This is a genomic window from Streptomyces sp. BBFR2 (genome assembly GCF_044497305.1).
GTDB lineage: Bacteria > Actinomycetota > Actinomycetes > Streptomycetales > Streptomycetaceae > Streptomyces.
The window spans coordinates 4,175,833-4,230,752 of record NZ_CP172415.1; the positions used below are offsets into that span (position 1 = coordinate 4,175,833).

The following is a 54,920-nucleotide window of genomic DNA, read 5'->3' on the forward strand; positions in this document are numbered from 1 at the left end:
GCGGGCAGGCCGCTCAGCAGCACCGACCCGCCGTTGAACACGGTGCCGAACCGCTCGCCGAACGCCAGTGTCGTCCGCTCGCCGGGCTCGGTGCCGTACTCCCGGACGAAGTCGACGACGGCGAAGTGCTGGTACACGAAGTACGCGCAGAGCAGCACGGTGACGGCGAGGCCGATGGTCAGCGCCGCGCGGTGGCGGCGCCAGACCAGCCAGGGCAGGCCACGCAGCAGCCCGCCGGAGGGGCGGCCGGCGGTGGTGTCGCTCATGGCGGGAGCGTTCCCCTCCTGTCGGGGGCGGTGCTCCGCCCGGATGTCGGTGGTCATGCGGCACGTCCGGGGGCGGTGTCGAGGCGGGCCTCGTCCGCGATCATCGTGGGCGCCTGCGGCGAGCGCAGATACGCCAGCAGGACCTCCTCCAGGCCCGGCGCCTGCTGCTCCCAGTTGTCGGAGAGCGGCCCGCCGGGGCGGATCAGGGCGGTGAACTGCCGTCCGGTGACCCGGGATTCGACGACGGTGTGGTGCCGGGTCAGCTCGTCGGGCAGGCCGTTGCCGACGGCCACGCCCGTCACCAGGGAGTGGGCGGGGACCAGCTCGTCGGTCGGGCCGCCCATCCGGAGCCGTCCTTCCGAGAGGACGAGGAGGAAGTCACACATGTCCTCCATCTCGGAGAGCATGTGGGACGACATCAGGACGGTCGTGCCGTGTTCGGCGGCCTCGGCCATCAGCAGCCCGGCCATCTCGTGGCGGGCCAGCGGGTCCAGGTCGGCCATCGGCTCGTCGAGGAGCAGCAGGTCGGGCCGCTTGCCGAAGGCCAGCGCGAAGGCGACGCGGGTGCGCTGACCGCCGGAGAGCGTGCCGATCTTGGCGGTGAACGGGACGTTGCCCGCCTTCACGATCCGCTCGGCCAGGGCCTGGTCCCAGCCGGGGTTCAGCTCGCGGCCCAGCCGCAGCGTCTCGGCGACGGTGAAGCGCGGGTAGAGCGGCTTGTCCTGGGCGAGGAAGGCGATCCGCTTGAGGACGGCCGGGTCGGAGACCGGCACACCGAACAGCCGCAGCGAGCCGGTGGACGGCTGCACGAGCCGCGTCGCGGTCCCCAGGAAGGTGCTCTTGCCGGCGCCGTTGGGCCCGACCAGCGCGCAGATGCGTCCTGCGGGGAGCCGGAACGAGCAGTCCTGCAGCGCCCAGCCGCGGCGGTACTTCTTCCCCAGACCGTCGGCCTCGATCGCCCATGGGCTCTGGTCGCTCACCCGGCTCACCCCTTTAGCTAGTTGATTAGTGGAATGAGTATGGAGAGCGGGACGGAGCCATGTCAAACAGCGGACGGAGCGCCCGGGGCACGTAAGGAAAACGCCGCCCCCGGGCAAGGAGCCAGGGGCGGCGGACAGGGAAAAGGCGGCGGAAGGTGGGCCTACACCAGCGCCTTCCGCATGCACCGGCTGTCCTCGTACGTCCGGAACTCCCCGAACTTCTCCGGCTCGGGGACCATCAGATATCCGCACGACGCGTACAGGGCCAGCGCCTCCGGCTGCTCCGTGCCGGTCTCCAGCACCATCCGGGTGCGGCCCGCCGCCCGCGCGTCGGCCTCCAGCGCCGCCAGGATGCGCCGGGCCAGTCCGCGCCCCCGCGCCTCCTCGATCACGAACATCCGCTTGATCTCGGCGTCCCCCGCGGCGTACCCCTTGGCGGCGTCCTCCTCGGTCCGCCAGCCGCCGGTGGCCACCGCCCGGCCGCCGTCGTACGCGAGCAGATACCTGCCGCGCGGCGGGTCGAACATCGCGGCGTCGAGCGGTGTGAAGTCCGTCTCGCCGTAGCGCCGGACGTACTCCCGCTGCACCAGCGCGTCGAGAACCACCGCGTCGGGGTGGTCGTAGCGGACCGAACGTATCTCCACACCGTTATCCATTCCGGACAGGGTACGGCGCGCCCGTACGGACCGGCGGGCGGCTTTTCGGGCGGGCCCGCCGGGCTGGGTATCGTGCCGGGATGCTCACCGTGCCGGGGAACGCGTGGGACCGCCGCTGCCGCCTGCGAATCTGAGGAGCCCCCTTGCTCACCGTGACCACCGTGAACGTCAACGGCATCCGTGCCGCCGCCAAGAAGGGCTTCGTGCCGTGGCTGGCGGAGACCGCCGCCGACGTCCTCTGCCTCCAGGAGGTCCGCGCGGAGCCCGCCCAGATCCCGGCCGAGGTCCGCGAGCCCGAGGGCTGGCACACCGTGCACGCCCCCGCCGCGGCGAAGGGCCGCGCCGGGGTGTCGCTCTACACCCGCCGCGAGCCGGACGCCGTACGCGTCGGCTTCGGCTCGGCGGAGTTCGCCACCAGCGGCCGCTACGTGGAGGCCGACCTCCCGGGCGTGACGGTGGCCTCGCTCTACCTCCCGTCCGGCGAGGTCGGCACCGACCGCCAGGACGAGAAGGAACGCTTCCTGAAGGAATTCCTCCCCTACCTCACCGACCTGCGCACCCGCGCCGCCGCCGACGGCCGCGAGGTCCTGGTCTGCGGCGACTGGAACATCGCCCACCAGGAGGCCGACCTGAAGAACTGGAAGGCCAACGGCAAGAAGTCCGGCTTCCTCCCCGAGGAACGCGCCTGGCTGACCGACGTCCTCTCCGCAACCTCCGGCGGCTACGTCGACGTCGTCCGCGCCCTCCACCCCGACACCACCGGCCCGTACTCCTGGTGGTCCTACCGAGGCCGCGCCTTCGACACGGACGCCGGCTGGCGCATCGACTACCACATGGCCACGCCGGGCCTCGCCCGCCGCGCGACCAAGGCGTTCGTGGAGCGCGCGGAGAGCTATGACACGAGGTGGAGCGATCATGCGCCGGTGACGGTGGTGTACGGGGACTGAGGGCGCGAGGCCCGTCCCTACGAGGCGCCGCAGTACGTCACGCGCCCCCGCATCGGGTTGCTTGCCGGTGCGGGGGCGTGTCTTTTCGTACGTGCGGAGATCAGGCGCCGAACTGCCCGGCCTTGATCGCGCTGATGAAGGTTGCCCATGCGGGGGTGCTGGGGGCCAGGATCGTGCTGTCCGCCAGCTTGCTGTCGCGGACGGGGACGACGCTGGTCGTCATGGCGGAGGCAGGCGACCACTCCAGGCAGTTACCGCCCTCGGGGCTGCTGTAGGTCGATTTGATCCAGATGGTGTTCGGTGGGGTCACGATGCCTCCAACTGTCCGGCCTTGATCGCGCTGATAAGCGTCGCCCAGGCGCGGGTGGTGGGAGTGAGGACCGGGCTGGTCGGCAGTTTGCTGTCACGGACGGGGACGGTGTCGGTCGCCCTCGCGGACGTGGGTGACCACTCCAGGCAGTCCCCGCCGTCTTGGCTGCTGTAGCTGGACTTGGTCCAGGAGGGGTTTGTCGGGGTCACAGTTCCTCCAACTGTCCGGCCTTGATTGCGCTGACGAAGCTTTCCCAGGAGCGCGCGCTGGGTGTCAGGACTGTGCCGTCCGCCGACTTGCTGTCGCGGACCAGGACGGTGTTGGTCGCCATGGCGGAGGTGGGTGACCACTCCAGGCAGTTGCCGCCGTCTTGGCTGCTGTAGCTGGACTTGTACCAGGTCAGGCTCTCGGTGCTGTTGCTGTTCATAGCTCTCCGTCGCCTCCAGGAAGAGGCGCTGCGATGCCTCCTCGGTGAGTTCCCTGTGGTCAGGCGGAGAGCTCTCCGGTCTTCACGCCCGCGACGAACTGGGCGAACGAGTTGGAGGGGAACGACAGGATCGGTCCTTCCGGAGCCTTGCTGTCGCGGACGGGGACGACGCCGGGGGCGTCCGGGGCGACCTCGACACATGCCTGGGTCGCATTGCTGTAGCTGGACTTGTACCAGGTCAGGCCATCAGTGTTGTCGCTGTTCATGGGGCTGCGATGCCTCCTCTACGAGTGCTCGGTTCCAGACCTACCCCGGGATTCCCTGGAACGCTCACGGCCCCCTCACCTATGGGCAAGGGGGCCGTTCTGCATTTCACGCACAGTTGGACCGGCGGGAGTTCCCTGTGGTCAGGCGGAGAATTCTCCGGTCTTCACGCCCGCGACGAACTGGGCGAACGAGTTGGGCGGGAACGACAGGATCGGTCCTTCCGGCGCCTTGCTGTCGCGGACGGGGACGACGCCGGGGGCGTCCGGGGCGACCTCGACGCACGCATAATTTTCGTTGCTGTAGCTGGACTTGTACCAGGTCAGGCTGTCAGTGCTGTTGCTGTTCATAGCTCTCCGCCACCTCCAGGAAGAGGCGCTGCGATGCCTCCTCGGTGAGTGCTCGATTCCAGATTTCGGTGAACGCCCCGTCGTAGCGGTCGACCTCCGCGGGCTTGTCCAGGTACAGGCAGCCCGTGAAGCCTTCCGAGTAGACAGTGGGGGGCTCGGATTCGGCGCCGCTCCCGAGCTTCGGGAACCGCAGGATGCTGAACTGTCCTGTGCTCATGCCTCGGTGAAACCCCGAGGCGAAGGGCACGACCCTGAGTTTGACAGTGGGCAGCTCGGACAGCCGAATCAGCGAGCGAAGCTGCTCCGCCATGATCACCCTGGACCCCATCGGCCGCCTTATGACGGCTTCATTGAGCGCCATGCGCACATGAGGCGGGGCGGTTGTCCGGGTGAGAAGTACCTGCCGTGCTGTGCGTAGCCGGACTCGGCGCTCGACTTCGTCCTTGTCGACCTCGGTGCCACCGGCTTCGATGATCGTCCGAGCGTAGTCCGGTGTCTGGAGCAGTCCCGGGACGACTTCGCTCTCGTACCAGTCGATCTCCGAGGCGGCCTCTTCCAGGCCGATGAAGACGTCGAAACCTTCCGGGATCACGTCGCCGTAGCTGTGCCACCAGCCGCGTGCCTTCGTCTCCTTCGCGAGGCCCATGAGGGCTTCGGTGATGTCCGGCGGTGCGCCGTAGACCTTGCACATCGTCTCCGCGTCATGGCTGCGCAGCGATGTCTGGCCGGTTTCGATGCGCCACATCTTCGCTTCGGACCACTCCAACTCCTGTGCGGCGGCTTTCACCGTCAGGCGGGCCTGGTTCCGCAGATCCCTTAAGTAGCGGCCCAGTTGCCTCCGCGGCACGGTGGACCCTGCCGACCTCTCCGGCATGCGCTTCCTCCCCTTCCCTCACCCATTATGAAGGACTGTCAACGCCACAAATGAAAACACCGGGGTGCCTTATTCGCAATGCGCTTAATTAATTCGGGTTACCTTTCCGAATTCCCGATGTGAAGTCTTGCAGATTCGTGCTCACTGGAGGCAGTGTGAAGTCCTGCCCCCTCCAATGGCCTTATCTGCCAGGGGTGTTGGCGCCTTCGTGTGCGCTGTGCGGATGCCTGTTTCCGCCTTCGGGGGCCCTCATCGACACCGGGAGAGACGCATGCCGGAAAACCTTGTGACGCCGCGAAAAGCGGCCCCCGTGGATGCGGGAAATGTCAAAGACGCATCCGTAGCTTGTGACCGTGCCCTGCTTCCGCACCAGCAGATGCCCGCAGCGGAGGAGGTCGCGGACCTTGCCGCCCGTATCGGCGCGCACGGTGCGGCCCTTGCCGCCATCCTCAGCGCGAGGGGGCCCGGCGCACTCACGGAAGACGCGGTGATCGCGCTGCGCGACTGGGCCGCGCTTTCGGGCGGGCCGGGTGCGGGGGCCTTCGGTACGTGGATTCATGTGCGGTCGCTGGCCCGTGTGTGCCGCGCGCTGGTCGGTCACGTCCAGGACGCTTGCGCCGGGCCGTTCGCCGAAAGGACACCCCGATGACCCACGCCACCGAAGCCGGTGCCCTCACCCGTGAGATGACCGATTACCTGCGCGAACACCCGGGTGAGCAAGGGGGGTTGATGCCGCTGTACGACGCCTTGTGTGATCACGCGCGGCGGGGGCGGTGCCCGCATCGGGGGCGGTGTCCGGAGATCGTTTCCGGGGGGTTGCTGCTCGATGAGCGGGGGCGGGTGCTGTTGCTCCGGCATGGCAATCGCTGGGCGTTTCCCGAAGGGGCGCCGCAGCCCGGGGATCTCAGTCTGCGGGATACCGCGTTCGCGCTGCTCCGCGAGTTCGGCGGGGTGCGGGAGGCGTGGGCGCCGGGGGCGGCGGCGGGGCCCGTGATGATCGACGTGACGGAGGGCCGCCCGATCCGTGTCGGTTTCCGGTATCTCTTCGTCACCCACAGCGGCGTCGTGCCCTCCGTCGTCCTGGCGTACGGGCTCGCGCGGTGGGCCGCTCTCGGTGAGATCGATGACCGGATCGCCGCGCGGCTCCGTCCCTTCGCCGCTCCCCTCTGAGCTGCGGGTTCCCGGGCTAGTCGGCTGCGTCGCCCGCCGGTGTCCCCCTGTCGCCGTGCTCGTCGCCGTCCGGGCGTTCGCCCCGTAGCCAACTGTCCAGTTCGGTGCGGACGCGGCGGTCCATGGCCATGGCTATCTCCGCGTCGATGACGGCTTGGAAGACGGGGTGGAGGGATTCGATGGTGTGGGTGAGGTGGTTGATGTCGCGGGCGCCGGGGGGTGTGCCGGTGGGCGGGTCGGTGAGGTGGGTGCGGATCAGGGTGGTGGCGATGGCGGCGATGGCGTCGGCGTGGGTGCGGACCGCGCGGCCCGCCTCCAGGACGGCGGCGAGGGGGATGCCGTGGGAGACGAGGGTGGTGGAGGCGTCCAGCAGGCGGCGGCTGGTGTGGACGAACTCGTCGCCGTCGACGGCGAGATAGCCGATGTCGAGGGAGGCGGCGAGGTTCTCGGCGGTGACGTCGCCGCTGAAGTGGTCGGCCAGTTCCTCGGGGGTCAGGCGGACGGGGGTCTCGTCCGACCAGGGGGCGACGAACGTGCCCTCCATGCCGAGGAGTTCGCCGACGTCGCGGCCGTTCTCGAAGGCGGCGAGGAGTTCGGTGATGCCGCCGAGGGTGTGGCCGCGGTCCAGCAGGGCGGTGATGGAGCGGAGCCGGGCGAGGTGGTGCTCGTCGTACCAGGCGATGCGGCCCTCGCGGCGTGGCGGCGGGAGGAGTCTGCGTTCGCGGTAGAAGCGCAGGGTGCGGACGGTGATACCGGCTTCGGCGGCCAGTTCCGCCGTCCGGAACTCGCGTTTTTCGTGCTGGTCGTTCGGGTTCTCGTTCGCGGCCACCCGGTCACCCTATGCGCGGCGCGGGCGGCGGCCGCAGGTGCAACCGGCGGTAACTTCCCGGTGCGCGACCCCTACCGAACAGTACGGCGCTGCCCTACGCTCTCGATCGTGCCAGTGATTGCTGGCGCGATTGGCAGGGCCTGATCGACAGAGCCTGATTGACGGAGTCTGCAGCCTGGGGAGGCGGTGGCATGTCCGAGCGGGAACATGTGCGGGTGGCGGTGATCGGATCGGGGTTCGGCGGTCTGGGCGCGGCCGTACGGCTGCGCCGGGAGGGGATCACCGACTTCGTGGTCCTGGAACGCGCCGGAGCGGTGGGCGGCACCTGGCGGGACAACACCTATCCGGGGTGCGCGTGCGACGTGCCGTCGCACCTCTACTCGTTCTCCTTCGCGCCCAACCCCCGGTGGCCGCGGAACTTCTCCGGGCAGCCGCACATCCGCGCCTACCTGGAACACGTCGCGGACACCTACGGCATCCGGCCCCACCTGCGCTTCCACGCCGAGGTGGAACACGCCAGGTGGGACGGTGACGCGCTGCGCTGGGAGATCGCCACGGCCCGCGGGCCGCTCACCGCCGACGTTCTCGTCTCGGCGACCGGGCCGCTCTCCGACCCGAAGATCCCCGACATCCCGGGCCTGGACACCTTCCCCGGCAAGGTGTTCCACTCCGCCCGCTGGGACCACGGCTACGACCTGCGCGGCAAGCGCGTCGCCATGATCGGGACCGGCGCCTCCGCCATCCAGATCGTCCCGGCGATCCAGCCCGAGGCCGGCCGCCTGAGCCTCTTCCAGCGCACCCCCGCCTGGGTGCTGCCGCGCGCCGACCGCCCGATCACCGGACTGGAACGCTGGCTGCACGCCAAGGTGCCCGCCACCCGCGCCGCGCGCCGCGGACTCCTCTGGGGCATCCGGGAACTGCAGGTCAGCGCCTTCACCAAGCGGCCGGACGAACTCGGTCTGGTCGAGGCCGTCGGCCGGGCGCACCTGCGGCGGGCGGTCAAGGATCCGGCGCTGCGCGCCAAGCTCACGCCCGGCTACCGCATCGGCTGCAAGCGCATCCTGCTGTCCAACAGCTACTACCCGGCGCTGGCCCGCCCGAATGTCGACGTGATCGCCGCCGGGCTGCGGGAGGTCGACGGGTCCACCCTCATCGGCTCCGACGGCAGCCGCACCGAGGCCGACGCGATCATCTTCGGCACCGGCTTCCACGTCACCGACATGCCGATCGCCCAGCGCGTCACCGGCGCCGACGGCGTCACCCTCGCCGAACGGTGGAAGGACGGTATGGCCTCGCTCCGCGGCACCAGCGCCGACGGGTTCCCCAACTTCCTCACCCTCATCGGCCCCAACACCGGCCTCGGCAACAGCTCGATGATCCTCATGATCGAGTCCCAGTTGAACTACCTCGCCGACTACCTGCGCCAACTCGACGTCCTCGGCGGCCGGATCGCCCTCGACGCCCGCCCCGAGGCGGTCGCCGCCTGGAGCGACCACATGCAGCGGCGGATGGAACGGACCGTGTGGACCACCGGCGGCTGCGACAGCTGGTACCTCGACGCCAACGGCCGCAACACCACCGCCTGGCCCGGCACCACCGCCGAATTCCGGCGCGAGACCCGCCGGGTCGACCTCGCCGAGTACGCCCTGCTGCGGCCACGGACCGGCCGCCGTACCCCCGCCACCGCCGAGGAGGTCGCCGTATGAAGCGCCCCGGACACGTCACCAGCGGACCGTACGCACCGCCGCCGCCCCGCCGGGCGCTGCACGTCGCCTCCGGCGGCTCCCGGCTCTACACCGAGATCCACGGGCCCGAGGACGCCCCGGCGGTCGTCCTCGCCCACGGCTGGACCTGTTCCACCGCCTTCTGGGCGCCGATCGTCCGCGACCTCGCCGCCGACCACCGCGTCATCGTCTACGACCAGCGCGGACACGGCCGCAGCCCGGCCCCCGGGCCCGGCGGCTACAGCACCGCAGCCCTCGCCGACGACCTGACCGCCGTCCTGGAGGCGACGCTGGCGCCCGGTGAGCGCGCCGTCATCGGCGGCCACTCCATGGGCGGCATGACGATCATGGCGGCGGCGGGCCGGCCCGTCCTGCGTGAGCGGGCCGCCGCCGTCCTGCTGTGCAGCACCGGCGCCGCCGACCTGCCCGCCGAAGCGCGGGTCATCCCGCTGCGCACCCCGCGCGGGCGCCGCCGGGCGCACCGGCTGATGCTCCTCTCCCGCGCCCCGCTCGGCCCGGTCGGCCCCGTGTCGAAGGCGGCCCTGAAGTACGCCACGATGGGCGCCGCCTCCGCCGCCGAGCAGGTCGAGGCGTGCGCCCGTATCGTCCACGCCTGCCCGACCGGCGTCCGCGGCGGCTGGGGCCGGGTGCTGTACGGGCTCGAACTCACCGGCGGCGCGGCGCGGTTGGACGTCCCGGCGGAGGTGATCGTCGGCACCGCGGACCGGCTCACCCCGGCGGTGCTCGCCCGGCGGCTCGCCTCGGTCCTGCCCGACTGCCGCCGGCTGACACAGCTGCCGGGGCTGGGCCACATGACGCCGCTGGAGGACCCGGGCGCGGTGGCGTCCCGGCTGCGCGCGCTGGTCACCGCGCACCTGGCGGAGGAGAAGGCGGCCGAGGCGCCGTCTGGGGAGAAGGACGGCGCCGCGCGGCGCAAGGACGGCAAGGCGAAGGGGAAAGCGGCATGAGCGGACGCAAGGGGCTCCAGGGCCAGGTCGTGGTGGTGACCGGGGCGGCGCGCGGGGTGGGTGAGCTGCTGGCCCGCAAACTCTCCGCGCGCGGCGCCACCCTCGCGCTGGTCGGTCTGGAGCCGGACGCGCTGCGCGAGGTCGCCGTCTCGCTGCGCGGTCCGGCCCACCACTGGTACGCCGATGTCACCGACCATCTCGCGATGGCGCGGGTCGCCGCCGAGGTGAAGGAGCGGTTCGGGAAGGTGGACGCGGTCGTCGCCAACGCCGGGGTGGCGACCGGCGGCCCGTTCGCCGGGTCCGATCCGGACGCGTGGCGGCGGGTCATCGAGGTCAACCTCATCGGCGGCGCGGTCACCGCCCGCGCCTTCCTGCCCGTCCTCATGGAGTCGCGCGGCTACTTCCTCCAGATCGCCTCGCTCGCCGCGCTCACCCCGGCGCCGATGATGACGGCGTACTGCGCCTCCAAGTCGGGCGTCGAGGCGTTCGCGCACAGCCTGCGCGGCGAGGTCGGCCACAAGGGCGTACGGGTCGGCGTGGGCTATCTGAGCTGGACCGATACGGACATGGTGCGCGGCGCCGACCGGGACGACCTGATGCGGGAGCTGCGCTCGCGGCTGCCCTGGCCGTCGAACAAGACGTATCCGCTGGGGCCCGCCGTGGACCGGATCGCGGACGGCGTCGAGCGGCGCTCCGCGCACGTCTACGGCCAGTGGTGGCTGCGCGGGATGCAGTCGGTCCGCGGCTATCTCCCGGCCCTCATCGGCACGGTCGGGCAGCGGGAGATGCGGCGGTTCGGCGACCGGCTCGACGGGATGCGCCTGGGGCTGGTCGGCGCCGGTGGCGAGGCGGACGAGAAGGCGCGCGTGGAGCGGTGAGGGGGCGGGCGCGGGGGCGGGCGGTGAGCGGGGCGGCCGACCCCGGGGTGCCTGGGCCCGCCGCCGGGACGCCGGTCGCCGCCGTGCCCGCCGTGGCCGTCCGCGCCCCGGCCCGGTGGCCAACCGGCCGCCCCCGCCGCCCTGTTGATCATCGGGCGCCCGGTCCGCCGCACCGGATTGATCGAAATGCGGCCGGCCGGGGCACATGCCAGGCTGGTCGCGTCCGGCACCCGACAGGCGACGGGAGGAACCGCATGGGGCTCAGGGAGCAGTTCCAGGCCAAGGCCGAACAACTGGCACAGCGGGCACGCGCGGAGGCCGACGCGGAAGCGGCCCGCCGCGGCGCACCGCCCGCCGACGGGACGGGCGAGAGCGCCCGCGAGCCCGGCACGGAGGAGCCCACCGGGTACTGACCCGGCGGCCCCGCCCGCACACGGAAGGCGCACCCGGACCACACCGGGTGCGCCTTCCGCGCTCCTGCCCGCACGGACGTACGGGGTCCGGGGCCCGTATCGCTCCTGGTCGGCGCGGTGCCGGCATCAGGCACCGGTACTGCGCCGACTACCCCTCCGCCCCCCGAGGCGGCAGCTCCGGCCGCCGCAGATCGGGCACGTCCGACAGGTCCGGTGGGACGGCCGCCGGGTGGCGGTCGAGGAGTTCCAGGGCGGTGCGGACGGCGACGCCGAGTTGGGGGTGGCGGTCCTCGGCCCAGTCGAGGGGGGAGCGCAGCGCCTCGATGTCGGGTTCGACGCCGTGGTTCTCCACGCCCCAGCCGTAGACCTTGAACCACGCCGCGTTCATCGGGACCGTGATCGCGGTGCCGTCGCCGAGCCGGTGCCGTCCGGTCATCCCGACCACCCCGCCCCAGGTGCGCATGCCCACCACCGGGCCGATGCCCTGGAGTTTGAACGCGGCGGTGATCATGTCGCCGTCGGACGAGGTCATCTCGTCGGCGACCGCGACGACCGGCCCGCGCGGCGCGTTCTGCGTGTACGAGACGGGCTGCGCGTCGCGCGTCAGGTCCCAGCCCATGATGGTGCGGGTCAGCTTCTCGATGACCAGCTCGGAGATGTTGCCGCCGGCGTTGCCGCGGACATCGACGATGAGCGCCGGGCGGGACACCTCCATCCGCAGATCGCGGTTGAACTGCGCCCAGCCGGAACCGCCCATGTCGGGGATGTGCAGATAGCCGCACCGGCCGCCGCTCAGCTCCCGGACCACCGCCCGCCGCCGCTGCACCCAGTCCTGGTAGCGCAGCGGCCGCTCGTCGACCAGCGGCACCACCGCCACCCGGCGCGGCGGCCCGGACCCCTCCGCCGGGGCGAACGTCAGCTCCACCGTCGTGCCGCCCGCCGCCGACAGCAGCGGGTACGGCCCCGCGACCGGATCGACCCGGCGGCCGTCCACATGCGTCAGCGCCGCGCCCTCCCGGATGCCGGTACCGGCCAGCGGCGAGCGGGCCTTGGGGTCCGACGACTCGCCCGGCAGGATCCGCTTCAGCACCCAACGCCCCTCGCGCGGCACGAAGTTGGCGCCGAGCAGGCCCATCGCCCGCTGGTAGTGCGGCGGCCCCTCGTTGCGCCGCGCCCCGGCGACGTACGCGTGCGAGGTGCCCAGCTCGCCCAGGACCTCCCGCAGCAGATCGGCGAACTCGTCGGGGGTGGCGACGCGGTCCAGCAGCGGACGGTACTGCGCGAGCACCCCGTCCCAGTCGATACCGGACATCCCCGGGTCCCAGAAGTACGCCCGGACGATCCGGCCCGCCTCCTCGTACGCCTGCCGCCACTCCGCCTCCGGGTGCACCTCGTGGAGGATGCGCCGCAGGTCGAGGTGGACGGTGGAGTCGCTGTCGGCCTGCTCGGTGGCGGGGACGGCGCGCAGGTCGCCCTCGTCGTTGACGACGAGGCGGGTGCCGTCGCCGCTGAGCGCGAACCGGTCGAGCGCGGAGGTCAGTTCGGTGCGCCGCGCCTTGACCAGGTCGAAGTGTTCGAGGGTGGGCTGGCCCGAGGTGTTGTCAGGGTTGGCGAACGTCTCGCCGAGCGCCCCGGAGATCGGCCACCGCAGCCACACCAGACCGCCGCCCGCGACCGGTCGCAGCGACGAGTACTTCGACGCGGCGACGGGGAACGGCGTGACCCGGTCCGCCAGCCCCTCCACCTCGACCAGCACCGGGCCCTCGGCCACCGGCGGATTCTCGTCCGGGTCGAGCCCCCCGGCGGCCGGACGGCCCTCCGGCGACAGGGCGAACGGCGACGGCGTCGCGGACGACAGCGGGACCAGATGCGGGCGGCAGCCCAGCGGGAACGACAGATCGCCGGTGTGCACGTCGTAGACCGGGTCGAAGCCGCGCCAGGACAAGAACGCCAGATAGCGGCCGTCGCGGGTGAAGACCGGCTGCTCGTCCTCGAACCGGCCGTTGGTGACGTCCACGATCATCCGGTCGGCGAGCCGGGCCATCTTGATCTGCCGCAGCGACCGGCCGATCCCCGGATGCGACCAGGTCAGCCACCGCGAGTCCGGTGAGAACGCCAGATCCCGCACCGGGCCGTTGGCCGACCGGATCAACTCAGCCACCTCATCGGAGAGTTGGGGCTCACCGGGCTCCTCGTCGCCCTCCACCACGGGCGCTTCCTCCGCCGCCCGTTCCTCGGGCCGCCGGACGTCGACCAGCAGCAGCCGCCCGTCGTGGGCGGCCACCGCCAGCCGGGTGCCGTCCGGCGACGCCACCACCTCCTGGACCCGGCCCAGCCGCCCCGCCGCCAGCCGCCGCGGCGCGCCCACCCCGCTGGCCCGCGGCAGCCCGGCGATCTCGACGGCGTCCTCGCCCTCCGCGTCGGTGATGTACGCGATCCGCCCGGTGTCGCCCAGCATCTCCGGCAGCCGCACCCGGACGCCCGGTACGTCGTGCAGGGCACGGGCCGGGCCGTCGCGGTGGGTGAGCCAGTACAGACTGCCGCGCACGCCGACCGCGCTGGCCCGCCCGGTGGTGTCCACCGCCAGCGAGGTCACGTTCGAGGCGGTCGGTACCTGGTACGTCCGGCGCCCGGTGCGCGGCCCGCCCACCCGGACCGCCAGCTTCCGGGGCCGGGCCGTGGGCGAGAGGTCGTCGACCAGCCAGAGGTCACCGGCGCACTGGTAGACGATGCGGGAGCCGTCGGTCGAGGCGTGCCGGGCGTAGAAGTCGTCGTGGTCGGTGTGGCGGCGCAGGTCGGAGCCGTCCGGCAGACAGGAGTAGACGTTGCCCACGCCCTCGTGGTCGGAGAGGAACGCGATCCGCCCGGCGGTGAACATCACCGCGTCCAGATGGCCCCGCAGCTTCGGCAGCAGCCGCGTGCCGTGCAGCCACATCCGGCCCATCGCGCCGCCCCGGTACCGCTTCCACGAGGCCGGCTCGTGCGGCGGCTTCCCGCTGAGCAGCAGCGTGCGCCGCTCCCCGGCCACATCGGCGACGGCGATGTCGGACACCGGCCCCCAGGGCAGCCGCAGTCCGGGCCCGCCCTCGGCGGACAGCCGGTACGCCCACGAGTAGTACGAGAACGGCTGGCCGTGCGAGGCGACCGCCAGGATGTGGCAGACCCCGTCCTGGTCCGGCGGCGTCCAGCCGCAGACCCGGGCGTCCGTGCTGCCCCAGTACGTCAGCCGCCGCGCGGGCCCGCCCCCGACCGGCACGAGATGCACCTCCGGGTCGAGCGAACGCCAGGAGGTGAACGCCAGATGACGGCCGTCGGGGGAGAAGCGGGGATGGCCCACCCGGGTGCGGTCGGCGGTCAGCCGCCAGGCCCGCCCCGGCTCGCCGCCCTCCGGTACGAGGGGCGCGACCCACAGGTCGTCCTCGGCGGTGAAACAGACCAGATCGCCGCTCAGATGCGGATACCGCAGGTAGGACGCGGGTGGCGGGCCCGGCGGCGCCGGCATCCGGCGCAGCCTTCCGGGCGGTGCTGCGGGATCCGGCTCCGGGTGCGGCCCGACGGCCTCGCGTGCGTCGCTCACCCGTCTCATCGTTCCGCCGCCCGCCGGAGGCGGCAACTCGGCCGGGGCGCACGGCGGGCCCGCGGCGCGCCCCGGACGGCGGCGGGGCGGGGCACCGGACGGTTGGCGGGCCCGCCCGGCCCGGGGCGCGGCACCCGAGGCCGGGGTCGGGCGGGCCCCGGGCACCGCACCGCACCGCCCGGCCGAAGAATTCCGGCCCCGCGCCGCGTCGTCCGGACCGCGCGCGCCCACCGTCCCGTAGCGGCCCGGCGGTTCGGCCCGCCGCCGCCCACCGGGGGTGCCCGGCGGGCCTGCTGACGCGGCCCCGGGCGGCTGTGACGAAGGCCACGCCGCCCGGCTCCGGTCATGAGCACCACTTGGCGCGAGGCACCATTGAAGGGTCACCAAAGCGACGGAACAGTGGGAAGCGGGAAACAGTGGTGGACGTCCAGGGCAGGGTCGAGGACGGCTTCGAGCCGGTCCGGGACGCTTTCACGGCCAACTTCACCCGCCGCGGCGAGCGCGGCGCCGCCGTCGCCGTCTACCGCGACGGCCGCAAGGTCGTCGACCTCTGGGCCGGTACCAAGCACGGTGACGGCGGCGATGACCTCGGCCCCGCCGCCGACGGCCGCCCCGACGCCCCCTGGGAGCAGGGCACCGCGCAGGTCGTCCGCTCCGCCACCAAGGGCGTCGCCGCCGTCGTCCCGCTCCTGCTCCACCAGCGCGGACTCCTCGACCTGGACGCACCGGTCGGTACGTACTGGCCGGAGTTCAAGGCCGCGGGCAAGGACCGCGTCCTCGTCCGCCATCTGCTCTCGCACCGCGCCGGAGTGCCCGTCCTCGACACCCCGCTCACCCCCGAGCAGGCCGTCGACGGTGTCAGCGGGCCCGCCGCCCTCGCCGCCCAGGCCCCCGTCTGGACGCCCGGCACCGACCACGGCTACCACGCCCAGACCTACAGTTGGCTGCTGGCGGAGCTGGTGCTGCGGGTCACCGGACGCACCATCGGCGCCTGGATCGCCGACGAGATCGCGGCCCCCCTCGGCCTCGACCTCTGGCTGGGCCTGCCGCCCGGTCAGCAGGCCCGCGCCGGACGCCTCGCCGAGGTCAGGCCGCCCGAGGCGGACCCGGCGGGCGGTCTGCGGGTGCGCCCCAAGCGCTCGGTCGCCGAGGCGTACCGCGACCCGGCGTCCCTCACCAGCCGCGCCTTCGCCGCCATCACCCCGGCGCCCGACGAGAACGCCCCGGCCTACCGCGCCGCCCAACTGCCGGCTTCCGCCGGTATCGCCACCGCCCGCTCGCTGGCCCGCTGTTACGCCGCGCTCATCGGCCCGGTCGACGCCGACGGCACCGGCGAGGGCCACCCGCGTCTCTTCGCCCCCGCCACGCTGACCCTGGCCCGTACCGAGGAGTCCGCCGGACCGGACCGCACCCTCGTCGTCGGCACCCGCTTCGGCCTCGGCTTCATGCTGCACAGCGGCGCCTCCCCGCTGCTGGCGCCCGGCTCGTTCGGCCACCCCGGACGCGGCGGCGCGCTCGCCTTCGCCGACCCCGAGTCGGGCCTCGCGCTGGGCTACGTCACCAACGGCATGCAGCGCGGCGTCACCGCCGACCCCCGCGCCCAGGCCCTCGTCCGGGCCCTGGCCACCGTCGGCTGAACGCCGCGGGGGCCCCGGCGCGACGCCGGAGCCCCCTTTCGTACGGCCGGGCCGGCTAGCTGTGCAGCATCAGCCCGATGCCGACCACCATCAGTCCGGCGGCCGCGATCCGCGGCGCACCGAAACGCTCCTTGAAGAACACCGCGCCGATCGCCGCGCCGACGATGATCGACGACTCCCGCAGCGCCGCGATCGGCGCCAGTTCGCCTCGCGTCTGCGCCCACAGCACCAGCCCGTACGCGAAGACCGACAGCACCCCGCCGGCCATCCCGCGCCACGCGAACGGCCGGAGCTGGGCCAGGAGTTGACGCCGCCGGACCGTCAGCGCCCAGAGGGGGATGGCGACGCCCTCCAGCAGCATCAGCCAGGCGATGTAGCCGAGCGAGGTGCCCGACGCGCGGACCCCGAGCCCGTCGACGGTGGTGTACGAGGCGATGGCCAGGCCGGTGGCGAGGGCGGCGAGCAGCGCCGGCCACTGCGGGCGGGCCCCCGCACCACGCAGCCCCCACAGGGCGACACCGAGCAGTCCGGCGGAGGCCAGCGCCACCCCGGCGAGCGCCCAGGGACCGGGCACCTCACCGACGAAGAGCGCCGCGAGGACGGTGACGACCAGCGGCGCGGTACCGCGGGCGATCGGATACATCTGCCCGAACTCGCCCAGCCGGAACGACTGCATCAGCAGCATCTGGTAGACGACGTGCAGCACGGCGGAGCCGAGGAGATACGGCCAGGCACCGGCCGCGGGGAGCGGGGCGAACGGGAGGATGACGAGGCCGCAGACCGCGCCCGCGCCGCCGACCAGGGTGAAGGCGAGGAGCTGGTCGCGGATGCCGTGGGCGATGGCGTTCCAACTGGCGTGGGTGACCGCGGCGATGAGCACGGCCACGACGACGAGCGGCGTCATGCGGTGGGCTCGGCGGAGTTCGCCGCGGGGGCGGCGGCACGGCGCCGGCGGATGAGGGCGGCCCGGCGGGCGCGTGCCCGATCGGCCGCCGGGACGGGGAGGTTGGGCGGGAAGACGCTCATGTCCCGCACGCTAGCGAAGGGTGTACGGGCCACGCGATGCAAAGGTGAGCAGTCTCTCACCGGAAGATCACGCGGCGGATTCCCGCCGGTCACCGGGCGTTCACCTGCCGGGTATGACGACGCCGCCCCGCCCCGCCGGAGCGGCGGGACGGGGCGGCGCGGACGGACGCGGGGCGCTCAGCCCGCGGAGAGCAGGGCGCGGACCACCGGACCGGCGTTGTCACCGCCGTGACCGCTGGCCGGGACGAGCGCCGCCGCGGCCATGTCGTCGCGGTACGCGGTGAACCAGGCGTTCGGCTTCTTCTGGTTGTCGACCTCGGCGGAGCCGGTCTTCGCGCCGATGTCACCGCTGAGCCCGGCCATCGGCTTGACCGCCGTACCGGCCACCGCGGTGGTGCGCATCATCGACTTCAGCCCGGCGGCGGTCTCCGGCTTCATCCGGCGCGCCGCGGTCGCCAGCTTCCGGTGGTCGAGGTCGGGGGAGACGAGGTAGGGCTGGCGGAAGACGCCCGCCTGCGCGGTCGCGGCGAGCGAGGCGACGTTCAGCGGGTTCATCCGCACCCCGCCCTGACCGATCAGGGACGCGCCCATCTGCGCGCCGTCCTGCACCGGCACCGTGCCGTCGAACGTCGGGATGCCGGTCTTCCAGTCGAGTCCGATACCGAAGACGTCCCGCGCCTCCACCGTCAGATCGTCGTTGTTGAGGTTCTTCGCCTGGCCGATGAAGGCGTTGTTGCAGGAGGCGGCGAAGCTCTGCGCGAAGGTGCCGTTCGGGATCTCGCTCATCTGGTCGTTGTGGAACTTCCAGCCGGCGACCGTCGTGTACTTCGGGCACGGGTGCTGCTTGCCGGGCGAGGTCAGACCCTTGTCCATGAGCAGCGCGGCGGTGACGATCTTCATCGTGGAGCCGGGGGCGAGGGAGCCGCCGGTGGCGACGTTGAAGCCGGTGGCGGGGGAGTGCGCGAGCGCGAGTATCTCGCCGGTGCTCGGCTTGATGGCGACGGCGGAGGCGTTCTTCCGGGCGTCGACCTGCTTCTGCGCGAGCGTCTGGAGCGAGGCGTCCAGCGTCGTCTTCAGGGTGCCGGGGGTGCCCTTGCCGAGGACCTTCAGCGTCGTGTCGTGCTTGCGGTCGTCCTTGCCGTCCGCGGTGTGGTGGATGGCCAGCGCCACGGCGGGGGTGCCGCCCGCCTTGTCGCCGTACTTGTCGCGCAGGCCCGTCAGGACGGTGCCCAGCTCGGGGTGGTCCTTGGCGGTCAGCTCCTTGCCGTGGCGGTCCACCGCCTTGATCGGCGCGGGGCCGGAGGGGCCGGTGCGCAGCGAGTCGCCGTCGCCGAGGGAGGGGTGGAGCACCGCGAGGTTCCAGTCGACGCGGGGCTTGCCGGTGGCGCCGTCGCGCCGCACGTGCAGCGCGGAGGTGTAGGAGTACGGCGCCTGGTGGCCCTGGTAGGAGATCTGCGCGGTGACGGTGTAGGGCACCTTGTCGCCGTTGGGGGTGCCGGGTTTGACGGTGACGCGGCTGAAGTGGGCCTCCTTGGCGAAGGAGGCGAGCGCGGTCTTCGCGGGACCGGGCTTGTCGGTCAGCTCCGCCGCCTTCGCGGCGTCGGCCGACTGCCAGGCGGCCAGGAAGTCCCGGGAAGTGGTGGCGATCTCCTGCGCGGACGCCGGTCCGGCCTGGGCGGAGCCGCCGTTCTTGCCGTCGGCGGACGTCCCGCCCGGCGCCGACGGGTCGTTCGAACCGCCGCCGAACAGCGCGAACCCGGCCACCCCGGCGACCAGCACCGCGGATCCGCCGATCAGCCCGTACTTCACCTCACGGCGCATACGACCGTTCCCCTCCCCATGCCTCACCCCGCGTCTCCGGGGCCTGATGGGCACTCTATGGGACGGCGGAAACCCGGAGAGTGCCGGTCCGTCTCGATCGGGGCACGGTCGGATGAACGGTCCGGTGCGAGGCGGGCTCCCTGTTGTAAAGGAGCGGGCCGGGGGCGCTCCGGGGCGGAGGAGGCCCCGCCCCGGAGCCGCGCCCGCCGCCGTCCGGGGCCCGCGCGGAGCATGGCCGCGGGGACGCCCGTACGCCGCTGCCCGCCGCTCGCCGTACGGCCCCGCCACGGCCGAAGCCCGCCTCGCTCCAGGGCCGCTCCCACCAGCGGAAAACCCGATGCGCCCGCTCCCGCCCGGCCCGAGGATGGCGGGATGACCGCACGCTCAGCAGACCCGGCCCACGCCGGGAACCCCGCCCGTACCGGCACCACCCGGCTCCCCGACGGGCGGTCGCTCGGCTGGGCGGAATGGGGCCCGGCGGACGGGCGGCCCGTGGTGCTGTGTCCGGGCGCCGCCACCAGCCGGTGGCTGGGCTTCGGCGCGGACGTCGTCGACGGGCTCGGCGTCCGCCTCGTCTCCGTCGACCGCCCGGGTCTCGGCGTATCCACCCCGGCGCCCGGCCGCACCCTCGACAGCTTCGCCACCGACCTGCGGGCGCTGTGCGCGGCGAGGGACCTGGGCCGCCCGGGCGTCGTCGGCAACTCCCAGGGCGCGCCGTCCGCCCTGGCCTGCGCCGTCGCGGGCGTCGCCGGGGCGCTGGCCCTGGTCTCCGCCGCGGACGAGGTCGCCGCCCTGGAGCCCGCCGACGCCGGGCTGCGCGACCTGCTCGCGCTGACCGCCCGCGACCCGGCCGCCGCCGAGGAGTTCTTCGCCTCCTTCACCGCCACCGCGATGCGGGAGATGGTCCTCGCCGCGAGCCCCGCCTGCGACCGCGCCGTCTACGAGGCCCCGGCCTTCGCCGCCGCCTACCGCCGCGCCCTCGACGAGGGCTTCGCGCAGGGCGCGGCGGCCGGCTACGCCCGCGACACCGTCCTCACCATGTCCCGCTGGCCCCTCGACCTCGCCGCGATCACCGTCCCCTGCGACATCTGGTACGGCACCGAGGACACCACCCACTCCCCGGACCACGGCGCCCGCCTCACCTCCCGCATCCCCGGCGCCCGCCGCCATCTCGTCCCCGGCGCGGGCGGTGCCCTCCTGTGGACGCACGCGGCGCCGGTACTGACGACGCTGCTGGCCCGCGTGGAGGAGGACGAGGGGCGCCGCCCCGGCCGGGACTGACCCCGGGCGGCCTTCGTTTCGAAGCCCTCCGGCGGGCGACGGGCCCGGGCGCCCCCGCCCGCGCGGGGCGGCCGGGGCGGGGTGAACGCCTTTGTGCCTTTGATCGCAAAGCGGACGCTCAGCCCTGATCGGCATATGTGCGCCGACGGAATTACCTGGTCAGAAAGGTGTGACATGGGTCTCTCCGGGCGAAGCTTGAGGTTCGCTTGAGGGAAGGGGCGACACGGGATGTCAGGCGCCTTCGATTGCAAGGTCACCAGGTCAGAGCGGTTCGGTAAGAGAGGTGCGCCGAACGGGGTGTCAGCAGTCAGGCACCCGGTGCCAGTTGGCCGCCCGACCGTGTTCCGCGGTACGGACTGGCACGTATGTGCGGCGCGCTACTCTACTGAGCTACCAACCCACCTCTTCGATCGGAAGGTGTTCGTGGCCGCCTATAGGGCCCACGACCGCTGGGTCCGGAGAGGAAGGTCGCCCCATGTCTGCGAAGAAGGGACGGAGGGGCTACCGCCGCAGGTGGCGCCGGATCCGGTCCGGCGCCCGATGGCTGGGTCCGCTGTACGCGGTGTTCCGCATCGCGCGCGAGATCTGGTCCCACCTGTAGAAGGGGTGATCCCGGCCTCGTGGGAGGCCGAGATCACCGGGCGCGGTAGGGAGAGGGCCTCACTCCGAACAGCTTGGCCGGCCACAGGAGTTGGGGCCCTCGCGCGTTCGCGCGCATCTGGGTCGGGGAGCAGCGCCGACCGGAGGTCGCTGCGTGACTTCGGCCACTCGCTGCGCCTGACGCCGCCCCATCTTGCCGCTTCGTATGACTGTTTGGCGAGTGGGAAACGGCGGGCGATGCCAGGGAACCGCCCCCCTGGCCAGGGCATAAGGCCAGGTCAGAGGTTTCCCGTCGGATCGGTGTGACTGGAATCACCGCTTCCGTAGGTGTGGTTCCTTCCCGCGGAGGGGTGAACGGATGTCAGTGCCGGTCACTAGGATGCGCGCCCCTCCGGGCGGCCACGGGGAAGCCGCCGCCGGACGCCTCCGCCCACCGCCCGCGCCTCACACCCACGTGTCGAACCACATCCGCTTGTGCCATTCCGACTTCGGGATCGGCAGGCCCGTGTAGATCGGATAGAAGTAGATGAAGTTCCAGACGATGAGCAGGACGAGGACGCCCGCGCCGACCGCGCCGATGGTGCGGCGGCGCTCCGACGACCCCGGCGGGCCGACGATCGCGCCGATCATCATCGCCAGCGCCAGGCAGAGGAACGGCACGAACACCACGGCGTAGAAGAGGAAGATCGTCCGTTCCTGGTAGAGGAACCACGGCAGATAGCCGGCGGCCACCCCGCAGACGACGGCGCCCGCCCGCCAGTCGCGTTTGAAGGCCCAGCGGTAGAGGACGTACGCGAGCGCGAAGCACGCCGCCCACCACAGCAGCGGGGTGCCGATCGCCAGCACCTCGCGGGCACAGCCCTCCGCCGCCGTACAGCCGTCCTGTCCGGCTTTCGGGTCCTCGTAGAAGTACGACACCGGGCGGCCCAGGACCAGCCAGCTCCACGGGTTGGACTGGTAGGTGTGCGGCGTGGTCAGGCCGGTGTGGAAGGAGTAGACCTCGGTCTGGTAGTGCCACAGGCTGCGCAGCCAGTCGGGCAGCCAGGTCCAGGAGCCGGTGTGGCCGTCGGGGGTCGCCGCCCACTGGCGGTAGTAGCCGCCCTTGGTGGCGAACCAGCCCGACCAGGACGCCAGATACGTCGCCACCGCCACCACGACCGTCGCGCCGAACGCGGGCACCGCGTCGCGCCGCAGCACCGACCGCAGCGGGTGGCGCGCCCCGGCGGTGCGGCGCGCGCCGATGTCCCAGAGGACCGACATCAGCGCGAACGCGGCGAGGAAGTACAGGCCGTTCCACTTGGTCGCCGAGGCCAGGCCCAGGCAGATCCCGGCGGTGATCCGCCAGGGCCGCCAGCCGAGTTTCAGCCGGTCGCCGACCGTGCCGTCCGGGTGTGCCTGGCCCTCCGCGTCGACCGGCAGCGCCGCCGCCAGCCGGGCCCGGGTGCGGTCCCGGTCCAGCAGCAGCGCGCCGAACGCGGCGAGCACCCAGAACATCACGATGAGGTCCAGCAGCGCGGTCCGGCTCATCACGAAGTGCAGCCCGTCGACGGCGAGCAGCACGCCCGCCAGACAGCCCAGCGCCGTCGAGCGCAGCAGCCGCCGCCCGATCCGGCAGACCAGCAGCACCGACACCGTGCCGAGCAGCGCCACCATGAACCGCCAGCCGAACGGATTCATCCCGAACGCCCACTCACCGACGGCGATCAGCCACTTCCCCATCGGGGGATGGACCACGTACGACGGGTCGGAGTTCAGCAGGATGCGGGCCGGGTGGCCGACCAGCGCGTCGTTGGCGTTCTTGTCCCAGGTGCCCTCGTAGCCGAACTGCAGGAGCGACCAGGCGTCCTTCGGGTAGTACGTCTCGTCGAATATCACCTTGTCCGGGCTGCCGAGGTGCCAGAACCGCAGCACCCCGGCGAGCAGCGTCACCAGCAGCGGCCAGAGCCAGCCCGACGCGCCGGCCAGCCGTACCGCGAGCGCCGGACGCACCCCGCACAGCTCCCACAGCCGGGTGCCGGGCCGCGGGAAGGGGGGCACCAGCCGCGTGCGGACGTCGGGCCGGGGGCCGTCGGCGTGGCCGAAGCGGCGCAGCCTGCGCTGCCACGCGGGCGGCCGCCGGTCGGGCCGGTCGGCGCTGCGGGCTACGGCGTCGGTCGCGGTGTCACTGGTCACCCGGCCCATCGTAGGGAAGCGGCCTGTGGAGAGCCGGGTACGCCGCAGGCGGGGTGACGAGGGCGTCGGCCGCGGGCTGGGAGGATGGGGGCGTGACTGGAACGCTGGTACTTGCAGGGACGCCCATCGGCGACATCGAGGACGCCCCGCCGCGCCTCGCCGCCGAGCTGGCCGCCGCCGATGTGATCGCCGCCGAGGACACCCGTCGGCTGCGCCGCCTCACCCAGGGCCTCGGCGTGACGCCCGGTGGCCGGATCGTGTCGTACTTCGAGGGCAACGAAGCGGCCCGGACGCCGGAGCTGGCCGACGCGCTGGCCGGCGGCGCCCGGGTGCTGCTGGTCACCGACGCCGGGATGCCGTCGGTCTCCGACCCCGGCTACCGCCTCGTCGCCGCCGCCGTCGAGCGGGACGTGAAGGTCACCGCCGTCCCCGGGCCGAGTGCCGTGCTGACCGCGCTCGCGGTGTCCGGGCTGCCCGTCGACCGCTTCTGCTTCGAGGGCTTCCTCCCCCGTAAGCAGGGCGAGCGCCTGAGCAGACTGCGGGAGGTCGCGGGCGAGCGCCGCACCCTCGTCTACTTCGAGGCGCCGCACCGCCTGGACGACACCCTCGCCGCGATGGCCGAGGTCTTCGGCGCCGACCGCCGCGCCGCCGTCTGCCGCGAGCTGACCAAGACGTACGAGGAGGTCAAGCGCGGCGGGCTCGGTGAGCTGGCGGCGTGGGCGGCGGAGGGCGTGCGCGGGGAGATCACCGTCGTCGTCGAGGGCGCCCCCGAGGCCGGTCCGCAGGAGCTGGGGCCCGAGGAGCTGGTGCGCCGGGTGCGGGTCCGCGAGGAGGCCGGGGAGCGCCGCAAGGAGGCCATCGCCGCGGTCGCCGCGGACGCGGGGCTGCCGAAGCGGGAGGTGTTCGACGCGGTGGTGGCCGCGAAGAACGCCGAGAAGGCGGAGGGGAAGGCCGGCGGGAAGGGCGCGGGGGCCTGAACCCGGGCCCGGCGCCGTCCGGTGTCCGAAAAGCCGCTGCCGGAAGGTAAACGGTCTGCCTCGAAAGGTAAAGGGAGCATCCGGACGGCCGGGACTTCGGCCTGGAGTCGGCCAAATCTGGGCCAACAGGTAAGAACATCCGCCGCACCTCGCCCCCGGCAGGAGTCCACTGGGAGCCGGGACGCACGGTTCCCCGGAGACCTTGTCCTGCGGACAAGAGGAGCGGCACATGAGCGAGATCGCGGACACCCGCACCACCTACCCCGACACCCACCCCACCACCGACGCACCGGTCCACGAGGCGTACGCCTTCGCCTGCATGCGCTGCGGCCACGGCTGGGAGCAGGCGTACGAGATACGGCACCCCGTCGACGTCAAGGGCGTCACGCACGCGGTCTACTTCGCGGACGGCGAGCGGGTGCCGTCCCCGCTGACCAGCCCGTCCTGCCTCAGTTGCGGCTCCACCGTGGTGCGGATCATGCGCGCCGGCGAGGTCTCGAAGGTGTCCCACGCGCTCGCCGGTCTGCATCAGCGCGGCAGCGGTACGGCGAAGAAGTCCGCCGACCGGTCCGAGAGCGCCGGCAGCTCCGCCGACGACAAGCCGCACGGCCACCACTGGCACCTCTCCGATCTGCTCCACCCCTTCCAGCACCACCGCCGCTGACCGGCGGGCCGGGCCGGGCGCCCGGTGACGCGAGGTGAGGCCGTGGCCGCGGCTTCGTAGAATCGCGGCCATGGCCCCGCACGACACCGGCTCCGCGCCCACCCCGCCCGCCTCCGCCCCGAGCGGCACCGCGCCGAAGGCGCAGGCCCCGAAGGGCGGAAAGGCCGCGAAGGACGCCCCGCCGCCGCTGCCCGCACCGCTGCGGGTGCCGGTCGCCGACTCCCACACCCACCTCGACATGCAGCAGGGCACCGTGGACGAGGCCCTGGCCAAGGCGGCGTCGGTCGGCGTCACCACCGTCGTCCAGGTCGGCTGCGACGTGGCCGGATCGCGGTGGGCGGCCGAGACCGCCGCCGCGTACGAGGCGGTGCACGCGGCCGTCGCGCTGCATCCCAACGAGGCGCCCCGGATCGTGCATGGTGACCCCGACGGCTGGTCGCGGCAGGGTGCCCGCGAGCCCGGCGGGGGCGCGGCCCTCGACGAGGCGCTGGCCGCCATCGACGCGCTCGCCGCCCTCCCGCACGTCCGGGGCGTCGGCGAGACCGGTCTCGACTACTTCCGTACCGGCGCCGACGGCATGGCCGCGCAGGAGCGTTCGTTCCGCGCGCACATCGAGATCGCCAAGCGGCACGGTAAGGCGCTGGTCATCCACGACCGGGAGGCCCACGCCGACGTCCTGCGGATCCTGCGCGAGGAGGGCGCCCCGGAACGCACCGTCTTCCACTGCTACTCCGGTGACGCCGCGATGGCGAAGGAGTGCGCGGCGGCCGGGTACTTCCTCTCCTTCGCCGGGAACGTCACGTTCAAGAACGCGCGGCCGCTGCGCGACGCGCTCGCGGTGGCCCCCGCCGAACTGCTGCTGGTCGAGACCGACGCGCCGTTCCTGACGCCCGCGCCGTTCCGCGGCCGTCCCAACGCGCCGTACCTCATCCCCGTCACGCTGCGGGCGATGGCCGAGGTCAAGGGCGTGACCGAGGACACCCTCGCCACCGCCGTCGCGGCGAACACGGCACGCGCCTTCGGCTACTGACCGCGGGCGGGCTCGCCCCTCCTCGGCCCGTAAGCTGCACCGGTGAACCAGCGCAGCGAGCGAACAACGGAAAGGCGCGTCCCGGCGGCGCGCGGCGAGGCTTCGGCATGAGTGAGAGCACCACCGGCGACGAGTCCGGCCCCCTGCTGGGCCCCGCCGACATCCGCGAGCTGGCCGCCGCGCTGGGCGTACGCCCCACCAAGCAGCGCGGCCAGAACTTCGTCATCGACGCCAACACCGTCCGCCGCATCGTGCGGACCGCGGACGTGCGGCCCGACGACACCGTCGTCGAGGTCGGTCCGGGCCTCGGCTCGCTGACCCTGGCGCTGCTGGAGGTGGCCGACGCGGTCACCGCCGTGGAGATCGACGACGTGCTGGCCGCGGCGCTCCCGGCGACCGTCGCGGCGCGGCTGCCGCGCCGCGCCGACCGCTTCGCGCTGGTCCACAGCGACGCGATGCACGTCACCGAACTGCCGGGGAACGCGCCGACCGCGCTCGTCGCCAATCTGCCGTACAACGTCGCGGTGCCGGTCCTGCTGCACATGCTGGCGACGTTCCCGACGCTGGAACGCACCCTGGTGATGGTGCAGGCGGAGGTCGCCGACCGGCTCGCGGCCCGCCCCGGCAACAAGGTCTACGGCGTGCCGTCGGTCAAGGCCAACTGGTACGCCGAGGTCAAGCGCGCCGGTTCGATCGGCCGGAACGTCTTCTGGCCCGCGCCGAACGTCGACTCCGGCCTGGTGTCGCTTCTCCGGCGGCAGCCGCCGGAGACGACCGCGAGCCGCGAGGAGGTCTTCGCCGTCGTGGACGCCGCGTTCGCGCAGCGCCGTAAGACGCTGCGGGCGGCGCTGGCGGGCTGGGCCGGTTCGGCCGCCGCCGCCGAAGAAGCGCTGGTCGGGGCCGGAATCTCCCCGAAGGCGCGCGGTGAGGCGCTGACCGTCGAGGAGTTCGCCCGCATCGCGGAGCACAAGCCGGGCAAGCCGGAGCGGCAGGACGACCAGCAGGACGAGCAGGGGAGTACGCGGTGAGCGCGGCGGTGACGGTACGGGTCCCGGCGAAGGTCAACGTTCAGTTGGCGGTCGGCGCCGCCCGCCCGGACGGCTTCCACGACCTCGCCAACGTCTTCCTCGCCGTCGGTCTGTACGACGAGGTCACCGCCGCCCCCGCCGACGGGCTGCGGATCACCGCCGAGGGCGAGGGGGTGGCCGACATCCCGCTCGACGCCACCAACCTCGCCGCCCGCGCCGCGACCCTCCTCGCGGCCCGCCACGGCCGTACTCCGGACGTCCATCTGCACCTGGCGAAGGACATCCCCGTCGCGGGCGGCATGGCGGGCGGCAGCGCGGATGCCGCCGGTGCCCTGCTGGCCTGCGACGCGCTCTGGGGCACCGGCGCCTCCCGCTCCGAACTCCTGGAGATCTGCGCCGAGTTGGGCAGCGATGTGCCGTTCAGCCTGGTCGGCGGCGCGGCCCTGGGCACCGGACGCGGCGAGGTCCTGACCCCGCTGCCCGTCGGCGGCACCTTCCACTGGGTCTTCGCGGTCGCCGACGGCGGTCTGTCCACGCCCGCCGTCTACGGCGAGTTCGACCGCCTGACGGCCGGCACCGACGTACCGGAACCGGCCGCCTCGCCCGCGCTCCTCGCCGCCCTCGCGGCGGGCGACGCGACGGCGCTGGCGGGCGAGTTGGCCAACGACCTCCAGCCCGCCGCGCTCTCCCTGCGCCCGTCGCTGGCCGCGACCCTCGACGCGGGCGCCGCCGCGGGCGCGCTGGCCACGCTGGTCTCCGGCTCCGGTCCGACGACGGCGTTCCTCGCCGCCGACCCGGAGGGCGCGGAGAAGGTCGCGGCGGCGCTGACGGCGTCGGGGACGTGCCGTGCGGTACGGATCGCGGTCGCGCCGGCGCCGGGGGCGACGGTTCTCTAGCCCCGTGGCGGGTGGCGTCCGTCCCGGAGCGGTGTCCCGTCGGAGCGGTGCCGCAGCAAGATCGTGACGGGGGTTTCGGGCCAAGTCCTGGGCCTGTACCGTGGATCGCATTCGTTTACCAGAAGGTTTGTCGCATGCATGCACAGGATTCAGGTAAGGCTCTGAAAAGGGCGACATCACGGATACCCGCTTCCCGTACACCGGCGAGCGTGCCGAATTCGGCGACGCTTTCCCAAGGGGCCGCTCTCACGCCGGATGCCGTGACGGCGCTGCAGCGGAGCGCGGGAAACGCGGCCGTTTCGCACGCGCTGCAGCGTCAGACACGCGGTGCGGGTCATGGGAAAACCGCGCCCGTGCAGCGCGCCCCGGAGGCGCAGGGGCACTCCCGGGAGTACACCCACGTCGCTGTCGACAAGCAGGGCGCGGGCCTCGATCAGCTACGCCTCTCGCTCAACGCGAACGGCCTGAAGACGGCCGAGAGTCTTGAGATAAAACTCTCCGCAGGCAGCGAGAAGATGGGGCACCACCAGCATGTTTTCATGTGGGACGCCACCGTCAAGGGGATCAAGGGCGCTGCGGGAATCGCCAAGGGCGTTGGGCCGGACAGCGCCGTCAACGTGAAAATCCGCAAGCTGGATATGAGCGAACCCGGAATGTTCTCGCAAGGCACCTTGAAGGGCGACCAGCCCAAGGGGCTGGGCGGCGCCTCGACGAATGGCGCGTGGGCGCACCCGGGCGACATCCCCCGCAAGTACCTCTTCATCGAGGGCCTCGACCAGCCCAATCTCCCCGGCTTCAAGGACTGGCTCGCCGGCAAGGGCTGGCCCGACGGCCACGCCGAACAGTTCCCGCGCGCAGCCGCGTGACCGGGCCGGCCCTCAGCTGACGAAATGGTCGAACTCGCCGTTCTTCACACCGAAGGTGAAGGCGGCGAGTTTTGCTGTTCATGCCCTGGCACTCACATTTCTTTGATGGCCCGGTGAAGGAAACTTCGTGACTCTCCGCGGGAGAGTGCGGCGTGTTTCGCGCGGTCGAGCAGTACGCGGTATCGGCCCAGGGTGGCAGCGGTATCCAGAAATCCCCCGCCGATCGGGGCATCGACGTGGACGGTATCGAGCTGGGGGACGACGCCATTCGCGTACAGCACCGTCTGCGTCACTTCGACGAAGACGTCCCGTGTGAACGGGATGACCCGGAGAGCGAATTCGGGGTGCTCGGATACATGCAAGAGATATTCGAGCTGCCTGCGCGCTACCTTTCGTCCGCCGATGCGCATGTGTAGTGCCGCTTCATGAATGGTGGCTTCGAATTTCGGCGGTTCGTCCCGGTCCAGGATTTCCCGCCGCTTCATGCGATGTTCGACCCGGGCCTTCAGTTCGTCGTCGGGGAGTTTCGGAATCGCGCCGGCGAACAGGGCGTGTGCGTATTCCTCGATCTGGAGGATTCCGGGAAACGTGACGGGCTGTAGATAGTGCAGGCCTGTTGCGTGATGTTCAAGCTCGGCGATGTCGAGAAACCCGGGAGCGAGGATGCCGCGGTAATCGTCCCACCAGTATTGTCCACGGCGCTCGCGCGCGATGGCGCACAATGCCTCGACAAGGTTCTCGTCCTCGCAGTCGTAGAAGGCGGAGAGTCGGCGGATGCGATCCTCGCTGATTCCTACGCGGCCCGCCTCGATGTGACTGATTTTGGCCTGGTCGGTCGACATCATTGCGGCCGCTTCCCGGGCGGTTCTGCCCGCGTGCTCACGCAGTTTGCGCAGCTCGCCTCCGAGACGAGCCTGCCGGGCCGTTGGGATGTTCCTCGGCGGCATGCCACCTTCTCCAGTTTGTGCACGGTGTCGCGCATAACGGTGTCACGGCCCTTGCCGACCTGCCCCGGATATCCCTGAAGGCAACCTTGCCCCGGGGCATATATGCCACTTTTTCCGGCGCAATTCTGGCGCTATGGTCCTTCGATGTCACGCAGTGCACGGGAATTCCGGGGCGCTGTCATCTGCGCGCCTCCGCACGCCCGTTGGGCGATCCGGGGGTGTTTCACATCGGTGCGCCCAATGCCGCGCACAAGGAAGGTGTAGCCGCATGCCCACCCACCACTTCGCCCCTGACGACGTATACGACCTCATCGAGGAACTCCGCACCGCCCTCAAGGCCCACGGCATCACGCTGCCCTCACTCGGCGTCGATCTGCCCAGCTTCGCGGGCGGCTACGGTGTCCCGCTCGTCGCGCTCGGCAACTGCAACGCGGCCACCGCGCACCAGCTCACCGAGGTGCTGCGCGAGGCGGCCGGCCGGTGAGCGGCGTGAGGGGGCTTGTCCGCAGGGTCCTCGGGGCGCTGCTGGGGCGGTTACTTCCGGGGCGGGGTGATCATCGGGCGACCCCTCGTACCGGCGGCCCTGCCGTGCCCGTCCGGCCGCCGGTGGCGCCGGTGCGGCGGCGCCTCGTCCGCGTCCCCCCGGGTGCCGCCCGGCCTGCTCCCTCCGGGAGGGGAGGGCGGCCACCTCGTCCGGCCGTACGTCCTCGCCGCGCAGGAGCGGCGGCGCGTGGCGGACCAGGGTGCCCGGCGCCGGGAGCTGGAGGAAGCCGTACGGGCGCTGAACGCGTGGTCGTCGGGTGGCGGCGGGCGGGGCTGAGGCCGCTGCCCAGGGGGCGCGGGGGCAGCACCCCGGCCCCCGCGCGCGCCATGGGATCCTGGAAGGGCCCAGGGAGCGTGCGCCGTACCGGAGCCGCGCGGGCCGTCAGCAGGGAGAGCAATGGCCAGCAACCTCGTCAATCTGGAAGCCGTCGGCAAGGTCTACGGGACGCGTGCCCTCCTCGACGGTGTCTCGCTCGGCGTCAACGAGGGGGACCGGATCGGCGTCGTCGGGCGGAACGGTGACGGCAAGACCACCTTGATCCGGATCCTCGCCAAGCTGGAGGGCGCCGACGACGGCCGCGTCACCCACGCCGGTGACCTGCGGCTCGGCGTGCTCACCCAGCACGATTCGCTGGACCCGGAAGCGACCGTCCGGCACGAGGTCATCGGCGATCTCGCGGACCACGAGTGGGCGGGCAACGCCAAGATCCGCGACGTACTGACCGGCCTCTTCGGCGGCCTGGACCTGCCGGGATTCGGCCAGGGCCTGGACACCGTCATCGGCCCGCTCTCCGGTGGTGAGCGCCGCCGGATCGCGCTCGCGAAGCTGCTCATCGCCGAACAGGACCTCATCGTCCTCGACGAGCCCACCAACCACCTCGACGTCGAGGGCATCTCCTGGCTCGCCCGCCATCTGCGCGCCCGCCGCTCCGCGCTGGTCTGCGTCACCCACGACCGCTGGTTCCTCGACCAGGTCTGCACCCGTATGTGGGACGTGCAGCGCGGTGACGTCCACGAGTACGAGGGCGGCTACAGCGACTACGTCTTCGCGCGGGCCGAGCGGGAGCGCATCGCGGCGTCGGAGGAGGCCAAGCGGCAGAACCTGATGCGCAAGGAGCTGGCCTGGCTGCGGCGCGGCGCCCCGGCGCGTACCAGCAAGCCGCGGTTCCGGATCGAGGCGGCCAACGAGCTGATCGCGGACGTGCCGCCGCCCCGCGACAGCGCCGAGCTGATGAAGTTCGCCAGCTCCCGGCTGGGCAAGACCGTCTTCGACCTGGAGGACGTGACCGTCCAGGCCGGACCGAAGGTGCTGCTCAAGCACCTGACCTGGCAGCTCGGGCCCGGCGACCGCATCGGTCTGGTCGGCGTCAACGGCGCGGGCAAGACCTCGCTGCTGCGGGCGCTCGCCGAGGCGGCGCGCAGCCAGGGCGAGCGGCAGCCGGTCGGCGGGAAGATCGTCGTCGGCAAGACGGTGAAGCTGGCGTACCTCTCGCAGGAGGTCGCCGAGCTGAACCCGGCCTGGCGGGTGCTGGAGGCGGTGCAGGCGGTCCGCGAGCGCGTCGATCTCGGCAAGGGCCGGGAGATGACCGCGGGCCAGTTGTGCGAGAAGTTCGGCTTCACCAAGGAGAAGCAGTGGACGCCGGTCGGCGACCTCTCCGGCGGTGAGCGCCGCCGCCTGCAGATCCTGCGGCTGCTGATGGACGAGCCCAACGTCCTCTTCCTCGACGAGCCCACCAACGACCTCGACATCGAGACGCTGACGCAGTTGGAGGACCTGCTCGACGGCTGGCCCGGCTCGATGATCGTCATCAGCCACGACCGGTACTTCGTCGAGCGCACCACCGACCGGGTCTTCGCGCTGCTCGGCGACGCCCGGCTGCGGATGCTGCCGCGCGGACTGGACGAGTACATCGAGCGGCGTCAGCAGGTGGCCGAGGCGGCGGCCCCGGCGTCCGCGCCGGCCGAGGCGCCGAAGAAGCCGGCCGCGGTCAACCGCGCGGCGCAGAAGGAACTCCAGCGCATCGAGCGCCAGTTGGACAAGATCGGCGACCAGGAGGCGAAGCTGCACGCGCGGATCGCCGAGCACGCCACCGACTTCGAGAAGGTCGCCGGCCTCGACGCGGAACTGCGCGAACTGGTCGGCCGCCGCGAGGAGTTGGAGCTGCGCTGGCTGGAGCTGGCCGAGGACGCCTGACGCCTCGTCCCGCGGGGCGCGCCTGCCCGGGCCCCGGCCGATCGGGCACCCGGACGGCCCGCCCCGGCCCCCGGCAATCCGGCCGAGTCCGGTCGGGCGGGGCGCGTCCGGCGCGGTGAGCGTGTAGCTTCCCGTGCACGCGGGGCCCGGCCAGGGCCCCGTGCGCCGGGAGGAGGGCCGCGGGATGGGTGTACGGCTCATGGTGGTCGACGATCACCGTCTGCTGGCCGAGGCGCTGGCCTCGGCCCTGAAACTGCGCGGGCACCGGGTGCTGGCGGCGGCCGCGCCGTGCGCCGGGGCCGCGGATCTGGTGGTGAGCCGGGCGCCGGAGGTGTGCCTGCTGGGGACGGCGGTGCCCGCCGAGCCCGGGGTGTTCGACCCGGTGGTGCGGATCAAGCGGGAGCGGCCCGGTATCGCGGTGGTGGTGCTGGGCCCGGTGCCGTCCCCGCGCGGGATCGCCGCCGCGTTCGCCGCGGGCGCCTCCGGCTACGTCCGGCACGACGAGCGGATCGAGGGCGTGGAGCGGGCGATGCTCAAGGCGCGGGCGGGCGAGGTGGCCGTCGCGCCGCTCCTGCTGCAGCAGGCGTGCGAGGAGTTGCTGCACCCGGCGGCGGAGCCGGACGACGAGGGCGCGCGGCTGCTGGCGCTGCTCACCCCGCGCGAGGTCGAGGTGCTGATGCGGGTCGCCGACGGCGAGGGAACCCGCCAGATCGCGGCGGGCATGGGCACCGCCCCGTCCACCGCCCGCACCCACGTGCAGCGGGTGCTGATGAAGCTGGAGGTCGGCTCCCGGCTGGAGGCGGCGGCCCTCGCCGCCCGCACCGGATTGCTGGACCGGGCCGCTCAGGCGGCGGAGGCGGCGGACCCGGACCTGCGGGCGTAGCCCGGGGCCCGGCCCCGGGTGCGCAGGGCGTGCCGCGGGCCCGCCCCGGGACATGGCGAGGGCCCGCACCCGCCCACGGAGCGCGGGCCCGGGCCCGTCGGATCAGCTCGCCGGTGTCTCCTCCGGCGCCTCCCCGGCCAACTCCTCGGCCGTCGGCGGCATGGTCGGCCGCAGTTTCAGCCAGACCAGGAAGAAGACGCCGAGGGCGAGCATGCCCAGGCCGGTCCAGAGGTTGATGTTGATGCCCTGGGCCTTCTTCAGGTCGGCGTCCGAGGCGGTGAACCCGGCGATCGTGACGATCACGCCGTAGACGGCGAAGAGCGCGCCGATGACGCGCCGGACGTCGAAGAGCCGGGCGGCGGTCGCCGATTCCCGTTCGAGGGCGGCGACGTCGTGCTGGTGGTCGGACATGGCAGGCTCCCGGGCTCAGAAGGAGAAGGGGACGTAGCAGAGGGCGGCGAGGACGACCGCGCCCCAGCCCAGCAGGGCGGGCTTGCGGTACCACGCGTCGTCACCGTCGGCGGGCAGCTCCGCCATACCGGGCGAGCGCGTGCCGTAGACGAGTCCGGCGAGCGAGGCGGCCGGCTTGGGCTCGGTGACGAGGGTGACGAGGACCATCACCACCGCGCCGACGACGAACGCGACGATCGACGAGACGAAGTTGGCGCCCTGCTCGGACGGGATGGCGATGACGCCCTGCTTGTAGAGCCCGAAGTAGTTGACCATCGCGGCGACCGTGCCGGACAGCAGGCCCCAGAACCCGGCGGCGGCGGTGGTCCGCTTCCAGAACATCCCGATGATGAAGACGACGAACAGCGGCACGTTGAAGAAGGAGAACAGCGTCTGGAGGTAGTTCATGATGTTGCTGAAGGACGAGGCGATGAACGCCGTCCCCATCCCGATCAGCACACCGACGGCCGTGACCACCCGCCCGGTCTTCAGGTAGTAGCCGTCCTCACGGCCCTTCCTCAGGTACGCGGCCCAGATGTCGTTGGTGAAGACGGTGTTGAACGACGAGACGTTCGCCGCCATACCGGCCATGAACGCGGCGAGCAGTCCGGTCACCGCGATGCCGAGGACACCGTTGGGCAGCAGGTCCCGCATCAGCACCGGAATGGCGTCGTTGTACTGCAGCCCGCCCTTCGTCTTCCCGAGCGTCGGCTCCATGACCAGGGCTATCAGCCCGGGGACGACCACGACCAGCGGGATGAAGATCTTCGGGAACGCGGCGATCAGCGGGGTGCGCTTCGCGGCGGAGAGGTTCTTCGCGGACAGCGCGCGCTGCACCTCGGCGAAGTTGGTCGTCCAGTAGCCGAAGCTCATCACGAAGCCGAGCCCGAGGACGAGAGTCAGCCAGTTGGCGCCCAGCGGGTTGGCCTCACCGATGCCGGTGCCCTTCCACGCGGTGAGGAACGCGTCCCCGTGCGAGGAGGTCAGCGACGACGTCAGCCCGTCCCAGCCGCCGACCCGCTTGAGCCCGACGATCGTCAGGGGTATCAGCGCGGCGAGGATGACGAAGAACTGCAGCACCTCGTTGTAGATCGCCGAGGAGAGCCCGCCGATCGTGATGTACGCCAGGACGAAGAACCCGGCGACGACGATCGCCACCCACTGCGGCCACCCCAGCAGCGCCTGGAGCACGATCGCCATCGCGTAGAGGTTGACGCCCGCGATCAGCACCGACGACACGGCGAAGATCACCGACGACAGCAGGTGCGACGACGGACCGAAGCGGTGCAGCAGGAACTCCGGCACCGAGCGGACCTTGGAGCCGTAGTAGAACGGCATCATCACCAGGCCCAGGAAGACCATCGCGGGGATGGCGCCGATCCAGTACCAGTGGACGGTGTAGGCGCCGTACTGCGCGCCGTTGGCGGCCATCCCGAGGATCTCGGTGGCGCCGAGGTTGGCGGCGACGAACGCGAGACCGGTGACCCAGGCGGGCAGCGACCGGCCGGAGAGGAAGAAGTCCAGGCTCGTACGGACGCTGCGCCGGGCGGCGACGCCGATGCCGAGGACGACGGCGAAGTAGAGGGCCAGGATCGCGTAGTCGAGCGCGTTGGTGGGGAGCCTGAGCCCTTCGGCCAAGGTGATCATGGGGCACTCATTTCCGGGGGCTGGGGGAGACCCCCAGGAGGACACATCGTTGTGCTCAGGTGGAACGCACAAAAACGTACGCGCGAGCTCCCGGAAACTGAACACTTGTGTTCGTTTCAGTTTGGACAAGGGGAGAAGTGGAGGGGGTTTTGCCGGTGAGATCCCCGCATGTGGCCCGTGCGTCGCGCCACTCCCGCACTCCGGCTCCGTATTGACTGACCTGTTCGGTTGTGCTTCATTGTGTTTGTTTTTGTGTTCGGTCGAGGCTGTGGCGCCGACCGAGTGGCAGGCGGAGGAGCCCCCGTGAAGAAGACGACGACCTACCTCGCCGACGGCCGGCGGCTCATCTACTACGACTCCCGCGACGACGCCGACCGCACCGCCCCCGACCGCCGCCCCCTCCCGCCGGTCGCCACCGCCTCCGAGATCCGCCACGATCCGCTGCTCGGCGACCACGTCGCCATCGCCTCGCACCGCCAGGACCGCACCTACCTGCCGCCCGCCGACGCCTGCCCGCTCTGCCCCACCCGCGAGGGCCACCCCTCCGAGATCCCCGCCGACGGCTACGACGTCGCCGTCTTCGAGAACCGCTTCCCCTCCCTCGCCGGGGACTCCGGGCGCTGCGAGGTCGTCTGCTTCACCTCCGACCACGACGCGTCCTTCGCCGACCTCACCGAGGACCGGGCCGCCCTCGTCCTCGCCGCGTGGACCGACCGCACCGCCGCCCTCCACCAACTCCCCGAGGTCGCCCAGGTCTTCTGCTTCGAAAACCGCGGCGCCGAGATCGGCGTCACCCTCGGCCACCCGCACGGCCAGATCTACGCGTACCCCTTCACCACCCCGCGCACCGCCCGCATGCTCGACGCGCTCGCCGCCCACCGCACGGCCACCGGCGCCAACCTCTTCGACGCGACCGTCGCCCGCGAACGCGCCGACGGCACCCGCGTCGTCCTGGAGACCGCCCACTGGACCGCCTTCGTCCCGTACGCCGCCCACTGGCCGTACGAGGTGCACCTCTACCCGCGCCGCCGGGTCCCCGACCTGACCGCGCTCGACGACGCGGCGCGCACAGAGTTCCCACAGGTCTACCTGGAACTGTTGCGCCGGTTCGACCGGATCTTCGGCGCGGGCGACGGGCAAGGGCCGGACGCGGACGCCACGGCCCGCACGCCGTACATCGCCGCCTGGCACCAGGCACCGGTGCGCGCCGACGACCGTGGTGAGTTCGCGCTCCATCTGGAGCTCTTCACCATTCGCCGTACCGCCGGAAAGCTGAAGTTTCTCGCGGGTTCCGAATCCGGCATGAACGTGTTCATCAACGATGTGCCGCCGGAAGCCGCGGCCCAGCGACTGCGAGAGGTAGCGACCAAGTGAGTGTGAGCGTGCCGTCCCGAAAGCCGACCACCCGAGCGAAGTGCCTGGTCACCGGGGGCGCCGGCTATGTCGGCAGCGTCGTCGCCGCCCATCTGATCGAAGCCGGGCACGACGTCACCGTCCTCGACGACCTCTCCACCGGGCACCGCGAGGGCGTCCCGGCGGGCGCCCGCTTCATCGAGGGCCGCGTCCAGGACGCCGCCCGCCACCTCGACGCCTCGTACGACGCCGTCCTGCACTTCGCCGCGTTCTCCCAGGTCGGCGAGTCCGTCACGGACCCCGCCAAGTACTGGCGCAACAACGTCGGCGGCACCATGGACCTCCTCGACGCGATGCGCGGCGCGGGCGTGCGCGCCCTCGTCTTCTCCTCCACCGCCGCCACCTACGGCGAACCGGACACCACCCCGATCACCGAAGCCGCCGCCACCGCGCCCACCAGCCCGTACGGCGCCTCCAAACTCGCCGTCGACCACCTCATCAGCGGCGAGGCGACCGCCCACGGGCTGGCCGCCGTCTCCCTGCGCTACTTCAACGTCGCCGGGGCGTACGGCGACTGCGGTGAGCGCCACGACCCCGAATCGCACCTCATCCCGCTCGTCCTCCAGGTCGCCCAGGGCCGCCGCGAGGCCATCTCCGTCTACGGCGACGACTACCCGACCCCGGACGGCACCTGCGTCCGCGACTACATCCACGTCGCCGACCTCGCCGACGCCCACCTCCTCGCGCTTCACGCGGCGCTCGCCGCGCACCGCCCGGCGCCGGAGGCCGACGGCCCCCGCCTCGCCCCCGGCGAACACCTCATCTGCAACCTCGGCAACGGCAACGGCTTCTCCGTCCGCGAGGTCATCGACACCGCCCGCAAGGTCACCGGCCACCCGATCCCCGAACTCCGCGCCGACCGCCGCGCCGGCGACCCGGCCGTCCTCGTCGCCTCCGCACAGGCCGCCACCGACCGCCTCGGCTGGCACCCCACCCGCGCCGACCTCGCCGGCATCATCGCGGACGCCTGGGAGTTCGCCCGCCGCACCACCCGGACGAAGGAGTCCTGATGCCCGCGCACGAAGCCGCCGGCCCACCGCACGGCCCGGCCCGCACCGGCGCGGCCTTCCACGCCGTGTACGGGGCCGGGCCCGCCGGAGTCTGGGCGGCGCCCGGACGGGTCAACCTGATCGGTGAACACACCGACTACAACGACGGCTTCGTGCTGCCCCTCGCGCTGCCCCACACCACCCTCGCCGCCGCCGCGCCCCGCACCGACGGGGCGCTGCGCCTGCACTCCGGCGACGCCCCCGGCGGCGTCGTCGAGGTCCCGTACGGCGCCCTGACGCCCGGCCGGGACCTCGGCTGGGCCGCGTACCCGGCGGGCGTGGTCTGGGCGATGCGCGAGGCGGGACTCCCCGTCGGCGGCCTCGATCTGCACCTGGACTCCACCGTCCCCACCGGCGCCGGACTCTCCTCGTCCGCCGCCCTGGAGGTCGCCACCGCCCTCGCCCTCGACGGGCTGTACGGACTCGGGCTCGGCCGCCAGGAACTGGCCCGGCTGGCACAGCGCGCCGAGAACGCCTTCGTCGGCGTGCCCTGCGGGATCATGGACCAGACGGCCGCCGCCCGCTGCACCACCGGCCACGCCCTCCTCCTCGACACCCGCGACCTCACCGCCCGCCAGGTCCCCCTCGACCTGACCGGCCACGGACTGCGCCTCCTCGTCATCGACACCCGCGTCCGCCACGCCCTGGCCGACGGCGCGTACGCCGAACGCCGCGCCGGCTGCGAACGTGCCGCCCGCCACCTCGGCGTCCCCGCCCTGCGCGACATCGGATACGGCCAACTCCCGGACGCCCTCGACGCGTTGACGGAACTCTCCGGCGTACGGCCGCTGGTGCGGCACATCGTCACCGAGAACCACCGGGTCCAGGAGGTCATCGCCCGGCTCGACGCGGGCGAGCCGCGCGCCGCCGGGCCGCTGCTCACCGCCGGACACGCCTCGCTCCGCGACGACTTCGCCGTCTCCTGCGCCGAACTCGACCTCGCCGTGGACACCGCGCTCGCCGCCGGCGCGCTCGGCGCCCGGATGACCGGCGGCGGCTTCGGCGGCTCCGCCGTCGCCCTCGTCGAGGATGCGGCGGAGCAGGAGGTCACCGCCGCCGTCCGCACGGCGTTCGCCGCCGCCGGACACGCCGCCCCGCGCGTTTTCACCGCCCGCCCCGGGCCCGGCGCGCACCGCGTCGCCTGACGCCCCGTGCGGCGCGCCGCACGGGGTGCGTCAACACGGCGCACGTCCCCGCCGGTACGCACCGGCGCGGGCCGGGGAGCGCGCCACGGCCGCGTGCGCCGGGACTTTCGCCGAAGCGGGCGCTGCCGGCCGGGCCCGTCCGTACCCTGAGATGAGCGCCGGTGGGGGCCGGTGCGTTCATCGGGGAGCGGCGCCGCGCCACGCGCGCCGGGCGGCGGGTACCGGCCATGGCACGTTCGTCCACAGACGGCGATCTTCACCCCGGGCCGCCTGCCCGCTAGGGTCCGTTCCCCACGACAGGGGGTCCACGTGCAACGCATCCGGGTACTGGTGGCCGACGGCCACCGCATCTTCGCCGAATCGCTGGCCGCGGCGCTCGCCGCCGAGGCGGACGTCTGTGTGGCGACGGCGGGCAGCGCCCACGCCGCGCTGCGCGCCCTCGAACGCGCCGCCGCCGAGGGCCGCCCCGTCGACGTCCTGCTGGCCGACGCCGACCTCACCGCCGTACCGGCGGCGCCCCGCACCGTCCCCGCCCAGCCGGCACGAGGGGGAGGGGCGGGCGGCGCGGCGCGCCCGCCCCGCGACGGCATCGCGCTGGCCGCGGCGGTCCGCGCCGCCCACCCGGAGCTGCGCACCGTCGTCCTCGCCGAACGCGACGACCCCCGCCGCGCCGCCGCGGCCCTCCAGGCGGGCGCCCAGGGCTGGGTGGCGAAGGACTGCTCACTCTCCCGGCTGCTGGCCGTGATCCGCGGGGTGCTGCGCGAGGAAACGCATCTGCCGCCCGCCCTGCTCACCGGCGTCCTGCGCGAGCTGACCGCCGCCCGCCGGCACCGTACGGAGAGCGAACGGCTCGTGGAGACCCTGACGCCGCGCGAGCGCGAGGTGCTGCGCTGCATGGTGGCGGGCCTGGGCCGCAAGGCCGTCGCCGAACGTCTCTTCCTCTCCCCGCACACCGTCCGCACCCACATGCAGAACGTCCTCGGCAAACTCGACGTCCACTCCACCCTCGCCGCCGTCGCCCTGGCCCGCCGCGCCGGCATCGGCCCGGCGGAGTCCCCGGACCCCTCGGCGCCGGCCCGAGCGGGCGCCTCCCCGGCACTTCCGGCGGGCTGAGAACGCCTCGCGCCGCCCGGGGCCGATGTTGCCGGGCCCTGACCTTGCCGGGACCTGATGCCGCCGGGGACTACCACCGGGGGCCCGGCCCGTTCCGTGAGGCCCGCCCGTCGTGTGTGCCCCGAGGTCTGCCCCTCAACCCGCGCCTTGGGAAGGGCGAGCACCGGGGCGATCCGGGAGCGGGGCGATCCGGTCGACGGGAGGGCGGGAGGTGAGGCATCCGGTGTGCCCACGGGCCCCGCGCCGCCCGGCCCGTGGCTCAGCCGGGGATGTTGTCGAACGGCCCGGTCAACCGCCGTAGCAGACCGGCGAGTTCCCGGCGCTGCTCCCGGGACAGCTCGGCGAGAATCGCGCGCTCCTGGGTGAGCAGACCGGCCAGCGAGGCATCGGCCTTGTCCCGGCCCGCGGGGGTCAGCCGTACGAGGACGCCACGCCGGTCGTTGGGGTCGGGCAACCGCTCGACGAGGTCCTTCTTGGCGAGCCGGTCGATACGGTTGGTCATCGTGCCGGACGTGACGAGCGTCTGGGTGAGCAGGGCGCCGGGGGAGAGCTGGTAGGGCGCTCCGGCACGGCGCAGCGCGGTGAGGACGTCGAACTCCCAGGGCTCCAGTCCCACCTCGGAGAAGGCGAGGCGGCGGGCCCGGTCGAGGTGCCTGGCCAGCCTGCTCACGCGGCTGAGGACCTCCAGTGGTTCCACGTCGAGGTCCGGGCGCTCGCGGCGCCATGCTGCGACCAGACGGTCGACCTCGTCCTCCATGGCGATCAGTGTAAGGGGTCTGTCGACGTGAAGTCTCTTGACGTAAGGCTTCTCGATATCAATTATCTTGACGTCGAGATATAATTTTCGGTGCCAGTGGGCAGGTCGGCCTGAACCCGTCGTTCCGGCACCTTGTCCTGAACGCGGTCCCCACCCACCCGGAACCGGCCGTACCAGCAGAGGGGTTACCTCCCATGCCTGACGCACCCACCTGGGACCCGCAGCAGTACCTCCGCCACGCCGCGCACCGCACCCGCCCCTTCCACGACCTCCTCGCCCGCATACCCGAACTGCCCGCCCAGGGCCGCCCCGCCCGCATCGCCGACCTCGGCTGCGGCCCCGGCAACGTCACCGCGCTCCTCGCCGACCGCTGGCCCGACGCCCGTATCACCGGCCTCGACAGCTCTCCCCAGATGCTCGCCGAGGCCGCCGCCCACGCCGGCCCCACCCCCGGCGGCGGCCACCTCGACTTCGCCCCCGCCGACGCCACCGACTGGGCTCCCGCCGAGCGCTACGACCTGATCGTCTCCAACGCCGCCCTCCAGTGGGTCCCCAACCACCCCGAATCCTTCGGCCGCTGGCTCGACGCGCTCACCCCCGGCGGCACCTTCGCCTTCCAGGTCCCCGGCAACTTCACCGCCCCCAGCCACGCCCTGCTGGGCGAGTTGTGCGAGGCCCCCCAGTGGCGCGCCCGCCTCGCCGGACACGGCCACCGCTACGTCCACATCCTCCAGCCCGCCGACTACCTCGACCTCCTCACCGGCCTCGGCTGCACCACCGACGTCTGGGAAACCACCTACGTCCAGCTACTCCCGGGCGAGGACCCCGTCCTCGACTGGGTCAAGGGCACCGCCCTGCGCCCCGTCCTCACCGCCCTCGCCGACGACCCGCCCGCCCGCGACGAATTCCTCGCCCAATACCGCGACCTGCTCCGCAAGGCGTACCCCGTGGGCCGCCACGGCACGGCCTTCCCCTTCCGCCGCATCTTCGCGGTGGCCCACCGGGGGTAGCCGCCGGTGCCCAGGAGGGCGGCTCCGACACCCCACGGCCCGCACCGGGATCCCGGTGCGGGCCGTGGAATGCGGGCCGCCGCTTCAGCTCTTCCGGTGGCCGACCAGCCGTGGTCTGGCCTCCAGGCCGTCGAGGCCGTGCCAGGCGAGGTTCACCAGATGGGCGGCGACCTCGGCCTTCTTCGGCTTGCGGACGTCGAGCCACCACTGGCCGGTCAGGGCGACCATGCCGACGAGGGCCTGCGCGTACAGCGGCGCCAGCTTCGGATCGAAACCGCGGGCCTTGAACTCCAGGCCCAGGATGTCCTCGACCTGGGTGGCGATATCGCTGATCAGCGAGGCGAACGTGCCCGTCGACTGGGCGACGGGGGAGTCCCGCACCAGGATGCGGAAGCCGTCCGTGAAGGTCTCGATGTAGTCGAGCAGCGCGAACGCCGCCTGTTCGAGGAGTTCGCGCGGGTGACCGGCGGTGAGCGCGCCCGTCACCATGTCCAGGAGCTGGCGCATCTCGCGGTCCACGACCACCGCGTACAGCCCTTCCTTGCCGCCGAAGTGCTCGTACACCACCGGTTTGGAGACGCCCGCCTTCGCGGCGATCTCCTCCACCGACGTGCCTTCGAAGCCCCGCTCGGCGAAGAGGGTCCGGCCGATGTCCAGCAGTTGCTCCCGGCGCTCCGCGCCCGTCATCCGGACCCGGCGGGGCCGCCTCGCACCCCCGCCGGCGGGAGAGGATGTGCCCTTGTTGCCGTTGCTCACGCTGCTGCCGTCGATCGCCACCCGACAATCATGCCGCCTGGGCGGCTTTCCCCTTGCGGCGGGCGTCGATGCGGGAGGTCTGCGGCCACCGCACGTCGTAGGCCCAGCCCGCCTTCTCGAACCAGCGGATCAGCCGCGCGCTCGAATCCAGTTGGCCCCGCAGCACCCCGTGCCGCGCGCACGTCGGGTCCGCGTGGTGCAGGTTGTGCCACGACTCGCCGCACGACAGGATCGCCAGCCACCACACGTTCCCCGACTTGTCCCGGGACCGGAACGGCCGCTTGCCCACCGCGTGGCAGATCGAGTTGATCGACCACGTCACGTGGTGCAGCAGCGCCACCCGTACCAGCGAACCCCAGAAGAACGCCGACAGCGCGCCCGTCCACGACAGCGTGGCCAGACCGCCCACCAGCGGCGGGATCAGCAGCGACACCGCCGTCCACAGTACGAACTGCCGGGAGACCGCCCGCAGCGCCGGGTCCTTGACCAGATCCGGCGCGTACTTGTGCTGCGGTGTCTGCTCCTCGTCGAACATCCAGCCGATGTGCGCCCACCACAGGCCCTTCAGCAGCGCCGGCACCGTCTCGCCGTACCGCCACGGCGAATGCGGGTCGCCCTCCGCGTCGGAGAACTTGTGGTGCCGGCGGTGGTCCGCCACCCAGCGCACCAGCGGGCCCTCCACCGCCAGCGATCCCATGATCGCCAGCGCGATCCGCAGCGGCCGCTTCGCCTTGAACGCGCCGTGCGTGAAGTACCGGTGGAAGCCGATCGTGATGCCGTGGCAGCCGACGTAATACATCACCACCAGCAACCCCAGATCCAGCCAGCTCACCCCCCATCCCCACGCCAGCGGCACCGCCGCGGCCAGCGCCAGGAACGGCACGGTGATGAACAGCAGCAGCGTGATCTGCTCGACGGATCCCTTGCTGTCACCCCCCAGCGTCGCCGACGGCAGCGGCTCACCGGCGGGCCTGGGTGACTCTTCGACGGTCTGCGGACCAGCGGTCATGTGGTGTCCCTCGTCGGGGGCTCGGGGGCACGGCTACGGAACCGTAACCTACGGTTTCGTAAGTATGGCAGCGAGTGAGCTCCGGACAAGGTGGTGACAGGCCCGTACCCGCCAAGCGGGGGTGCTCCCCGACCGCCCCGCCGCGCCCCGTGCCCGCGCCCCCGCCCGGCTCTGACCTGCGGCCACCGCCCGGACGGCGCGTTCCCAGCCGGTGGACGGTGTGACCACCCTCCGAACGGGAGACCTATCCTGGTGGGCGTCGGACAGCGCGGTCCGCAACCCGCCCACCCGCCCGGACGTGCACCCCGTCGCCCGCGCCCAGCCGCACGAAGGAGCCGCGAAGCGACGCACCTCCCGGGCCGTCGCGCCCGCCACCGCGCCCCGGGCCCGCACCGGGCCCCGGCCGGCACGGCACGACGCCCCGCCCAGATCGCCGCAAGGAGCCGCACCTGTGAGCAGTGCCGACAAGACCTCCGCCGCCGAGATCAGCGCCCCCGGAAACAGCGGGCCCGCCACGCCGGACACCACCGGCGACAACGGCGACCACACCGCCCTGCGCGCCGATATCCGCCGCCTGGGCGATCTCCTCGGCGAAACGCTCGTCCGCCAGGAAGGCCCCGAACTCCTCGACCTCGTCGAGCAGGTCCGCGCCCTGACCCGCTCCGACGGTGAAGCCGCGGCGCGGCTCCTCGGCGACACCGACCTCGCCACCGCCGCCAAGCTGGTCCGCGCCTTCTCCACCTACTTCCACCTCGCCAACGTCACCGAGCAGGTCCACCGCGGCCGCGAACTGCGCGCCCGCCGCGCCGCGGAAGGCGGCATCCTCAGCCGCACCGCCGACATGCTCAAGGACGCCGACCCCGAGCACCTGCGCGAGACCGCCGCCCACCTCGGCGTCCGCCCGGTCTTCACCGCGCACCCCACCGAGGCCGCGCGCCGCTCCGTCCTCACCAAGCTCCGCCGCATCGCCGAACTGCTGGAGCACACCGACGCCACCGAGCGCCGCCGCACCGACCTCCGCCTCGCCGAGAGCATCGACCTCATCTGGCAGACCGACGAACTGCGCGTCGCCCGCCCCGAGCCCACCGACGAGGCCCGCAACGCCATCTACTACCTCGACGAACTCGGCCGCGGCGCCGTCGGCGACGTTCTCGAAGACCTCGCCGCCGAACTCGAACGTGCCGGCGCCCCCCTGCCCTCCGGCACCCGCCCCCTCACCTTCGGCACCTGGATCGGCGGCGACCGCGACGGCAACCCCAACGTCACCCCGCAGGTCACCTGGGACGTCCTGATCCTCCAGCACGAGCACGGCATCACCGACGCCCTGGAGCACATCGACGAACTGCGTGGCGCCCTCTCCAACTCCATCCGCAACAGCGGCGCCACCGAGGAACTGCTCACCTCCCTCGGCAACGACCTCGAACTCCTTCCCGAGATCAGCCCCCGCTACAAGCGCCTCAACGCCGAGGAGCCCTACCGCCTCAAGGCGACCTGCATCCGCCAGAAGCTCCTCAACACCCGCGACCGCCTCGCCGCCGACACCCCCCACGTCCCCGGCCGCGACTACCTCGGCACCGCCGAACTCCTCGACGACCTCGCCCTCATCCAGACGTCGCTCCGCGCCCACCGCGGCTCCCTCGTCGCCGACGGCCGCCTGGAGCGCACCCTGCGCACCCTCGCCGCCTTCGGTCTCCAGCTCGCCACCATGGACGTCCGCGAACACGCCGACGCCCACCACCACGCCCTCGGCCAGCTCTTCGACCGCCTCGGCGAGGAATCCTGGCGCTATGTCGACATGCCGCGCGAGTACCGCCGCAAGCTGCTCGCCAAGGAACTGCGCTCCCGCCGCCCCCTCGCGCCCAGCCCCGCCCCCCTCGACGAGGCCGGTGCCAAGACCCTCGGCGTCTTCCGCACGATCCTCAAGGCGAAGAAGACCTTCGGGCCCGAGGTCATCGAGTCGTACATCATCTCCATGTGCGCCGGCTCCGACGACGTCTTCGCCGCCACCGTCCTCGCCCGTGAGGCCGGCCTCATCGACCTGCACGCCGGCTGGGCCAAGATCGGCATCGTCCCGCTCCTGGAGACCACCGACGAGCTGAAGATCGCCGACCAGCTCCTCGACGAGATGCTCTCCGACCCCTCCTACCGCCGCCTCGTCGCCCTCCGCGGCGACGTCCAGGAGGTCATGCTCGGCTACTCCGACTCGTCCAAGTTCGGCGGCATCACCACCAGCCAGTGGGAGATCCACCGCGCCCAGCGGCTGCTGCGCGACGTCGCCCGCCGCCACGGCGTACGGCTGCGCCTCTTCCACGGCCGCGGCGGCACCGTCGGCCGCGGCGGCGGCCCCTCGCACGACGCGATCCTCGCCCAGCCCTACGGCACGCTCGAAGGCGAGATCAAGGTCACCGAGCAGGGCGAGGTCATCTCCGACAAGTACCTCGTCCCGTCCCTGGCCCGCGAGAACCTGGAACTGACCGTCGCGGCCACCCTCCAGGCATCCGCCCTGCACACCGAACCCCGCCAGTCCGACGAGGCGCTCTCCCGCTGGGACGCGGCCATGGAGACCGTCTCCGAGGCCGCCCACGGCTCCTACCGCCGCCTCGTCGAGGACCCCGACCTGCCCTCGTACTTCTTCGCCGCCACCCCCGTCGACCAGCTCGCCGAACTCCACCTCGGCTCCCGCCCCTCCCGGCGGCCCGACTCCGGCGCCGGACTCGACGGCCTCCGCGCCATCCCGTGGGTCTTCGGCTGGACCCAGTCCCGCCAGATCGTCCCCGGCTGGTACGGCGTCGGCACCGGCCTCAAGGCCGCCCGCGAAGCCGGTCTGGACACCGTCCTCGACGAGATGCACACCCACTGGCACTTCTTCCGCAACTTCCTGTCCAACGTCGAGATGACCCTGGCCAAGACCGACCTGCGGATCGCCCAGCACTACGTCGACACCCTCGTCCCCGACGAGCTCAAGCACGTCTTCGAGACCATCAAGGCCGAACACGCCCTGACCGTCCAGGAAGTCCTCCGCATCACCGGCGAGAGCGAACTCCTCGACTCCAACCCGGTCCTGCGCCAGACCTTCCACATCCGCGACGCCTACCTCGACCCGATCAGCTACCTCCAGGTCTCCCTCCTGGCCCGCCAGCGCGAGGCCGCCGCCCGCGGCGAAGAGCCCGACCCGGTACTCGCCCGCGCCCTGCTGCTCACCGTCAACGGCGTCGCCGCCGGCCTCCGCAACACCGGCTGACCTACCCCGCCCACACGGACGGCCCGCCCCCGACCGGGGGCGGGCCGCCGCCTTTCCCGCACTCCGCGATGCCCGCCCCGCCACCTCCGCGGCGGGCCGGGAACGCGGTACGCACACCGTCGCGGCGAGCGCGGGAACGCTGTACGCGGCACCTTCGCGGCAAGGCGGCAACGCCGCTCGCGCCCCCGGCCCCAGGCCCGTACAACGACGAGGCGGCGGCCGTTCCACGTGAAACAGCCGCCACCTCGTACGCCCTGTACGCCCTGTACGGACGCCTCGTATGTCCTGTACGGACGCCCCGTACGCCCCGTACGGGCGCCCCGCATGTCGGGTACGCCTACAGCGCCACCCACGCCCCCACCAGCAGCGCGGCCCCGGTGAGACCCATCCCCCACGCCGTACGCCGCCACCGCAGCCCGCCGGCCACCACCAACGACGCCAGCAGCAGCGCCCCCGCGAACGGCACCCACGCGTACAGCACCCCCGCCGCACCTGTACGCACCGCCCGGTCGCCCTCCGGCCGCAACGCCACCGTGACCCGCTCGCCCGCGTCCGGCGACGCCGCCTCCGTCAGCGACACCTGGTCCCGCGGACGCCCCTTGCCCTCCGGCGTGAACGGCCCCGCACACCGCTCCTCGTCACACGACGCGATCTTCACCGTGCCGTGCTCCCGCCCCGACACCCCCATCGCGTACCGGGCCGACCCCCACGACGTCCACCCGCCCGCCACCAGCAACACCAACGCCACCAGCGCCAGCAGCCCGTTCCGGACGAGCAGCATCACCCCGAAAGCACTCTCACCCGCCCGCCGCGTACGACTGCGCCTGACCGGTCTGGACCCCGCACTGCCTCTGGACATGCCCGGGATCCTTGGCCATCGCCCTACGTACGGTCAACCTCCGGCGGCGCCCCCGACCCCGCATCCGCCCCACGCCCCATACTGAAGACAGGAGGAACCATGACATCGACCAAGCAGACGATCTACCGGCAACTGCGCGACCTGCGCGACCACTTCACCCCACCGCCCGGATTCACCTGGCCCGAGATCAGCGACGGCAAACTCCTCATGATGATGAGCCCGCGGCCCCGCCACCAGCTCACCGCCAAACACCTCACCCGGCAACTCGACCCCCAGCTCCCCGACGGCATGCTGGTCTTCGAGGCCACCGACATCGACGATGCCGCGATGGGCAAACTCCGCATCCCCGACCTCATCGTCTGCCCGAGCACAGCGATGGACACCGACGCCCCCCTCGACCCCCACGACATCGCCCTCGCCGTCGAGATCGTCTCCCCCTCCAACCCCGACAACGACTACGAGGACAAAACGCGCGACTACCCCGCCATGGGCATCCCGCACTACCTCATCGTCGACCCCCGCGACGGCACCACCACCTACCAGTGGAGCATCGGCCACGCGGAAGGGCGCCCGGCCTACGAGAACCGGCTCCACCAGCCGTACGGCACCCCCCTCACCCTCACCACCGACCTCGGCACCTGGACGCTCGACACCACCGACCTGCCCCGCTACAGCGCCAAGGACCTGGGCCGCACAGCGGAATGAGTCACGAGTTGTACGTACTCTGCGCCCGCTCCAACCCCTCCAGGACCAGTGCCTGGACCGCGTCCGCCGCGCGGTCCACGAAGTAGTCCAGCTCCTTGCGCTCCGCCGCACCGAAATCCTTCAGCACGAAATCCGCCACCGGCATCCGCCCCGGCGGCCGCCCGATCCCGAACCGCACCCGGTGGTACTCCGCACCCGACGACTTCGTGATCGACTTCAGACCGTTGTGCCCGTTGTCGCCGCCCCCCAGCTTCAACCGCAGCGCACCGTAATCGATGTCCAGCTCGTCATGGACCGCGACGATCCGCTCCACCGGCACCTTGTAGAAGTCCCGCAGCGCCGCCACCGGACCACCCGACAGGTTCATGAACGACATCGGCTTGGCCACCACCACCCGGCGGCTCCCCGGACCCGGCGGACCCACCCGGCCCTCCACCACCTGCGCCCGCGCCTTGTGCGACTTGAACTTCCCCCGCATCCGCTCCGCCAGCAGATCCGCCACCATGAAGCCCACATTGTGACGATTACCCGCGTACTCCGGACCCGGATTACCCAGCCCCACCACGAGCCACGGCTCGGTGTCCGCCATCTCCACCACTCCCGCATCCACCCGGCACCGCACCGGGCACCCGACCGGCCCGCCGCACCGCGCAACGAGCCACCAAACAACCCAACCGCCGCCCCGCACCCGAAGGCGCGCGGCGGCGGTTGGAGAACACCCCACCGAACGGCGGGACGACGGATCAGCCCTCGGCCGACGCGTCCTCACCCTCGGCCGGCTCCGCGGCGGCCTCGGCCTGCGCCGCGACGACCTGCAGCACGACCGCGTCCTCCTCGACGGCCAGCGACGAACCGGCCGGCAGCACGACGTCCTTCGCCAGCACCGAGTCACCCGCGTTCAGACCGGCGATCGACACCGTGACCGACTCCGGCAGGTGCGTGGCCTCGGCCTCGACCGGCAGCGTGTTCAGCAGGTGCTCCAGCAGGTTCGCGCCCGGGGCCAGGTCGCCCTCGGTCACGATCGGCACCTCGACGGTGACCTTCTCGCCCTTCTTGACGGCCAGGAAGTCCACGTGCACCAGGAAGCCACGGATGGCCTCACGCTGCACGGCCTTCGGGATGACCAGCTCGTCCTTGCCGTCCACGTCCAGGCGGATCAGCACGTTCGGGGTCTTCAGCGCCATCATCAGCGCGTGGTTGTGGATCGCCACGTGCTTCGGCTCGGCACCGTGACCGTAGACAACCGCGGGAACCAGGTCCGCACGGCGGGCGCGACGCGCCGCACCCTTACCGAAGTCGGTACGCACCTGGGCGGAAAGCTTGACCTCAGCCATGACTGCACTCCTCGTATCTCAGGAAACCGCTGACCGTTACCCGGCCCACGACAGACCTGCTACGAAGAGCGCGTCGATTACGGACCCACCGCACACACAGGTGCGGCCTCCCTCGCCGAGCAACTCCGTGAGTCTACCCGGCCCGGGAGGCCGCCCCAAAGTCGATCAGCACACCGCTGATCAGCGGTCCTACTGCTCGTCGAACAGGCTCGTCACCGAACCGTCCTCGAACACCTCACGGATCGCCCGCGCCACCGTCGGCGCCATCGACAGCACCGTGATCTTGTCCAGCTCCAGCTCCGAAGGCGTCGGCAGCGTGTTCGTGAACACGAACTCGCTCACCTTCGAGTTCTTCAGCCGGTCCGCCGCCGGACCCGACAGCACACCGTGCGTCGCCGTCACGATGACGTCCGCCGCACCGTTCGCGAACAGCGCGTCCGCCGCGGCGCAGATCGTGCCACCCGTGTCGATCATGTCGTCGACCAGGACACAGACGCGGCCCTTCACGTCACCCACGACCTCGTGGACGGTGACCTGGTTCGCCACGTCCTTGTCACGCCGCTTGTGCACGATCGCCAGCGGCGCGCCCAGCCGGTCGCACCAGCGGTCCGCCACCCGCACACGGCCCGCGTCCGGCGACACGACCGTCAGCTTGTCCCGGTCCACCTTCGCGCCCACGTAGTCCGCCAGCACCGGCAGCGCGAACAGATGGTCCACCGGACCGTCGAAGAAGCCCATGATCTGGTCCGTGTGCAGATCGACCGTGACGATACGGTCCGCACCCGCCGTCTTCATCAGATCCGCGATCAGCCGCGCCGAGATCGGCTCACGGCCACGGTGCTTCTTGTCCTGACGCGCATATCCGTAGAACGGCACGACCACGGTGATGCTCCGGGCCGAAGCCCGCTTCAGCGCATCAATCATGATGAGCTGTTCCATGATCCACTTATTGATCGGAGCCGTGTGGCTCTGAATCAAAAAGCAGTCCGCACCGCGCGCCGACTCCTGATAACGGACGTAGATCTCACCGTTGGCGAAGTCGAACGCCTTCGTCGGGACCAGGCCGACACCCAGCTGGTGCGCGACCTCCTCGGCCAGCTCGGGGTGGGCGCGGCCGGAGAAGAGCATCAGCTTCTTCTCGCCGGTCGTCTTGATCCCGGTCACAGCAAATCTCCTCGAATTCCTGTTTGCGTGCGCTCAACACGGTACGCCCCGCACGGCGCACCACAGCACGGTCAGCGCTCGCCCTCGGACTCCTGGCGAGCGGACGAAGCGGCCTGCGCGGCGGCGCTTCCGGGCCGCTTGCGCGCGACCCAACCCTCGATGTTCCGCTGCTGGCCACGCGCGACCGCCAACGAACCCGGGGGCACATCCTTGGTGATGACCGAACCCGCCGCGGTGTACGCGCCGTCCCCGATCGTGACAGGAGCCACAAACATGTTGTCCGACCCCGTCTTGCAATGCGAACCGACAGTGGTGTGATGCTTCGCCTCACCGTCGTAATTCACAAAGACACTCGCCGCGCCGATATTGGTGTACTCACCGATCGTCGCATCCCCCACATACGACAGATGAGGCACCTTCGTCCCCTCACCGATCGTCGCGTTCTTCATTTCCACATACGTACCGGCTTTGGCCTTCGCCCCCAGCACCGTCCCCGGACGCAGATACGCGTACGGACCCACCGACGCCCCCGCGCCGATCTCGGCACTCTCGGCCACCGTGAACGACGCCACCGCGCCCTCGCCCACGACCGTGTCCGTCAACCGCGCATGCGGACCCACCTCGGCGCCCGACGCGACCCGCGTCGACCCCAGAAGCTGCGTCCCCGGGTGCACGACCGCGTCCGCCTCGAAGCCGACCGTCACATCCACCCACGTCGACGCCGGATCCACCACCGTCACGCCCGCGAGCATCGCCCGCTCCAGCAGCCGCTCGTTCAGCAGCCGCCGCGCCTGCGCCAACTGCACACGGTTGTTGATCCCCAGGATCTCCCGGTGGTCCCCGGCCACCGCCGCACCCACCCGGTGCCCGGCCTCCCGCAGGATCCCCAGCACATCGGTGAGGTACTCCTCACCCTGGCTGTTGTCCGTCCGCACCTTGCCCAGCGCCTCGGCCAGCAGCCGCGCGTCGAACGCGAACACCCCGGAGTTGATCTCCCGGATCGCCCGCTGCGCCGGAGTCGCGTCCTTGTGCTCGACGATCTCCGTCACCGCGCCGCCCGCGCCGTCCCGCACGATCCGGCCGTACCCGGTCGCGTCCGGCACCTCGGCGGAGAGCACCGTCACGGCGTTCCCGTCCGCGGCGTGCGTCTCGCTCAGCCGGCGCAGCGTCTCGCCCGTCAGCAGCGGCGTGTCCCCGCACACCACCACGACGGTGCCGTCCAGCGCCGCACCGCCGGAGGTCAGCTCCTCAAGCCCCATCCGCACGGCGTGCCCGGTGCCGTTCTGCTCGTGCTGCACGGCGGTACGGACCGACGGGTCGATCTCGGCCAGATGGGCCCGGACCTGGTCACGGGCGTGGCCCACGACGACGACGAGGTGCTCGGGGGCCAGCTCGCGGGAGGCGGCGACGACGTGCCCGACGAGGGAACGTCCGCAGATCGCGTGGAGGACCTTGGGGGTTGTCGACTTCATGCGGGTTCCCTCACCCGCGGCGAGAACGACGACGGCCGCCAGTGGGGTCTCCCCCGTCCGAGCGGAGCCGAGAACGGGAGGAAGGTTGGCGCTCACGGAGGTGCCCTTCGGCTTCTTGGCTACTTCGGGTGGTGGACATCCGAAGGATACCGGGGCGTATTCCTGGCGAAACGCAGGCGGGTCCCGACCAACAGGTCGGGACCCGGACTTCGCTCTGCTCCCCCGCCAGGACTCGAACCCGGACATATGGCACCAAAAGCCACAGTGCTGCCAATTACACCACAGGGGACCGTAAAGCTGGCCAAACCGGACAGTTCGCCGGTCCGGCCGCTTGGCACCCAACACTATGCCGTACCACCGGCCTTCGACGCGACGGTAGGGGGCGGTGCCTTTCCGGGCGCGGACAACGGCGAGTAACGGGTCGGGAACGTGGTCGTGCGCTGTTCGAGGGGGTGGGGTGGGCGCCCGTACGCTGGGCGGTATGAGCGCGACGGGGGCAGAGGGAGAGGCCGGAGCGCGGGTGCGTGGGGTGCCCGCGCGGGGGCCGTGGTGGTGGGCCCGGCGGCGTAGCGCCGTGCTGGACGTGGTGCTGGCGTTGTTGTCGACGCTGGAGTGTGCGGTGGAGGGCGCGTCGTTCTCGGACGATGCGGGGCTGCCGGGTGCGGCGGGGGTGGCGCTGGGGCTGGTGGCCGGGCCGGTGCTGCTGGTGCGCCGGCGGTGGCCGGTGGCCGTGGTGCTGGTATCGATCGCGGTGACGCCCGCGGACATGGGTGTGCTGCTGGGGGTGGTGGGCCTCTACACGCTGGCGGCGTCGGACACGCCGCGGCGGACGACGGCGTTGCTGGCGGGTATGACGGTGGCCGGGACGCTGGTGTCGACGTTCTTGAACCTGCGGCAGGAGGTGGCCGCGGATCCGGATTTCCAGCCGCCGTTGTGGTTCGTGCCGGTGATGTCGGTGGCGATGGGGCTGGTGGTGACGGCGCCGCCGGTGCTGTGGGGGCTGTACGTGGGGGCCCGGCGGCGGTTGGTGGAGAGCCTGCGGGAGCGGGCGGACGGTCTGGAGCGTGAGCTGTCGCTGCTGGCGGACCGCGCGGAGGAGCGGGCGGAGTGGGCCCGTAACGAGGAGCGGACGCGGATCGCGCGGGAGATGCACGACGTGGTGGCGCACCGGGTGTCGCTGATGGTGGTGCACGCGGCGGCGTTGCAGGCGGTGGCGTTGAAGGACCCGGAGAAGGCGTCGCGGAACGCGGGGCTGGTGGGGGACATGGGGCGCCAGGCGCTGACGGAGCTGCGGGAGATGCTGGGCGTGCTGCGGACGGCGGAGACGTCCGGTGGGCGTGTGGTGCCGGGGGCGTCGGACGAGCCGGAGCGGTTGGCCGCGGTGGCGTCGAAGGCGGCGGCGCAGGCGGGGGTGAAGGCGCCGGTGCCGGGTGTGGCCGAGGCGACCGCGGCGGGCGCGGTGGCGCCGGGTGGTGAGGCCGAGGGGCCGTCGTTGGCGGAGCTGGCGGAGTTGGTGGGCCAGTCGCGGGCGGCGGGGATGGCCGTGGTGCTGTCGGTGGACGGTGCGGAGGGCGCCGGTGGGCCGGGGCGGTATGCGGCGGGGGTGGAGCAGACCGTGTACCGGGTGGTGCAGGAGGCGCTGACGAACGTGCACAAGCATGCGCCGGGGGCGCGGGCCCGGGTGCGGTTGGCGCATCGGGCGGCGGAGGTCGCGGTGCAGGTGGAGAACGGTCCGTCGGACGGTGCGGCGCCGCCGGCGGGATTGCCCAGCGGGGGGAACGGTCTGGTGGGGATGCGGGAGCGGGTGACGGCGCTCGGGGGCGTGTTCGTGGCCGGTCCGACGGACGCGGGCGGTTTCCGGGTGTCGGCGGTGGTGCCGGCGGGCGGCGCCGGCACGGCCCCGGGCGCGGGCGCGGAGCCGGCTTCCGGCGGGGCGATCGCCGGGGGGTGAGGGCGGGGGCTTCCGGCGCGGGGGTGGCGTCGGAGGCTTCGGGTGCGGGGCCTGGGTACCGGGTGCTGGGGTGCCGTCGGAGGCTTCGGGCGCCGGGCTTCGGGCTTCGGGCGCCGGGCTTCGGGCGTTGGGGTGCCGTCCGAGGCTTCGGGCGCCGGGCTTCAGGCGCCGGGGTGCCGGGGTGCCGGGTGGCGTCGGAGGCTTCGGATGCCGAGGCGCCGCCGGGGTGCGGGTGTGCCGTCGGAGGCTTCGGGCGACGGGCTTTTCGGGCGTGGAGGTATCGGTGTCCGCGCCGTTCCCGGTCCGCCCGTACGTCTGCGCCGTTTCCCCTCGCTCTCCTCTCCGGCCGTACGTTCTCCGGCCCTCTCCGGCTGTACGTTCTCCGGTCCTCTCGGGCCGTGAGTTCTCCGGCCCTCTCCGGCTGTACGTTCTCCCGTCGTCTCCGGCCGTACGTTCTCCGGTCGTCGTACGCCGTACCGGAGCGGCGGGGCGGGGCACCGGGCCCGGGTGGCTCCCTGTGGGCGTCCGCCTGGCCCCGTTTCCGTCCCCGTGCGGACGGCGGACGGGGCGAGCCCTGGGGCGGGTGCCTTCCGGGCGGGAGAACTCCAGGTCAGGCGCTATCCGGCCGGGTATCCCCCGGCTCAGGT

The 54,920-nt window shown here is 72.4% G+C and carries 54 protein-coding genes and 1 tRNA gene (2 of these 55 only partly in view); 27 read left to right on the forward strand and 28 right to left on the reverse strand.

Annotation, left to right across the window (positions count from 1 at the left end; genetic code table 11):
* From ACGH2B_RS16910 to ACGH2B_RS16920, 3 genes are all read right to left on the reverse strand, one after another.
* Positions 1-266, reverse strand: the 5' portion of a protein-coding gene (locus ACGH2B_RS16910; protein WP_399089754.1) for an ABC transporter permease subunit. The gene continues 700 nt to the left of window position 1, outside the view; 266 of the gene's 966 nt are visible here — the first part of the coding sequence; it begins with the start codon at positions 264-266; its stop codon lies beyond the left edge, outside the window.
* 53 nt (positions 267-319) lie between these two features.
* Positions 320-1,246: an ABC transporter ATP-binding protein gene (locus ACGH2B_RS16915; protein WP_399089757.1), complete on the reverse strand. Its 927-nt coding sequence runs from the start codon at positions 1,244-1,246 to the stop codon at positions 320-322.
* 161 nt (positions 1,247-1,407) lie between these two features.
* On the reverse strand, positions 1,408-1,902 hold the full coding sequence (locus tag ACGH2B_RS16920) for a GNAT family N-acetyltransferase (RefSeq protein WP_399089760.1): 495 nt from the start codon (positions 1,900-1,902) through the stop codon (positions 1,408-1,410).
* A 143-nt stretch (positions 1,903-2,045) separates the two neighbouring features.
* Here ACGH2B_RS16920 and ACGH2B_RS16925 point away from each other — a divergent pair, with 143 nt between their 5' ends.
* Entirely contained in the window at positions 2,046-2,849 is an 804-nt protein-coding gene (locus ACGH2B_RS16925; protein WP_399089763.1) for an exodeoxyribonuclease III, read from the forward strand.
* Positions 2,850-2,949: 100 nt separating this feature from the next.
* Here ACGH2B_RS16925 and ACGH2B_RS16930 read toward each other — a convergent pair whose 3' ends face one another.
* The 6 genes from ACGH2B_RS16930 to ACGH2B_RS16955 form a co-directional block, all read right to left on the reverse strand.
* Entirely contained in the window at positions 2,950-3,159 is a 210-nt protein-coding gene (locus ACGH2B_RS16930; RefSeq protein WP_399089766.1) for a DUF397 domain-containing protein, read from the reverse strand.
* On the reverse strand, positions 3,156-3,368 hold the full coding sequence (locus ACGH2B_RS16935) for a DUF397 domain-containing protein (protein WP_399089769.1): 213 nt from the start codon (positions 3,366-3,368) through the stop codon (positions 3,156-3,158). Before ACGH2B_RS16935 ends, ACGH2B_RS16930 begins: the two co-directional genes overlap by 4 nt.
* Positions 3,365-3,586: a DUF397 domain-containing protein gene (locus ACGH2B_RS16940; protein WP_399089772.1), complete on the reverse strand. Its 222-nt coding sequence runs from the start codon at positions 3,584-3,586 to the stop codon at positions 3,365-3,367. The genes ACGH2B_RS16935 and ACGH2B_RS16940 overlap by 4 nt, the downstream gene beginning before the upstream one ends.
* A 59-nt stretch (positions 3,587-3,645) precedes the next feature.
* Complete coding sequence (locus tag ACGH2B_RS16945) at positions 3,646-3,852, reverse strand: DUF397 domain-containing protein (RefSeq protein WP_399089775.1); 207 nt, start codon at positions 3,850-3,852, stop codon at positions 3,646-3,648.
* A 141-nt stretch (positions 3,853-3,993) separates the two neighbouring features.
* Positions 3,994-4,200, reverse strand: a complete 207-nt coding sequence (locus tag ACGH2B_RS16950) for a DUF397 domain-containing protein (RefSeq protein WP_399089778.1) — start codon at positions 4,198-4,200, stop codon at positions 3,994-3,996.
* Positions 4,181-5,074, reverse strand: coding sequence for a helix-turn-helix domain-containing protein (locus ACGH2B_RS16955; protein WP_399089781.1), 894 nt, complete (start codon positions 5,072-5,074; stop codon positions 4,181-4,183). The genes ACGH2B_RS16950 and ACGH2B_RS16955 overlap by 20 nt, the downstream gene beginning before the upstream one ends.
* A gap of 271 nt (positions 5,075-5,345) precedes the next feature.
* On the opposite strand from ACGH2B_RS16955, the gene ACGH2B_RS16960 reads away from it, so the two are divergent.
* Together ACGH2B_RS16960 and ACGH2B_RS16965 are read left to right on the forward strand one after the other, a co-directional pair.
* Positions 5,346-5,723 (forward strand): DUF6415 family natural product biosynthesis protein, encoded by a 378-nt coding sequence (locus ACGH2B_RS16960; protein ID WP_399089784.1) that lies wholly within the window; start codon positions 5,346-5,348, stop codon positions 5,721-5,723.
* On the forward strand, positions 5,720-6,244 hold the full coding sequence (locus tag ACGH2B_RS16965) for an NUDIX hydrolase (RefSeq protein WP_399089787.1): 525 nt from the start codon (positions 5,720-5,722) through the stop codon (positions 6,242-6,244). Before ACGH2B_RS16960 ends, ACGH2B_RS16965 begins: the two co-directional genes overlap by 4 nt.
* Positions 6,245-6,260: 16 nt before the next feature.
* On the opposite strand, the gene ACGH2B_RS16970 is transcribed toward ACGH2B_RS16965, so the two are convergent.
* Positions 6,261-7,073, reverse strand: coding sequence for a MerR family transcriptional regulator (locus ACGH2B_RS16970; RefSeq protein WP_399089790.1), 813 nt, complete (start codon positions 7,071-7,073; stop codon positions 6,261-6,263).
* 191 nt (positions 7,074-7,264) lie between these two features.
* On the opposite strand from ACGH2B_RS16970, the gene ACGH2B_RS16975 reads away from it, so the two are divergent.
* The 4 genes from ACGH2B_RS16975 (at position 7,265) to ACGH2B_RS16990 (ending at position 11,056) form a co-directional block, all read left to right on the forward strand.
* The gene (locus ACGH2B_RS16975; protein ID WP_399089793.1) at positions 7,265-8,779 is read left to right on the forward strand and encodes a flavin-containing monooxygenase; all 1,515 of its coding nucleotides are present in this window, start codon (positions 7,265-7,267) and stop codon (positions 8,777-8,779) included.
* Positions 8,776-9,765 (forward strand): alpha/beta fold hydrolase, encoded by a 990-nt coding sequence (locus tag ACGH2B_RS16980; RefSeq protein ID WP_399089796.1) that lies wholly within the window; start codon positions 8,776-8,778, stop codon positions 9,763-9,765. The genes ACGH2B_RS16975 and ACGH2B_RS16980 overlap by 4 nt, the downstream gene beginning before the upstream one ends.
* On the forward strand, positions 9,762-10,643 hold the full coding sequence (locus ACGH2B_RS16985; protein WP_399089799.1) for an SDR family oxidoreductase: 882 nt from the start codon (positions 9,762-9,764) through the stop codon (positions 10,641-10,643). The genes ACGH2B_RS16980 and ACGH2B_RS16985 overlap by 4 nt, the downstream gene beginning before the upstream one ends.
* 254 nt (positions 10,644-10,897) lie before the next feature.
* Positions 10,898-11,056, forward strand: a complete 159-nt coding sequence (locus ACGH2B_RS16990; RefSeq protein ID WP_399089802.1) for a hypothetical protein — start codon at positions 10,898-10,900, stop codon at positions 11,054-11,056.
* A 148-nt stretch (positions 11,057-11,204) separates the two neighbouring features.
* On the opposite strand, the gene ACGH2B_RS16995 is transcribed toward ACGH2B_RS16990, so the two are convergent.
* Positions 11,205-14,558, reverse strand: a complete 3,354-nt coding sequence (locus tag ACGH2B_RS16995; protein WP_399097074.1) for a S41 family peptidase — start codon at positions 14,556-14,558, stop codon at positions 11,205-11,207.
* Between the two features lie 491 nt (positions 14,559-15,049).
* Here ACGH2B_RS16995 and ACGH2B_RS17000 point away from each other — a divergent pair, with 491 nt between their 5' ends.
* Positions 15,050-16,270, forward strand: coding sequence for a serine hydrolase domain-containing protein (locus ACGH2B_RS17000; RefSeq protein ID WP_399089805.1), 1,221 nt, complete (start codon positions 15,050-15,052; stop codon positions 16,268-16,270).
* 55 nt (positions 16,271-16,325) lie between these two features.
* Here ACGH2B_RS17000 and ACGH2B_RS17005 read toward each other — a convergent pair whose 3' ends face one another.
* The 3 genes from ACGH2B_RS17005 to ACGH2B_RS17015 all read right to left on the reverse strand — a co-directional run bounded on the left by ACGH2B_RS17005 (position 16,326) and on the right by ACGH2B_RS17015 (position 19,117).
* Positions 16,326-17,174 carry an EamA family transporter gene (locus ACGH2B_RS17005; RefSeq protein ID WP_399089808.1) on the reverse strand — a complete coding sequence of 283 codons (849 nt, stop codon included), beginning with the start codon at positions 17,172-17,174 and terminating at the stop codon, positions 16,326-16,328.
* A complete protein-coding gene (locus ACGH2B_RS17010) occupies positions 17,171-17,296 on the reverse strand; it encodes a hypothetical protein (protein ID WP_399089811.1) in 126 nt (41 codons plus the stop codon). The genes ACGH2B_RS17005 and ACGH2B_RS17010 overlap by 4 nt, the downstream gene beginning before the upstream one ends.
* Before the next feature lie 177 nt (positions 17,297-17,473).
* A complete protein-coding gene (locus tag ACGH2B_RS17015) occupies positions 17,474-19,117 on the reverse strand; it encodes a penicillin-binding transpeptidase domain-containing protein (protein WP_399089814.1) in 1,644 nt (547 codons plus the stop codon).
* Positions 19,118-19,489: 372 nt separating this feature from the next.
* Between ACGH2B_RS17015 and ACGH2B_RS17020 the strand changes: the two genes are divergently transcribed.
* Both ACGH2B_RS17020 and ACGH2B_RS17025 read left to right on the forward strand, forming a co-directional pair.
* On the forward strand, positions 19,490-20,398 hold the full coding sequence (locus ACGH2B_RS17020) for an alpha/beta fold hydrolase (protein WP_399089816.1): 909 nt from the start codon (positions 19,490-19,492) through the stop codon (positions 20,396-20,398).
* Between the two features lie 475 nt (positions 20,399-20,873).
* On the forward strand, positions 20,874-20,999 hold the full coding sequence (locus ACGH2B_RS17025; protein WP_399089819.1) for a hypothetical protein: 126 nt from the start codon (positions 20,874-20,876) through the stop codon (positions 20,997-20,999).
* A gap of 443 nt (positions 21,000-21,442) precedes the next feature.
* On the opposite strand, the gene ACGH2B_RS17030 is transcribed toward ACGH2B_RS17025, so the two are convergent.
* The gene (locus tag ACGH2B_RS17030; RefSeq protein ID WP_399089822.1) at positions 21,443-23,179 is read right to left on the reverse strand and encodes a dolichyl-phosphate-mannose--protein mannosyltransferase; all 1,737 of its coding nucleotides are present in this window, start codon (positions 23,177-23,179) and stop codon (positions 21,443-21,445) included.
* An 83-nt stretch (positions 23,180-23,262) separates the two neighbouring features.
* On the opposite strand from ACGH2B_RS17030, the gene rsmI reads away from it, so the two are divergent.
* The 6 genes from rsmI to ACGH2B_RS17060 all read left to right on the forward strand — a co-directional run bounded on the left by rsmI (position 23,263) and on the right by ACGH2B_RS17060 (position 28,631).
* Positions 23,263-24,147, forward strand: a complete 885-nt coding sequence (gene rsmI / locus ACGH2B_RS17035) for a 16S rRNA (cytidine(1402)-2'-O)-methyltransferase (RefSeq protein WP_399089825.1) — start codon at positions 23,263-23,265, stop codon at positions 24,145-24,147.
* Between the two features lie 229 nt (positions 24,148-24,376).
* Entirely contained in the window at positions 24,377-24,811 is a 435-nt protein-coding gene (locus ACGH2B_RS17040) for a hypothetical protein (protein WP_399089828.1), read from the forward strand.
* Positions 24,812-24,881: 70 nt separating this feature from the next.
* Positions 24,882-25,841 carry a TatD family hydrolase gene (locus tag ACGH2B_RS17045; RefSeq protein WP_399089831.1) on the forward strand — a complete coding sequence of 320 codons (960 nt, stop codon included), beginning with the start codon at positions 24,882-24,884 and terminating at the stop codon, positions 25,839-25,841.
* A 107-nt stretch (positions 25,842-25,948) separates the two neighbouring features.
* Positions 25,949-26,869 (forward strand): 16S rRNA (adenine(1518)-N(6)/adenine(1519)-N(6))-dimethyltransferase RsmA, encoded by a 921-nt coding sequence (rsmA, locus tag ACGH2B_RS17050; protein WP_399089834.1) that lies wholly within the window; start codon positions 25,949-25,951, stop codon positions 26,867-26,869.
* Positions 26,866-27,765, forward strand: coding sequence for a 4-(cytidine 5'-diphospho)-2-C-methyl-D-erythritol kinase (locus tag ACGH2B_RS17055; protein ID WP_399089837.1), 900 nt, complete (start codon positions 26,866-26,868; stop codon positions 27,763-27,765). Before rsmA ends, ACGH2B_RS17055 begins: the two co-directional genes overlap by 4 nt.
* Before the next feature lie 134 nt (positions 27,766-27,899).
* A complete protein-coding gene (locus ACGH2B_RS17060; protein WP_399089840.1) occupies positions 27,900-28,631 on the forward strand; it encodes a hypothetical protein in 732 nt (243 codons plus the stop codon).
* Positions 28,632-28,723: 92 nt separating this feature from the next.
* On the opposite strand, the gene ACGH2B_RS17065 is transcribed toward ACGH2B_RS17060, so the two are convergent.
* On the reverse strand, positions 28,724-29,578 hold the full coding sequence (locus ACGH2B_RS17065; protein ID WP_399089843.1) for a helix-turn-helix domain-containing protein: 855 nt from the start codon (positions 29,576-29,578) through the stop codon (positions 28,724-28,726).
* A gap of 268 nt (positions 29,579-29,846) precedes the next feature.
* On the opposite strand from ACGH2B_RS17065, the gene ACGH2B_RS17070 reads away from it, so the two are divergent.
* From ACGH2B_RS17070 to ACGH2B_RS17080, 3 genes are all read left to right on the forward strand, one after another.
* Complete coding sequence (locus ACGH2B_RS17070; protein ID WP_399089846.1) at positions 29,847-30,062, forward strand: hypothetical protein; 216 nt, start codon at positions 29,847-29,849, stop codon at positions 30,060-30,062.
* A 456-nt stretch (positions 30,063-30,518) separates the two neighbouring features.
* Positions 30,519-32,315 (forward strand): ABC-F family ATP-binding cassette domain-containing protein, encoded by a 1,797-nt coding sequence (locus ACGH2B_RS17075; RefSeq protein ID WP_399089849.1) that lies wholly within the window; start codon positions 30,519-30,521, stop codon positions 32,313-32,315.
* Between the two features lie 184 nt (positions 32,316-32,499).
* Positions 32,500-33,198, forward strand: coding sequence for a response regulator transcription factor (locus tag ACGH2B_RS17080; protein WP_399089852.1), 699 nt, complete (start codon positions 32,500-32,502; stop codon positions 33,196-33,198).
* A 102-nt stretch (positions 33,199-33,300) separates the two neighbouring features.
* On the opposite strand, the gene ACGH2B_RS17085 is transcribed toward ACGH2B_RS17080, so the two are convergent.
* The gene (locus ACGH2B_RS17085; RefSeq protein WP_399089855.1) at positions 33,301-33,609 is read right to left on the reverse strand and encodes a hypothetical protein; all 309 of its coding nucleotides are present in this window, start codon (positions 33,607-33,609) and stop codon (positions 33,301-33,303) included.
* Positions 33,610-33,624: 15 nt separating this feature from the next.
* A complete protein-coding gene (locus ACGH2B_RS17090; protein ID WP_399089858.1) occupies positions 33,625-35,295 on the reverse strand; it encodes a sodium:solute symporter family protein in 1,671 nt (556 codons plus the stop codon).
* A gap of 303 nt (positions 35,296-35,598) precedes the next feature.
* Here ACGH2B_RS17090 and galT point away from each other — a divergent pair, with 303 nt between their 5' ends.
* The 4 genes from galT to ACGH2B_RS17110 all read left to right on the forward strand — a co-directional run bounded on the left by galT (position 35,599) and on the right by ACGH2B_RS17110 (position 40,015).
* On the forward strand, positions 35,599-36,669 hold the full coding sequence (gene galT, locus ACGH2B_RS17095; protein WP_399089861.1) for a galactose-1-phosphate uridylyltransferase: 1,071 nt from the start codon (positions 35,599-35,601) through the stop codon (positions 36,667-36,669).
* Positions 36,670-36,671: 2 nt separating this feature from the next.
* Complete coding sequence (gene galE, locus ACGH2B_RS17100; protein ID WP_399089864.1) at positions 36,672-37,718, forward strand: UDP-glucose 4-epimerase GalE; 1,047 nt, start codon at positions 36,672-36,674, stop codon at positions 37,716-37,718.
* A complete protein-coding gene (gene galK, locus ACGH2B_RS17105) occupies positions 37,718-38,902 on the forward strand; it encodes a galactokinase (RefSeq protein ID WP_399089867.1) in 1,185 nt (394 codons plus the stop codon). The genes galE and galK overlap by 1 nt, the downstream gene beginning before the upstream one ends.
* A gap of 309 nt (positions 38,903-39,211) precedes the next feature.
* The gene (locus ACGH2B_RS17110) at positions 39,212-40,015 is read left to right on the forward strand and encodes a LuxR C-terminal-related transcriptional regulator (protein WP_399089870.1); all 804 of its coding nucleotides are present in this window, start codon (positions 39,212-39,214) and stop codon (positions 40,013-40,015) included.
* A gap of 259 nt (positions 40,016-40,274) precedes the next feature.
* Here ACGH2B_RS17110 and ACGH2B_RS17115 read toward each other — a convergent pair whose 3' ends face one another.
* A complete protein-coding gene (locus tag ACGH2B_RS17115) occupies positions 40,275-40,772 on the reverse strand; it encodes a MarR family winged helix-turn-helix transcriptional regulator (protein ID WP_399089873.1) in 498 nt (165 codons plus the stop codon).
* A 194-nt stretch (positions 40,773-40,966) separates the two neighbouring features.
* Between ACGH2B_RS17115 and ACGH2B_RS17120 the strand changes: the two genes are divergently transcribed.
* Positions 40,967-41,782: a trans-aconitate 2-methyltransferase gene (locus ACGH2B_RS17120; RefSeq protein ID WP_399089876.1), complete on the forward strand. Its 816-nt coding sequence runs from the start codon at positions 40,967-40,969 to the stop codon at positions 41,780-41,782.
* 84 nt (positions 41,783-41,866) lie between these two features.
* Here the strand turns inward: ACGH2B_RS17120 and ACGH2B_RS17125 are convergent, their stop codons facing one another.
* Together ACGH2B_RS17125 and ACGH2B_RS17130 are read right to left on the reverse strand one after the other, a co-directional pair.
* A complete protein-coding gene (locus ACGH2B_RS17125; RefSeq protein ID WP_399089879.1) occupies positions 41,867-42,559 on the reverse strand; it encodes a TetR family transcriptional regulator in 693 nt (230 codons plus the stop codon).
* Between the two features lie 7 nt (positions 42,560-42,566).
* Positions 42,567-43,547, reverse strand: coding sequence for an acyl-CoA desaturase (locus tag ACGH2B_RS17130; protein WP_399089882.1), 981 nt, complete (start codon positions 43,545-43,547; stop codon positions 42,567-42,569).
* A gap of 451 nt (positions 43,548-43,998) precedes the next feature.
* On the opposite strand from ACGH2B_RS17130, the gene ppc reads away from it, so the two are divergent.
* Positions 43,999-46,788 (forward strand): phosphoenolpyruvate carboxylase, encoded by a 2,790-nt coding sequence (gene ppc / locus ACGH2B_RS17135; protein WP_399089885.1) that lies wholly within the window; start codon positions 43,999-44,001, stop codon positions 46,786-46,788.
* 337 nt (positions 46,789-47,125) lie between these two features.
* Here ppc and ACGH2B_RS17140 read toward each other — a convergent pair whose 3' ends face one another.
* Complete coding sequence (locus ACGH2B_RS17140; protein ID WP_399089888.1) at positions 47,126-47,569, reverse strand: hypothetical protein; 444 nt, start codon at positions 47,567-47,569, stop codon at positions 47,126-47,128.
* 177 nt (positions 47,570-47,746) lie between these two features.
* Here ACGH2B_RS17140 and ACGH2B_RS17145 point away from each other — a divergent pair, with 177 nt between their 5' ends.
* Complete coding sequence (locus ACGH2B_RS17145) at positions 47,747-48,352, forward strand: Uma2 family endonuclease (protein ID WP_399089891.1); 606 nt, start codon at positions 47,747-47,749, stop codon at positions 48,350-48,352.
* Position 48,353: 1 nt separating this feature from the next.
* Here ACGH2B_RS17145 and pth read toward each other — a convergent pair whose 3' ends face one another.
* From pth to ACGH2B_RS17170, 5 genes are all read right to left on the reverse strand, one after another.
* The gene (gene pth, locus ACGH2B_RS17150) at positions 48,354-48,941 is read right to left on the reverse strand and encodes an aminoacyl-tRNA hydrolase (protein WP_399089895.1); all 588 of its coding nucleotides are present in this window, start codon (positions 48,939-48,941) and stop codon (positions 48,354-48,356) included.
* Positions 48,942-49,095: 154 nt separating this feature from the next.
* Entirely contained in the window at positions 49,096-49,686 is a 591-nt protein-coding gene (locus tag ACGH2B_RS17155) for a 50S ribosomal protein L25/general stress protein Ctc (protein WP_399089898.1), read from the reverse strand.
* Between the two features lie 189 nt (positions 49,687-49,875).
* Positions 49,876-50,850, reverse strand: coding sequence for a ribose-phosphate diphosphokinase (locus tag ACGH2B_RS17160; protein ID WP_399089901.1), 975 nt, complete (start codon positions 50,848-50,850; stop codon positions 49,876-49,878).
* Positions 50,851-50,921: 71 nt separating this feature from the next.
* A complete protein-coding gene (glmU, locus tag ACGH2B_RS17165; RefSeq protein WP_399097077.1) occupies positions 50,922-52,364 on the reverse strand; it encodes a bifunctional UDP-N-acetylglucosamine diphosphorylase/glucosamine-1-phosphate N-acetyltransferase GlmU in 1,443 nt (480 codons plus the stop codon).
* A 175-nt stretch (positions 52,365-52,539) separates the two neighbouring features.
* Positions 52,540-52,611, reverse strand: a tRNA-Gln gene (locus tag ACGH2B_RS17170).
* Positions 52,612-52,803: 192 nt separating this feature from the next.
* Here ACGH2B_RS17170 and ACGH2B_RS17175 point away from each other — a divergent pair.
* Entirely contained in the window at positions 52,804-54,273 is a 1,470-nt protein-coding gene (locus ACGH2B_RS17175) for a sensor histidine kinase (RefSeq protein ID WP_399089904.1), read from the forward strand.
* A gap of 641 nt (positions 54,274-54,914) precedes the next feature.
* On the opposite strand, the gene ACGH2B_RS17180 is transcribed toward ACGH2B_RS17175, so the two are convergent.
* On the reverse strand, positions 54,915-54,920 hold the end of the coding sequence (locus ACGH2B_RS17180; RefSeq protein ID WP_399089907.1) for an SUKH-3 domain-containing protein. 543 nt of this gene lie beyond the right edge of the window; 6 of the gene's 549 nt are visible here — the last part of the coding sequence; its start codon lies beyond the right edge, outside the window; the stop codon is at positions 54,915-54,917.

What these genes read in the sequence shown, in the direction of transcription:
- ACGH2B_RS17115 (WP_399089873.1), bottom strand. Translation starts at nt 40,772, where the DNA reads ATGGAGGACGAGGTCGACCGTCTGGTCGCAGCATGGCGCCGCGAGCGC.
- ACGH2B_RS17005 (WP_399089808.1), bottom strand. Translation starts at nt 17,174, where the DNA reads ATGACGCCGCTCGTCGTCGTGGCCGTGCTCATCGCCGCGGTCACCCAC.
- ACGH2B_RS17175 (WP_399089904.1), top strand. Translation starts at nt 52,804, where the DNA reads ATGAGCGCGACGGGGGCAGAGGGAGAGGCCGGAGCGCGGGTGCGTGGG.
- ACGH2B_RS17085 (WP_399089855.1), bottom strand. Translation starts at nt 33,609, where the DNA reads ATGTCCGACCACCAGCACGACGTCGCCGCCCTCGAACGGGAATCGGCG.
- ACGH2B_RS17140 (WP_399089888.1), bottom strand. Translation starts at nt 47,569, where the DNA reads ATGCTGCTCGTCCGGAACGGGCTGCTGGCGCTGGTGGCGTTGGTGTTG.
- ACGH2B_RS16975 (WP_399089793.1), top strand. Translation starts at nt 7,265, where the DNA reads ATGTCCGAGCGGGAACATGTGCGGGTGGCGGTGATCGGATCGGGGTTC.
- ACGH2B_RS17080 (WP_399089852.1), top strand. Translation starts at nt 32,500, where the DNA reads ATGGGTGTACGGCTCATGGTGGTCGACGATCACCGTCTGCTGGCCGAG.
- ACGH2B_RS16985 (WP_399089799.1), top strand. Translation starts at nt 9,762, where the DNA reads ATGAGCGGACGCAAGGGGCTCCAGGGCCAGGTCGTGGTGGTGACCGGG.
- ACGH2B_RS17060 (WP_399089840.1), top strand. Translation starts at nt 27,900, where the DNA reads ATGCATGCACAGGATTCAGGTAAGGCTCTGAAAAGGGCGACATCACGG.
- ACGH2B_RS17025 (WP_399089819.1), top strand. Translation starts at nt 20,874, where the DNA reads ATGTCTGCGAAGAAGGGACGGAGGGGCTACCGCCGCAGGTGGCGCCGG.
- ACGH2B_RS16980 (WP_399089796.1), top strand. Translation starts at nt 8,776, where the DNA reads ATGAAGCGCCCCGGACACGTCACCAGCGGACCGTACGCACCGCCGCCG.
- ACGH2B_RS17065 (WP_399089843.1), bottom strand. Translation starts at nt 29,578, where the DNA reads ATGCCGCCGAGGAACATCCCAACGGCCCGGCAGGCTCGTCTCGGAGGC.
- pth (WP_399089895.1), bottom strand. Translation starts at nt 48,941, where the DNA reads ATGGCGGACACCGAGCCGTGGCTCGTGGTGGGGCTGGGTAATCCGGGT.
- ACGH2B_RS17030 (WP_399089822.1), bottom strand. Translation starts at nt 23,179, where the DNA reads ATGGGCCGGGTGACCAGTGACACCGCGACCGACGCCGTAGCCCGCAGC.
- ACGH2B_RS17020 (WP_399089816.1), top strand. Translation starts at nt 19,490, where the DNA reads ATGACCGCACGCTCAGCAGACCCGGCCCACGCCGGGAACCCCGCCCGT.
- ACGH2B_RS16965 (WP_399089787.1), top strand. Translation starts at nt 5,720, where the DNA reads ATGACCCACGCCACCGAAGCCGGTGCCCTCACCCGTGAGATGACCGAT.
- ACGH2B_RS17045 (WP_399089831.1), top strand. Translation starts at nt 24,882, where the DNA reads ATGGCCCCGCACGACACCGGCTCCGCGCCCACCCCGCCCGCCTCCGCC.
- ACGH2B_RS17040 (WP_399089828.1), top strand. Translation starts at nt 24,377, where the DNA reads ATGAGCGAGATCGCGGACACCCGCACCACCTACCCCGACACCCACCCC.
- ACGH2B_RS16920 (WP_399089760.1), bottom strand. Translation starts at nt 1,902, where the DNA reads ATGGATAACGGTGTGGAGATACGTTCGGTCCGCTACGACCACCCCGAC.
- ACGH2B_RS17130 (WP_399089882.1), bottom strand. Translation starts at nt 43,547, where the DNA reads ATGACCGCTGGTCCGCAGACCGTCGAAGAGTCACCCAGGCCCGCCGGT.
- ACGH2B_RS16945 (WP_399089775.1), bottom strand. Translation starts at nt 3,852, where the DNA reads ATGAACAGCGACAACACTGATGGCCTGACCTGGTACAAGTCCAGCTAC.
- ACGH2B_RS17070 (WP_399089846.1), top strand. Translation starts at nt 29,847, where the DNA reads ATGCCCACCCACCACTTCGCCCCTGACGACGTATACGACCTCATCGAG.
- ACGH2B_RS17090 (WP_399089858.1), bottom strand. Translation starts at nt 35,295, where the DNA reads ATGATCACCTTGGCCGAAGGGCTCAGGCTCCCCACCAACGCGCTCGAC.
- ACGH2B_RS16950 (WP_399089778.1), bottom strand. Translation starts at nt 4,200, where the DNA reads ATGAACAGCAACAGCACTGACAGCCTGACCTGGTACAAGTCCAGCTAC.
- ACGH2B_RS17145 (WP_399089891.1), top strand. Translation starts at nt 47,747, where the DNA reads ATGACATCGACCAAGCAGACGATCTACCGGCAACTGCGCGACCTGCGC.
- ACGH2B_RS16955 (WP_399089781.1), bottom strand. Translation starts at nt 5,074, where the DNA reads ATGCCGGAGAGGTCGGCAGGGTCCACCGTGCCGCGGAGGCAACTGGGC.
- ACGH2B_RS17015 (WP_399089814.1), bottom strand. Translation starts at nt 19,117, where the DNA reads ATGCGCCGTGAGGTGAAGTACGGGCTGATCGGCGGATCCGCGGTGCTG.
- ACGH2B_RS16960 (WP_399089784.1), top strand. Translation starts at nt 5,346, where the DNA reads ATGCCGGAAAACCTTGTGACGCCGCGAAAAGCGGCCCCCGTGGATGCG.
- ACGH2B_RS17075 (WP_399089849.1), top strand. Translation starts at nt 30,519, where the DNA reads ATGGCCAGCAACCTCGTCAATCTGGAAGCCGTCGGCAAGGTCTACGGG.
- ACGH2B_RS17120 (WP_399089876.1), top strand. Translation starts at nt 40,967, where the DNA reads ATGCCTGACGCACCCACCTGGGACCCGCAGCAGTACCTCCGCCACGCC.
- ACGH2B_RS17010 (WP_399089811.1), bottom strand. Translation starts at nt 17,296, where the DNA reads ATGAGCGTCTTCCCGCCCAACCTCCCCGTCCCGGCGGCCGATCGGGCA.
- ACGH2B_RS16995 (WP_399097074.1), bottom strand. Translation starts at nt 14,558, where the DNA reads ATGCCGGCGCCGCCGGGCCCGCCACCCGCGTCCTACCTGCGGTATCCG.
- ACGH2B_RS17155 (WP_399089898.1), bottom strand. Translation starts at nt 49,686, where the DNA reads ATGGCTGAGGTCAAGCTTTCCGCCCAGGTGCGTACCGACTTCGGTAAG.
- ACGH2B_RS16940 (WP_399089772.1), bottom strand. Translation starts at nt 3,586, where the DNA reads ATGAACAGCAACAGCACCGAGAGCCTGACCTGGTACAAGTCCAGCTAC.
- rsmA (WP_399089834.1), top strand. Translation starts at nt 25,949, where the DNA reads ATGAGTGAGAGCACCACCGGCGACGAGTCCGGCCCCCTGCTGGGCCCC.
- ACGH2B_RS16990 (WP_399089802.1), top strand. Translation starts at nt 10,898, where the DNA reads ATGGGGCTCAGGGAGCAGTTCCAGGCCAAGGCCGAACAACTGGCACAG.
- galK (WP_399089867.1), top strand. Translation starts at nt 37,718, where the DNA reads ATGCCCGCGCACGAAGCCGCCGGCCCACCGCACGGCCCGGCCCGCACC.